Genomic DNA, 44,702 nt, shown 5'->3' with positions numbered 1-44,702 from the left:
TGTCAAAATAAGATGATTCGTCGAAGACTTCCCAAAGGAACGGACTTCGGAAAAGTTTCTGCCGCAGCCATCGCGGAATTGGAGCAGTGGATGAACAACTACCCCAGGAAAGTTCTTGGATGGAAAACTGCTGAAATGCGCTTCCAAGAATGTATTGCCACTCTCATATAACAGTTAATGATATCATTTATCATTTTTTATCATTTTTTCGCATTTACTCTTGACATCTGCGAAATTTTTTCGACTTTTTTTGTGGGCCATTCAGTGGCCTCTGAAAGGCCCACAAATTGTTTTATTCAGCTGCCAGAACCGCAGCGCATTCCTGCAGCACAGCGCCTGCAATACTGGAGCAAACCGCACTGCCGGAACCAGCGTTCTCCACCACCACGATAAAGGCCAAAGGACAATTCGGGTCCGCCACAAAGCCCGCAAAGGTGGCATGGGGCATCCGGTCACTATCCACTTCCGCCGTGCCCGATTTCGCGCAAACCGGCAGATCTCCGAAGTTGCTCTGGCCGTAAATCTGCTGGACATTGTTCCGCATCATCTCTGTCAACGTCTGGCAGGTTGAGGCTTCCAGTAATCGGCCTGTCGTTTCTGTCTTGGCGTGATAATCGCCAAGCAGAGAGGTGCTGTCAACCGATGCCATGAGATACGGCTCCGCCGCCTCTCCCCCACCGCCAATGACGCCCATCATCCGCATAAAACCGCAGGGGTTGATCAAATCGGTATATTGGCCGATACCGGACCAGGCCACATCCACATTGGGTGCGTCAGTCAGATCAAAATTTCCCTTGGCCGTATGGTATCCGTCCACAAAGAAACTGTCGGTCACGCCCAGCTTCTCCGCATACTCTGTCAGTACCTCCGGCCCCAGCTGCAAGGCAAGCTGCCCATAGGCCACGTTGCAGGAGTGCGCCAGCGCTCCTTTCAGGTCCACCGCCCCGTGTACGCCGTTACAGTTGACCGTATCCCCTTCCACGTCAAAAGAGCCGTTGCACTGGAACGACAAGGACGCTGTATCCGGCAGCGTCTCCAACGCTGCCGCGGTAGTAACCAGCTTGAAGATAGAACCGGGTACAAATGTAGCGTTGAAAAAGCGATTGACGTATACGCCGTTATATGCCCCGCTGGTATCCCCGGCAATATCCGGCACCTGGTCCGGGTCATAGGTAGGGCTGGACACAGCACAGAGAATTTCACCGGTCTTGTAGTTGTAAACACCCACGGTACCGGCTCGGCCACCCAGAGCTTCCAACGCTTTCTGCTGCGCCCGGGCACTGATGGTCAGCTTGCCTGTACTGACCTTTTCCGTCAGATGATAGGTACCTGTCAAAAAATTATAACCCACCATCTGGTCCGCGTATTCCTGCAACATGGGCGCAGCGATATAGCCCTCCCGGTCTCCCAGCAGATGCAGCATCGCCTTTCGCAACGTGGCGTCCTCGGCGTACTTCCGCCCCTCAGTGGCATCCAGAATCACCGTACCATCCCGATCTGTTAAAATGCCACTATTCAGAATGCCGCTGCTGTAGGTGTGCGGATTGCCCGGGAAAACCGCCCAGTCGGCTCCTTGGAGAAAATAGCGCAGCACAAAGGCACCCATGCCCAACAGCACGGCAAAGGTCAGGGCCAAGACCGCCATGGCCCGTTTCGACACTTTTTTCACGCGTCCTCCTCCTCTCCGCCGTTACCGGCCAGCTTGATCGCAAAGCTGGCATTCTGCCGCGTATCACAGGCCTTGATAAACGCCAGCAAGCCCCAAGCCGAGATCATACTGGAGCCGCCGTTGGACACAAAGGGAAACGTCACGCCGGTCAGGGGCAAAAAGTCCATGGTGCCGAACACATTGAGCACCACTTGAATCATAAAAATACTGACGGCTGCACAAGCGCTGATGGTATAGAAGCTGCTGCGGCCCACAGATGCGGAGCGCACCACAAAGACGCTGAGGCACACAATGGCCAGCACCGTCAGCACCGCCACAATCAGGCCCCACTCCTCGGCCACAAAGGCAAACACCAAGTCCGTATCGGCGGCGGCCACATACCGCAGTCGTCCGCAGCCTACACCCAGCCCCAGGAGGCCGCCGGAGGCCAGACACATCATGGCCCGAGTCTGCTGATAACCGGCGCCCAGGGGGTCCTCCCAGATATGACCCCAGGAGGCAAACCGTTTGAGGGCATAGGGACGGAACCGGACCGCCAGGATACCGGCAAAGCCCGTACCGGCACAGATCAAAGACAGGGTGGCAAAATCACCGGAGCGCAGATAGGCGATAACCAGAAAGGTCACAAAAAAGATCAGCGCCGTGCCGAAATCGTTCATCAGTGCCAGGCAGCCGCAAATAAAACCGGAATAAACAATGAACAGCCACAGATTACGCTTGGTCATCAGGCGGTCCATGGTGGAAGCGCCGGCAAAGATAAAGCAGACCTTCACCAGCTCCGAGGGCTGGAACGACATGCCGCCAATAAAAATCCAGTTTTTTGCGCCGTACTGTTCCGTACCAAATACCAGATTGACCAGCAGCAGACCAATGCCTGCCGCCGAGGCCAAATAGCGGATTTTTTTGGCCCGTTCCAAATCCCGCAGAGACCAGCCCACCACCAGGAAAAGCACCAGGCCCATGCCCACGCACAGCAGCTGTTTGAACAGCTCTCCCGGCGCAGACGAGGCAATGACCGCAAATCCCAGTGTGGTCAGGTAAAAGGCGATGGTCTCAATTTCATAGCCTGTACGGCGAAACGCCCGCATGGCCCAAAACAGCAGCCATTGCAGCGCCGTCAGGCTGCCAAAGGCCAAGGCCACCGTGGGGGTCTCCGCCGGTTTCACCTGGAACAGCAGCTGCATCATGGTCAGCACCTGAAACAGCATCAGATAAAACAGCGTAATGGCCGGGCGAATCTGACGGCCTGCCAGCGTCCGGGCCGCCGCCTGCCGGGACTCCTGTTCCCGGGAAAACGGCACCAGCGTCACTTTGACGCCGCCCAGACTGATGGTATCGCCGTACTCCAAGGCACAGCTGCGGACGGCCTTACCGTTGACTTCCACACCGCCTTTTGAGCCCACATCGCTGATGGACCAGCTGCCGTCGTCGTAGCGGGTCAGAACCGCATGGCTTCTCGATATGGTGGGATAGTCCAGCACCAGGTCGCAATTTTTACCCCGGCCCAGCAGCGTCTCCCAGTGTGTCACCGGCAACCGGTCGCCGCCGGGCAGCACTACATAGGCCCAGTACTCCGGCTCTCGCTGAAACGTCAGCAGCGCCTTGGCACACCGGCCCAGAATCAAAATCGACAGGATGGGGAATACAAACCGCAGAATCCCGCCGTACAGTGCTTCAAAGGACAGGCCCCCTAACAGGGTTGTGATCCATTCCATGTATCAATTCTCCTAAACAGACTCTAAAACGGACAAAAGGGGCCGCCGTTCCCAACGGGAACGTCTACCCCTCTGCATACATCCTTATGGACTCAATACGGACTTTTCGGCACCACAATTGCCCCAATGATATAGGCCAGGACACCCACAGGGAAGAAAAACCAGGCACAAAGCAGCCACAGAATCCGGACAATGGTTGGGTCAATATTAAAATACTCCGCCACGCCGCCGCAGACACCGGCCAGCTTTTTATCCCGTACGGAGCGATATAATCTCTTTGAACTCATGTTGCAGCCTCCTTTTACGATGATACTACACCGGATTTCGTCAAATTGCAAGTGGTTTTGTAGAGGAGGCGCGCCATTTCCAGCTGGTCAAAAGACACGCCGGTGAAAAAGGCAAACGCCAAAGTTGCCTGATGAATCAACATGCCCACGCCGTTGACGGCCAGCATGCCCCGCTCTTCCGCCGCCAGTAGCAGAGGTGTTTTCGGCGGGGCGTACAGGATATCGATTACGGCGCAGTCCCGACGGAGATTGACCAGAACGTCGCCGCCGACACTGCCCTCAATGGGAATGGTATTGATCAAAAGGTTCGTGTCCTCTGGCAGCGGCGCGTCCAGCGTAGCAGCATGCAGCACATCCGGGTGTTCCATACACAGGGATTGGGTTTTTTCCACCGTGCGATTGCAGACCGTTACTGCGGCCGCCCCGTCCCGGACCGCTTTGCGGATAATGGCGCCCGCCGCGCCGCCGGCCCCCAGCACCGTCACATGGGCATCGCGGAACGTCAGGCCATGCTCGGCCAGCATATTGGCAAAGCCGTCTCCATCGGTATTATGTCCAATAAGCCGCCCATTATCGTTACGAACCGTGTTGATGGCCCCAAAGTAGACAGCTTCCGGCGTTTTTTCGTCCACTAAATCCAGCAAGTGGAGCTTATGGGGCATGGTGGCGTTAAAGCCGCTCCAGCCCTCCTGCCGGACCGTATGGATCCAGTCTGGCAGCTGCTCCACCGTCACCCGCCGCGCCGTATAGTCATAGGGCAAATTCAGTTCCCGGGCCATGGTATTGTGGAGCAGCGGCGACAGGCTGTGGCTGATGGGATCGCCGATGACGGCCAACTTGTTCCGCTCATCCATGCCGATGCTCCATAAAATAGGTCATGGCCGCCACATAGCCAAACGTTCCCAATCCGCAGATCTGCCCCACGCAGGCCGGAGCCGTCACGGATTTGTGGCGGAACTCCTCCCGCTGATGGACATTGGAGATATGGACCTCGATGCACGGCACATTTACAGCTTTGAGGGCATCCAGAATGGCATAGCTGTAATGGGTGAACGCGCCGGGATTCATAATGATGGCGTCATAGTTGCCCACAGCATTGTGGATGGCGTCGATCAGCGCCCCCTCATGGTTGGACTGGAAGCAATCGGCCTCGGCCCCCATGTCCGCTGCTTTGTCTTTCAGCATGGCACACAGGGCCTCATAACCGGTGGAACCATAGATGCCCGGTTCCCGGCTGCCCAGCAGATTCAGATTTGGACCGTTGAGAATGAGAAATTTCACAGAACTCCCTCCAGTATATGCAGATGCTGTAGAATCTCCTCCACCGTATCCTCCACCGAGGTAAAGGTTTCGATGACGGCGTCGGCGGCTGCCCGATAACGAGGTTCCCGCGCCGCAAAGGTTTGCAGAAACGCCGCTTTTCCATTCTGGGCCAAGGGGCGTCCCGCCATAGATGTGGAATCAAAGATCAAATCTGCGGGACGGTTGAGAAAGAACAGCACGCCCCGCGCTTTCAGCAGGGCCACGTTTTCCGTCCGCAGGATCAGGCCGCCGCCGGTGGCGATGACCAGATTTTCCCGGTCGGTCAGCTGGCGGCAAATGGCCGTCTCCCAGTCACGGAATGCGGGTTCCCCGTCCTGCGCAAAGATCTCCGGGATGGCCTTCCCGGCCTGCGACACAATCATATCGTCGGTGTCGAGAAATTCCCGGCCCAGCCGCCGGGCCAACGCCTTGCCGCAGGTGGTCTTCCCGCTGCCCATCATGCCGGTCAGTACAATGTTTTTCATAGCTGGGCCGCCTTGTAGTTGCCCAGGACGCGGAAACTGCTGGCCGCATCGATGAGTTCCCGGATACCCCGGTCCATTTCCTCCCGCCGCAGATTTCCGGTGAAGTCGGCGTAGAAGCTGTACTCCCAACGGGATTCCGGCACCGGGCGGGATTCCAGCTTTTCCAGATTCAACCCCGCATGGGCAAAGATTTGCAGAATCCGGCACAGGCTGCCCTCCCGGTGGGGGATGGTAAAGCGAACACTGATCTTATTGGCGTCCTCCGGAAACCGTGGCTCGGCGGCCACAACGATAAATCGGGTATAGTTCCGCACATTCTCATTGATGGCAGACTGCAAAATCTGCAAACCGTACAGCTCCGCCGCCCGACGGCTGGCAATGGCGGCCTTGGTAATGTCGCCGGACTCCGCCACAAACCGGGCTGCCACGGCAGTGTTCACCATTTCATGGTGTTCCCATTTGGGGTGTTCCCCCAGGAAGGGGCGGCACTGGGCAAAGCCCTGGGCATGGGAATACACATCGGTGATGGTGTCTATGGAGGCATTGGGCAACGCCACCAGACAGTGGTGCACCGGCACAATCTGCTCGCCCACAATGTAACAGCCGAATTTGCCCAACAGATCAAAGACATCGTTGATGGAGCCGGTGGAGCTGTTTTCGATGGGCACTACGCCGAAGTCCCCGAAGCCCTCCTTCACCCCCCGGAACACACCGTCCCAGGTCTTGAGGTTGATCCGCTGGCAGTCGTCGCCGAAAAATCCCATGGCAGCCTCCTCGCAGTAGGCGCCGGGCTGGCCCTGGTACAGGACCCGCTGTTCCGTCAGGGGTCGGCCGCTCCAGTGGCGCATGGCCTGATAGGCCTCCAGATCACCGGCCTTGGCCGGGTCCGTCTCGGTGACCATCCGACGCTGTAAGGACCGGCTGCCCGCCATAATGGTCTCAAACAATGCGATGACTTGGGGGCGAAGGCCGGGGTCTTGCAGCAGCTCCGCCTTGGCCTGGAGCACCTGCCGCTCCCGCTCCTCGTCCAGCACCGGTAAATGATGGGCCACCTTATAGGCTCCCACCTCCCGGCATATCGCCATCCGCTCTTCAAACAGGGCCACAATCTGCCGGTCCAGCCGGTCGATCTCCGCCCTGCACTGTTGTAAGTCTCGCATGGTGCTCCCCTCTCAAAGCAATTCTGTCATGGCCAGGGCCGCCGCCGCCTCAATGACCGGCACAGCCCGATGGACCACACAGGGGTCATGGCGTCCATGGACCACCAGCTCCGCGTTCTCCTGCCGGGACAGAGAAATGGTCTGTTGGGGCTGGGAGATGGAGGCGGTCGGCCGCAATGCCACGGAAAAGACAATCGGCATTCCGTTAGTGATACCACCATTGATGCCGCCGGTGTGATTGGTTGTGGTCTCCACCCGGTCTCCCGACATGGTCAGCGGGTCGTTGGCCTGGGAGCCGTACATGGCGGCAAAACCGAAGCCCGCGCCGAACTCTACGGCTTTTACCGCCGGAACAGCAAACAAGTGCTGGGACAGAATGCCCTCCACATTGCAGCCGAAATCGGGGCTTCCCAATCCGGCCGGCATCCCCACCACGGCGCACTCGATGGCTCCGCCTACGGAGTCCATGCGCTCCCGGGCATCGTAGATTTCTTTTCGCATCCGTTCCCCGGCCAGGTCCGACAAGGTGGGAAAGGATTTGTCGGCCAAGATACGAAACAGCGCCGGGTCCGTATGTACCGGGTCAAAGCGCTCGTCCTCCACCGGACCGATCTGCCGGATGTGAGCGCCCACATAGATGCCCCGTTGGGCCAGAATCTGTTTGGCCACCGCTCCCGCAAAGACCAGCGGGGCTGTCAAACGGCCGGAAAAGTGGCCGCCGCCCCGGTAGTCGTTGCAGCCGTTGTAGCGGATATGCGCCGCGTAATCGGCATGGCCCGGCCGGGGCAGATCGTTTTGATAGTCCCGGGAGCGGGTGTCGGTATTTTCAATGACGCCGCAGAGGGGCGTACCGCAGGTGCGTCCCTCAAACAGGCCGGACAGAATTTTTACGGCGTCAGCCTCCCGCCGGGTCGTGGACAACAGGTTTTTGCCGGGGGCCCGGCGGTCCATTTCCCGGGCTACGGCCTCCATATCCAGCACCAGTCCCGAAGGGACGTTTTCCAGCACCACGCCAATGGCCGGGCCGTGGGATTCTCCAAAAATCGTATAGCGCATGGGCTTTATACCTCCTCTACCCTGCCGCCCAGGGACGCATAGACCTGCCAGAAATCCGGGTAGGATTTTTTGACGCTGCCCGCGTCCTCCAATAACACCGGGCCGTCACAGACTGTGGCGGCCATAGCCGCCATCATGGCAATACGGTGGTCGTTGTGGCTGTTGACCACGCCGCCATGAAGCAGCTCCACACCGTGGATCTCTAGCCGGTCATCATATTCGGTGATCTGTGCGCCCAGGCGGTTCAATGTCTCCGTCACCGTGGCCAACCGGTCGCTCTCCTTCATGCGGAGCCGCGCCGCGCCGACGATGTGCGTCGTCTCTCCATTGCGCAGGGCGGCATGGAGGGCCAGAGGCGGCACCAGATCGGGGCACTGGCTCACGTCCAGGGTCTCCGTCCCGTGGCCGCAAAGTCTCTCATAAAATGTCGCAATCATGCGGTCGCCCTGGGCCGACTGGTCATTCATGCCCCGAATGGTCAGGTCGTTGCCCAATCCTTTTGCGGCGTAGAAGAACCCTGCCTGGGACCAGTCCCCTTCCACCGCCGCGTCCATGGGCTGATACGGACTGCCGCCGGGAATCTGGTATTGCCCTGCCGCCGTCTCTGTCACCGGGACACCGGCCTGCGCCAGCGCTTCCAGGGTCATGGTCAAATAGGCCGCCGATTCCAGTGTCGTTGTGCTGACCAGCGTAGACGGACCGTCCAGCAAGGGCAATGCGTACAGCAATCCCGTAAAAAACTGGCTGGACACGTCGCCGGGCAAGGCGTAATGCCCCGGATGCAAAGCACCCTGCACCGTCAGTTTGCCGGGCGTCCGCTCATAAAACACACCTTTTTCTGTGAACAGGTCGAAATAGGGTTGCTGGGGCCGCTCCAGAAGCCGTCCCCGGCCCGCAAAAATGCCGCCTCCAGCCACAGCCAGTGCCACCGGAATCAAAAAACGCAAGGTGGACCCGGATTCGCAGCAGTCCAGTACCGGCAGCTGTGCAAATTGGGGCGTGCCGTGGGCAAAGACACCCGTCACGGTGACGGTGTCGCCGGTGCGCTCCACCCGGGCCCCCAAGGCCCGCAGACAGGCCATTGTGGCTTCCATGTCCTGGGAGTGAGTAATCCCCCGGATGGTGCTTTGACCACTGGACAATCCCGCCGCCAGCAGCAGCCGGTGGGCCTGGGATTTGGAGGGCGGCGGCGTCACCGCGCCGCAGAGCCTGGCCGGGTAAAGTCTTACGTCCATAGGCCCTCCTTACAGCTGCTCCAACAGCGCGGCCCGGTCCATGGCCACAGGCAGTGCCTTGCCCAGCCGTTCGAGGAAAATAAAATGGATGGTCTTTCCCTGGTTTTTCTTGTCCAGGCCCAAAACCGTCTCGCAAACCGTCCGGTCGGCTTCGATGGCTGTAGGCAGGCCGAACGCTGTCAGCAATGCCGCAATGCGTTCATCGGTTCCCGCCGGTGTATGGCCCAGCTTCTGCCCCAGCTTCGCCGCCGCCACCATACCGGCGGCTACGGCCTCCCCGTGGGTATAGGTCTCATAGTGGTACGCCTTCTCATAGACGTGGCCCAACGTGTGACCGAAATTGAGAATCATACGGATACCCAGGTCCAGCTCGTCCTGCTCCACCACCTGCCGCTTGATATCACAGCAGGCCGTGGTGATATCGGTGATCTCCTTCATCACGGCGGCACGGTTGCCCAGGCGCTCCAAGTTTGCAAACAATGCTTCGTCCCAAATGCAGCCGTATTTGATAACCTCCGCCATGCCGTCGGCAAAGACACGGTCCGGCAAACTGTTCAGTGTCTCCGGGTCCATGAGCACCAGTTTCGGCTGATAAAAGGCTCCTGCCAGATTTTTGCCGGCCATCAGGTCCACAGCCACCTTGCCGCCCACGGAGGAATCCACCTGGGCCAGCAGCGTTGTCGGAATCTGGATAAAGTCCACACCCCGCAACATGGTGGCGGCGGCAAACCCCGCCAAATCCCCCACCACGCCGCCGCCCAGGGCAATGACGGCGTCGGTGCGGGTGACACCGCCCTGGGCCATCTGTTCCCAAAGCCAGGCCAGCCGTTCCGGCGTCTTGCTCCGTTCACCGGCGGGAATGGTCAGCAGTGTGGCCTCCAATCCGGCATCGGACAGACTGTGCAGCACCGTATCGCCGTACAGGGGCGCCACATTGGTATCGCTGACCACAAAGCAGCGCTTCCCCCGCAGCAGCGGCGCAATGTGTGTGCCGCAGGTTCGCAGAACACCGTTTTCGTTGACAATATCATAGCTGCGTTCGTTGAGATTAACCCGCAGAGTCCCCATGTTTTTCTTCCTTTCCCATCTCCCCGGCAGGCAGGTCCGCTACCTGCCGGATGGAGAAATATGCCTTGGTTTGAACGGGTCTGCCCCGTTTGCGCAGAGCACGTTCCGTATAGTCGCTGATAAGCATATAGATAGTGGCAAACACCGGCACGCCCAGGAGCATGCCCGGAAAGCCGAACAGGCCGCCGCCCACGGTGATGGACACCAGAATCCAGAACCCCGAGATGCCCACATTGTCGCCCAGAATCTTGGGACCGATAATATTGCCGTCAATCTGCTGCAAGACCAGCACAAAAATGACGAAATAAAGGCCCTGAATGGGGCTGTTGAGCAGAATCAGCAGCGTACAGGGAATGGCGCCGATGATGGGTCCGAAGTATGGAATCACATTGGTGACGCCCACAATGGTGGACACCAGCACGGCATAGGGCAGCTTCAGAATGGATACGCCGATATAGCAGAGGACGCCGATAATCAGCGAGTCGATAATCTTGCCAATGATAAAGCCGTTGAAAATCTTGTCCACCTTTCGGGCCTGCTCCATAAGCCGGTCCGCCCGGTCCGGAGACCACAGGGCCACGGTGAGTTTCTTGGCCTGACTGAGGAACCGGTCTTTGGCCCACAGGGCATAGATGGCCACCACAATACCGATGACCATATTGATCAATTCCCGCAGCACGCCGTAGACCGACGTGGTCAGCGTCAGCAGCAGAGACTGCATCCGGCCCACCAGATCATTCTGGATGAAGTTCTCCAAATGCCCATAGCCGTTTTCCAGGGCAAGGTTGACATATTGGACAATCTGCGGATTATCCTCCACCAACCGGCCCACAAACTTTTCAATACTGGCGTAGTAGTCCGGCAGCTGTTTGGCAATCCCCAGGATGCTGGCGCCTACCTGAGGCACAATGAGTTTGATCAGCAGATAAATGAACAAGCCCGCCATGCAGAAGGCAACAAGAATGCCCACCAGACGGCTGAGCCGCCGGGCTTTCTCCCCTTGCAGCTTCGTCTTTTGCAGCCTTGGCAATAACAGTTTGTCCACCCAACGGACAAAGGGATTCAGCAGATAGGCGTACACCAGGCCATACAGGATGGAGGAAATCACCTTTGTCAGCTGAGAAACCTGGCCGGAAATCATGGGCAGATTCACCAGCAGCAGCAGCCCCGCCAGCAGCGCCAGACAGATCAGGATGCCGCGCAGCAGCCACAGCAGCTTGGGATGTTCTTCCATGGGCTACGCTCCTTTCCCGTCATGGGCCCGCAGCAGGGCAATTTCCCTGGCATAGCCCTCTAATTCATTGGGGGTTTCCAGCAGCAGCGGCAGCTGGTGCAAGATCGGATGGTCCACCACCGCGTAGAAAAACTCCAGTCCCAGGGTTCCCGCTCCCAGGCAGGCGTGGCGGTCCTTATGGGCTCCCAGAGGATTCATACTGTCGTTGATGTGCAGCGCCTTGAGCCGGTCCAGTCCCAGGACCCGGTCGAACTCCTCCAGAACGCCTTCCAGATTGTGGACTACATCATAACCACCGTCGGACACATGGCAGGTATCGAGACAGACGCCCAGTTTATGGCCCAGTTCCACCCGGTCGATGATGGCCCGCAGCTCTTCAAAGGTGCGGCCCACCTCACTGCCCTTTCCCGCCATGGTCTCCAGCAGCACCGTCGTGGTCTGTTCCGGCCACAGGATGGCGTTGAGCGTATCGGCAATTTGGGTGATACCCGTTTCGGCGCCCTGGCCCACATGGCTACCGGGATGGAAGTTGTAATAGCAGTCTTCCACAGCCTCCAGACGGTGCAGGTCGTCTCCCAGCGTTTGCCGGGCAAACTCCCGGACCGACTCCTCAGCGGAACAGGCGTTGATGGTATAGGGGGCATGGGCCACTATGGGGCCGAAGCCGTGCTCCCGGCGCAATGCGTTGCCGGCGGCCACATCGGCCGGGTCCCAGTCCTTGGCCTTGCTGCCCCGTGGATTTCTCGTAAAAAATTGATACGTATTGGCGTCAATGGACAGCGCCGTTTTCCCCATGGCTGCAAAGCCTTTGGACGACGACAGATGACAACCTACATACAACACAAAATCACCTCGCAGTTTTTATCGATTATACCATAGACTTCGTCGCTTTACTATAATTTTTCTGTGAACACTTTGCACTTTTATCGAAGTGTGGTACAATCGCGGCAAAGGATTGGTGATAGCATGGCAAAATCGGAACAGCAAAAGGGAAAACTCCTGGTGCTCAAGGACCTTCTGGAACGAAAAAGCGACTGCGACCATCCCCTATCCATGCAGGATATCCTCTCCCATCTGGAAACACAGGGCATCGCAGCCGAACGAAAAAGCATCTACAGGGATCTGGAGACCCTGCGGGAGCAGGGCATGGACATTCTGTACCGTCAGGGCCGGAGCGGCGGATACTATCTGGCCGCCCGGGATTTTGAACTGCCGGAACTAAAACTGTTGGTGGACGCGGTCCAATCCTCCCGGTTTCTGACGGAAAAAAAGTCCCTGGAACTGATCGCCAAGCTGGAGCGGCTGGTCAGCATTCATGAGGCCGGGCAGCTGCGGCGGCAGGTGGTGGTTTCGGGCCGCATCAAGACCATGAATGAGAGCATCTACTATACGGTGGATCGCATCCATGAGGCCATCGGTCGCAACAGCACCATCACATTCCGGTACTTCGACTGGGGCATGGACGGGGAAAAGCAGTTCCGTCCCCGGCTCTATGAGGCCAGTCCCTACGCCCTCTGCTGGGCCGATGAAAACTACTATCTCATCGCCCATTCCGACCGCCACGGCATCACCCACTACCGGGTGGACAAGATGGCGGAACTCACCTGCACCGGCCGTCCCCGGATCATGACCGACGAAGGCCGCAGTCTCGATCTGGGCGCCTATTCCAAAGCCGTTTTTTCCATGTTCCACGGCCAACGGACCACGGTCCGCATGCGGTTTCACCGGTCTCTGGCCGGTGTGGTCATTGACCGGTTCGGCCTGGACACCATCCGCACCCCCGACGGCCCTGAGCATTTCACCGTCACGGCGGAAATCTCCGTCTCCCCCACGTTCCTGGGCTGGTTTATCAGCTTTGGCAGCCGGGCGGAAATCCTGCATCCCCCGGCGGTCCGTCAGCAGATGGCAGACCTTCTGGCAGAGACGCTGGCCAGTTACCAGAACGAATAACCCAAAAACCGGTGGAGTACCACCGCCGCCAGGACCACCCACAATCCGGTACGCAGGACCCCGTCCAGTACACCACCGGAGGCAATGGTCACCACCGGCGTGGAAAGCCGTTTTTTCCAGGGCCACAGCAGCGCCACACCCGCCGGATTCAGCACATCCAACAGCAGATGCAGCAAAACGCCCGCCCCCAGGGGCGGATACAGTCCATAACAAAGGACCGCAAACAGCAGAGAATGGGTGACGCCCCGGTGTTTCAACAGCCGCGGCAGAATGGGAACATGCCGTCCCACCAGACTGTCCCGGTGGTCGATATCCGGCAGAATGGACCCCAACGTCAGAGCGGCCATGGCCGGAATACTCAAGTTCGGCGTCAAAAGGGCCGCCGTCAGCCCAGCGGTCACATGGGTGTTTCCGCGCATACGTTTCCTCCTGTAAAAATTGTGTGCCGTCCGGCCACTTGGCCGGGCGGCACAGTTCTCTCTATCTGACAGTACTTAAATTTCCACGATGGTGACGCCGTCCTCGCCCTCGCCATAGACGCCCAGGCGGAAGCCTTTGATCTGACGGTTCTGTCGCAGACGCGTCTGAACGGCCTTTCGCAAAACGCCGGTACCCTTACCGTGGATGATCCGTACCGACGGGACCTTGGCCATAATGGCCTGGTCAAGAAACTGATCCAACACCGTAATGGCCTCCACCGAATCCATGCCCCGCAGGTCCAGTTCCGTGGGAACGGCGGTGTTGCGCAGCTGGCGGCGGGTTTTTTCGATGAACTTCTGGGTGGTCTTCTGAGGCTCGTTTTCCAGCAGATAGACCTCGTCCTTTTTGGCGTTGATCTTCATGATGCCCGCTTGCAGCTGGTAGGTGCCGTCCTTGTTGACAGCCAGCACCGTGGCTTTGCTGCCCAATTTCAGCAGCTCCACCGTATCGCCCACCTGAATCTCCCGGCTGGCCTTGGGCCGTTGCTTTTTCGGCTCCTCCCGGGACGACAGCCGGGCTTCAGCTTCGTTGAGATTCCGGCGCAGCTGGGCCTGCCGCTCGTTGATGCCCTGGGCGTCGGCGGCATCGTGCATCTGCTTGCGCAGCTTCTTCAATTCGTCATAAGTGGCGTTGGCCGTGCGGCGGGCATCCTCGATGATGGCCTTGGCTTCGGCTCTCGCCTTCTCCACCGCCTTGTCCCGCTCCCGCTTGATCTCAGCCACATAGGCATCGGATTGGGCCTTGGCTTCCTCCATCTCCCGACGCAGCCGCTGGGCCTCCACCTTGGCCTGCTCCATCTGCTGGCGCTGGGTCTCCAATTGATTGAGGACCTCTTCAAAGTTCACGTCGTTTTCACTGACCAGGTCCCGTGCCTTTTTAATGATCTCCTCCGACAGGCCCAGCCGCTGAGAAATGGCAAAGGCATTGGACTTGCCGGGAACACCGATCAACAGCCGGTAAGTGGGTTTCAGCGTCTGAACGTCAAACTCGCAGGAAGCGTTGATGACGCCCTCCGTCCGCATGGCGTACAGCTTCAATTCCGCATAGTGGGTGGTGGCCGCCACTTTGGCCCCCATGCGCCGGCAGAAATCAATCAGGGCCATGGCCAGTGCCGCGCCCTCGGCCGGGTCCGTACCGGCGCCCAATTCGTCAAAGAGCACCAGACTGCGGCTGTCGCAGACCGCCACAATCTCCACGATGTTTTTCATGTGGGCGGAGAACGTGGACAGGGACTGTTCAATGGATTGCTCGTCGCCGATGTCCGCCAGCACCATGTCAAACGTAGAGATATAGCTGCCGTCCTCGGCGGGAATATGGAGACCGCACTCGGCCATCAGCGTCAGCAAACCAATGGTTTTCAGGGTGACGGTTTTACCGCCGGTATTGGGGCCGGTGATTACCAGGGTATCGAAATCGCTGCCCAGCCGCACAGAGATGGGCACAACGGTTTTCTTATCAATCAGCGGATGACGGGCGCTTTTCAGCTCCAGCTGCCCATCGGTCCGGATTTCCGGCTCCATGGCGTGCATGGCATAGGACAGCTTGGCGCGGGCAAAAATACTGTCGATGGTCACCAACATTTGATAATTGTGGTTGATGGGGTCCTGATACAATGCCGCTTCCGCCGACAGTTCCGCCAGAATCCGCTCGATCTCCGCCTGTTCCTTGACTTGCAGTTCCCGCAGTTCGTTATTGGCATTGACCGCCTGCATGGGTTCCACAAAAAACGTGCTGCCGGAGGCGGACACGTCGTGAACCAGACCGGGAATGTCATTCTTGCACTCGCTTTTCACCGGCACCACAAACCGACCGGAACGGATGGTGACAATGCTCTCCCGCAATGCCTTGGAATAGGTGGGCGAAGAGATGATTTTTTGCAGGGATTCCCGAATTTTGCTGCTCTGGACCCGGATATGGCGGCGGATATCGGCCAGCGCGCTGCTGGCGCTGTCGGCAATCTCCTCTTCGGAAAGAATGGAGTTGGAAATCCGGTCTTCCAGGTATTTATTGGCCGTCAACTCCCAGAAGTAGACATCCAGGCAGGAGGACACGGCATCGGTGTCGGCATAGGCCTTGACGGTCCGGGCCACCCGGAGACTGGACGCAATTTTCAGCAGTTCGCCGGGCGTCAGGCTACCGCCGCGGCGAGCACGGTCCAGGCTGGCGCCCACGTCCCGAATGCCGCCCAGGCTGGGTGAGCCTTTCAGAGAGATCAGCTTACAGGCGGCGGTGGTCTGCTCCTGGAGACGGCGCACTTCATCCACATCGGTCTCCGGCTTTAGATTGCGGCAGACCTCCTTGGCCGCGTCGCTGACGGCCTGGGCTGCCAGCAGGTCCAGAACGCCGTTCAGCTCCAGTTTCACAAGGGATTTTTCGTATAATTCACTCATAATATGGAAACCTCATCGTTTCAGGGATTTATAAAAGTCCAGGGTGTGGAAGCCCCGTTCCAGCTGGGTCATCAGATAGGCCTCCGACAGCTGGGACAGTTCCTCCGCCGTGGCGTCGTCCACGGTAAAGGAAAAAATCTGTTTAGGCCCGCAGGCGGTGATATAGTGGAGGGCCGTCCGGGCGGCGGCGCTGAGGAGCACCAGCGTCCCCTGTCCGGGTCCGCAGCCGCTGCACTGGAGGACACCGTGGACCAGATCAAACCGGTCGGGCATAGGATTACCGCAGACAAAACACCCGGAGAGTTCCGGCAAATAGCCTGCCAGGCAGACGGCTCGCAGTTCAAACACCGCCTTAACTACCGGTTGCGGCTTGTGGAGCGGGCCCAGGGCATACAGACAGTTGAGCAGCAGCGACAGCAATTCCGGGTTGGGACAGTCCTCCTGGGCGATGGTCTCCGATACCTGGGCGAAATAGCTGGCCAGAGAAAGCAGTTCAATATCCTGCCGCAAGGCCGGAAACTGTTCTTTGGTCACCGCCTCCGTAATGGTCAGGTACCCCCGCTGCTCCGATACGGTAAATTCCGAATAGGCCAACAGCTGGCAGGCCGCCTTGAGGGTGCTGCGGCGTCCCCGGACGCCTCGGGCTTTCATGGTCACCGGTCCATGGTCCCGGGTCAGCACCGTCAACAGCCGGTCATGCTCTTTGTAGTCGGTCTCCCGCAGAACGACGCCCTCGGTCTTCCAGTACATGGTTACCTCCCAGTTATGTACGGCCCACATCCGGCGGAGGGGATTTTTTCCCCCCGCCCTAGGGCTTCGGTTGCTCTTTCTCCCCGTCCTGCTTCTCGTTTTGATGCTTGCTCATAACGTAATACTCCGGCGCGCCGGTTTCAAAAAACAGCTCCCACAGTCGTTTCTGACGCATGGTAACCACCTCCTGCAATCTTAGGATTTGCAGGAAGCAGCGGGATCATGCTGCCAGTTTTTTACGCGTGCAGCGCCCATTTCACAGCCGTTCCACAATGCCGCTGCGCTCCATCATCCACCGGACGCCTTGGAATAGTCCGCAGGTGACGGCGGGGGCTAACTTGTTCATCATATCGCAGTTTTATCGGTGCGTCAATAGGCGTTTCCGGCCTTTTCCATGAAAGCAGGATACCAAATGGCGCTTAAACCCAAAAACTTGGAATGCTGTGCTGCGTATAGTAACTGTTAAACGCAATACGGGTGATATGGCCGTGCGCTACCTCGTAGCCAAATTGGAGCTCATAGCCATAGAGTTCCCACGCTCGCTGGGGCGTGTCGCCAACCCGCAGCCCTCGTGCCGTGGCGCACTGGGGACCATCGAACACGATGGCCACGATGATTCCGTCCAGCCCCCATCCGTCCTCCTCGCCCGGACGAAGCCGGGCCACATGGATGGCGTAGCCGTCACCCCGGTATTCCACCTCGTCGTAATAGTCCCGTGTGATGCCCAGACTGCCCACCTCCTGGACCTTGCCCCGCTGCTCCGCCGGCAGTTCATCGAAATTCGTCATGGTAGCAAAACCATCGCACATGTGCTCTTCCGGCTGCAGCAAATCCAGCACCGCAAAGCCGTCCTCGGGATAGAACGAGTAGCCGTTGAGATACTCCGGCGACGCTTGCCGCCGCAGCACATAGTCTGTGGGCGCATAGGCTGTGCCATCCCGCAGCAGGGGCGTCGTGGCCGCGGTGACAGGACAGCTTCCACGCTTTATAGAAAACTGCCTCAGCTCGTGGTCTATCACATAGTCTTTCCCATCGGGAGCCGTCACCCGCGTTTCCCCGGCATATAGAATGTAGGGGCCATCGTCTGTCTGGAGTATGATGGTGTTGCCCGCCACCTGCACTGTGTCACCCAACAGCGCCGCCAAATCCTCCAACGGTACATAGAGCAGGTCGTTTTCCACAAACGGCGCGTGGTCCAGCTCCACCAGAACGTTGTTGACCAGCACCTCTGTCCGGTCCGGCCACAAGGTAATGCCACAGATGCCATCATCGGGGTACAGCGCCAGCCAACCCTCCACATCCAGCTTGGCAGATGGCATCTGCGCCGACACCAGAGTCCCGGCCAACAGTCCTACAGAAATCAGTTGTTTTACCATGGTAGCCATCCTTTCTCTTATTCATCCGTACAAGCCGCCAAACAGTTCGATCCTGGATATGGTCCACTCCTTATTCAGATAGAAGCGTACGCCTGCGCCGCCCTCTTGATACATCACATCATAAGGGCGGCCGTCGCGGTACTCCACCAGGCCGAACGCCCCCATATGGATGGGGGTGCCGTAGAGCGGCACGCCGTAATACTCCCCTTCGATCTCGTCAGGTACATAGAGCCACGCCTCGTTGCGGAATGTGGACAGCAGCTTCTCCAGCGTGTCGCCCACTTGGATATCCCGCACATAGGGCAGGTCCGGCCGCTCGTAGGTGATTTCCCCCACCGAATAGTCTGAGCTGTCCGCCTCCCGGTTGCAGGTGATGGATATGCCGTCGTAGATACGTGTTTCCCAGGAAAAGCCGTCGGCTTCATGGACCAGCGTATTTTCCACATCCTGTACCGGGCCAAACTGCTGGTCCAACGTCTCCGGCGTCGTCTCCTGCTGGGGCAAGAACGCCGCGCCCTCAAATGCCATGTCCGCATGGGTAAACATCGGGGCGTCGGCGCCGCTGCCCAACCGGGGTGTGGTGATCTCCTCCGGGTCCAGCGGCACCTCCTTGGCGGACAGATAGTAAAACCCGTCGGGCTCCAACGCCACTTCGTAAATCTTTCGCTGATACAACACCGTGTCGGGCCGTCCGTCACAGTACCGTTTGCCACGGAACTCCGCCGTCACGGTGACCGTCCCGCCGCTGCTTTGACAGTCGGTGATGGACAGGTCCGGTGTGCCGGTCTGCTCCGGCAATCGGGCCAGCCGCACCGCTTCCGCATAGATATCATAATCGCGGCACTGGGTCAGATCAAAGGTATAGGTGTGGAAATGTTCGTCCAGCACGGGACGAATAATCTCGTCGGTAAACCAATAACTGCCGTTGTCCTCCTGCCAATAGGTCTCCACCGTTTCCGGGTCCACCCACTGGAGATACAGGCGAAACAGCGCCTCCGAGGACAGATCTTCCGGCGTATCAAAGGTGAATCCGTGATCGGGAACGGCCCACTCCGCCGGTTGGAGCACGGTGTCCCGCAGATAGTCTGTCAGCGTTTCCGGCTGCTCCGTATGGTCGCTCAGCATATTCTTTAAGTCCGGCGGCTCTGTGTGGTTCAGTTTCCGCAGACCCAAAAAACCACCCACGATCAGACCCACAGCAGCGATACCGGCAGCGCATTTCAGCACTGTCCCAGCAGCGGCCGCTTTGGCCGCCGCTGACAGTGCCGGAAGTGGTCCGACCGATGATTCTGCCCCAAAAGCGCTGGAAAGCAATGCTGTAAGCGCCAGAGCAGAGACACCGTGGCGGCGCAATCCCAACCGCAGCGTCTTACGCGCCCGATAGAGCCGCGTCTTGACTGTGGCCATGGGCACCGACAGCGCCGCAGCGATTTCCCGGACTGTCAGTTCATCGTAATAGAACAGGAGAACGCACGCCCTCTGGTCCGTCGGCAGCTGATCTACCAACTGCCGGACAAGCTGCGCCGTCTCTGCCGCATCCAGCGCCGCATCCGGCAGTCGCTCCGTCGCGTCCTCCGCCCAGGTGTCCAGCAGGCTGTCTCCCTCCGCTGTCTCCGGCATCGGGCACTCCCGTGGCTTCCGGTTCCGATGATTGCGGCAGCGGTTGCAGACGATTTTCAGCAGCCAGGGCCGAAACGCCGCCGGGTTCTGCAATCCAGGCAGTCCCCGAACCATGGCCAGCAGTACCTCCTGGGTCACATCCAACGCACTCTCCCGGTCCCCAATCATTTTACAGCAGTGAAAAAAGACGAAATTTTGTACAGCGGCAACCAATTCCTCTTGAGCCGTCCGATTTCCATCCCGGCTCTGCTCCACCAGGGAACGCAGGTTCCGATCATCCATGCAGTACTCTCCTCCTTTACAGGCATCGGGGCTCTTAAACAGTTCCCCTCTGTCTATAAAAGACACAGATTGTGCGCCGTTGGTCACACCGTTTTTTCAAAGGACAAAAAACGCAGAAGCGGGGTACCGCTCCGCGCAGCGCCCCGCTTTACCAGTTATTTTTCAAATCCGAAATTCTGAATGAGGCGTGCGCTGTCGCGCCAGTTTTCCTTGACCTTGACCCACGTCTCCAAATAGACCTTCGTACCCATGAACCGCTCGCAATCCTCCCGGGCCATGGTGCTGATCTTCTTGAGCATGCTCCCCTGTTTTCCGATAATGATGCCCTTGTGGCTGGCTTTCTCACAGTAGATGGTGGCATCCACATCGATAATCCCGTTGTCCCGCTCGGAGAATTTGGTGATCTCCACAGCGGTGCCGTGGGGAATCTCCTTGTCGAGACACCACAGGAGCTTTTCCCGGATGATCTCGGCAATGATCTGCCGCTCGGGCTGGTCTGTCACCATACCATCGGGGAACAGCTGGGGACCGTCCTGGGCGTAGCCCATGGTCTCCGCAATCAGTTCTTCCACACCGTCGCCGGTCTTGGCCGAAATGGGAACGACGGCGGCAAAGTCAAAGGCCGCGCTGTAGACGGCAATGACCGACAGCAATTCGTCCTTCTCCACCGTGTCGATCTTGTTGATGACCAGCACCACCGGCGCGCCGCCCCGCATCTGGTCCAGCAATGCCTGCTCCTGGGAACCGATGTTGGCAATGGACTCCACCAGCAGCAGCACCGCGTCCACATCGCTGACGGACTCCCGCACCACATCAACCATATAATCGCCCAACCGGGTCCGGGGCTTGTGGAAACCCGGCGTATCCATAAACACAATCTGCGTATTGTCCCGGGTCAAAACGCCGCAAATGCGGTTACGGGTGGTCTGGGGCTTGTTGGAGACGATGGCCACCTTCTCCCCCACCAGACGGTTGATGAGGGTGGACTTGCCCACGTTCGGCCGTCCGGCAATGGTAATCATGGCGGATTTCGTAATCATGTACTTCCTCCCGTTGTCTTTTGTATTATCGGGGCAGCTCGATGTCTGCCAGAATGGCTTCCTCCCGGGCCCGCATCTGCCGTTTCATAGGTCCCTCGTCCAAATGGTCATAGCCCAGCAGATGCAGTACCGAATGGATGGTCAGATAGCCCGCCTCCCGCTTGAGACTGTGGCCGTATTCTTTCGCCTGAGCCGCTGCCCGCTCCAGAGACAGAACCATATCCCCCAGGGGCAGCAGCCCCGTCTCCGGGTCGATATCCCCGGAGACGTCCGCGGGAAACCGGCCCGGCTCGTAGTTGAACATGGGAAACGACAGCACATCCGTGGGCCGGTCCACGTTGCGGGTCTGGCGGTTGATGACATGGATGGTGGCGTCATCGGTGACCAGAACATTGATCTCACAAGGTACGTGGACACCCTCGGCGTCCAGCGCCGCCGTGATACAGCGGCGCAGATGGCGGCCCAGCAGTACCTTACGGGCGGCGCTGCCCTCAAACAGCAGATTGATCCGGTGCTTCATTGGTTATCGCTTCCTTTGGAACGTCTTGCCGGCGACCGGCGGTTTTTTCGTCTCATACTTCTCATAGGCGGCCACGATCTGCTGCACCAGCTGATGGCGCACCACGTCGCTGGCCGACAGGCGGCAAATGGCAATATCCGGCACGCCTTCCAAAACCTTCAGCGCCTCTTTCAGACCGCTGACCTTGTCGGCGGGCAAGTCGATCTGGGTGGCGTCGCCGGTGATGACGATTTTGGAGCCGAAGCCCAAACGGGTCAGGAACATTTTCATCTGCTCCCGGGTAGTGTTCTGGGCCTCGTCCAGGATAATAAAGCTGTCATCCAAGGTCCGACCGCGCATATAGGCCAGAGGGGCTACCTCAATATTGCCCCGCTCCAGATATTTTCCATACGTCTCAGGTCCCAGCATATCAAACAGGGCGTCATACAGGGGCCGCAGATACGGGTCCACCTTGTTCTGGAGGTCGCCGGGCAGGAAGCCCAGCCGCTCTCCGGCTTCCACCGCCGGACGGGTCAGAATGATGCGGTTGACCTCCTTGGCCCGGAACGCCGCCACAGCCATAGCCACGGCCAGATACGTCTTACCGGTACCAGCGGGGCCGACGCCCAGGGTGATGGTATTCTTGGCAATGGCCTTGAGATACTTCTGCTGGCCCAGGGTCTTGGCTTTGATGGGCTTGCCCTTGGCCGTGACGCAGATGACGTCCTTAGCCATCTCCCCCACCTTGTCGTCGTTGCCGGCGTTGATGAGGCTGATGAGGTAGCGCACCTTCTGTTCGTCAATGGTCTCGCCCTTGGAGGCCAGGGACATGAGGGCTTCGATGGCCCGAACGCCCTTGTCGGCAGCCTCCACATCGCCCTGAACCTTCAATTCCGTGCCACGGTTGGTCACATGAATGTCAAAGGCCTGCTCAATGCGCTTGATATTTTCGTCAAAGGAGCCGAACACACTGATGATCTGCTCGATGCGCTCGGCGTTGATTACCCGTTCTGTCATGTAGTTCCTTCGCTTTCCCATTGAATTGCGGGGACGGGCCGCGCCACCATTTCGTGGCAGGCGTAGTCCCCTGTGAGCCGGTACACCGCGCCCTCCCGCCGGACCGCGGTCCGATCCTCCAGGATTTGCCCGGCAATCATGGACTGCTTCAAGGCTCCGGCGGCGCCGGTTCGCAGAATATCCGCGGCTTCCGCCGGCGGGACTGTCGCCGTCTCTGTCTCCCGCTCCACGGCAATCTCCTCGATCCAGCCGATGGGCAGCGTATAGCCTCCCGGCAAGGTCAAGGGATGATTCACCACTATTTTATCACATCCGGTACCCCAAATTCCACTGTCTCCATAGAAATTTATTCGTTTTTTCCCAATCTCCACGGCATATCGCCGCTGTTCGCCCGTGACCTCGCCCTTGCAGACGGCTTCCGCCGGCGTCACGGCGTCCTGGTCGTGCCAGGTGTTACCATAGATTTCCCCCAGGGCGCGGGTCACTTGGGTGGAGATTTCCAGCTCCTGATAGGCCGATACCAGGACCTGCCCCTTCTGCACCACGTCGCCGGGCTCGCACAGCGCATGTCCCGACAGAACCTCCATCTGCGTGATGAGACAGTCCTCCGCCGAAACCAGATTGCAGATTTCCCGGCGGTCAATGGGTTCGTCGGCGGTCAGCCGCTCCCGGACCACCACCGTGGCCAGACCGCCGCTGCGGTTCACCGTCAGCCATTCCAACTCCGGAATGATATTGAGCATCTGATTTTTCAAATCCTGGGACACAATATCGCCACCCCGGGTGCCAAAGCCTACCCCCAGCTTTTCCAGCTCCTGCAAAATTTTCTCCGCCGGTACCTTGTCGTTACCCTCCACATGGATGCACCAGACAAAGCCCGGCAGCACCGTCATCATCACCGCCACAAGACCAAGGGCACAGATCAGGAACTTCCGGCGCAGAAGCTTGGGCACCAGCAGGGGCAGACCAGTCTCCCGGGCTTCCACCACGGTACCGAAGGACCGTTCCGCCAATTCTTCGGCCCGCTGCCGGTCCCGCCGCCGGACAGAAAAACGGCACGTGAAAGGGTCCGGCCGCTGCAAATCCCAGAAAAACACCCCTTCCCGGACCAGACGGTTGAGGACCTGTTCCGGCGCCGCTGCGGTCACCGTCAGGCAGACGCTGCCCAGAAGCCGCCGCATCCGGCCGGTCATGGACAGCCTCCCGGCAGCAGCGCCACATCGGCCACATTGCCGCAGACCGTGACAAAGCCCTGGTTCATCAATGAAATGGTGAGTCCGGCCCCGGTGATCCGCACGGCCCCATCGGCCACGGCCACCGTCACGGCGTCTTCCGTGTACTCCGTCACGCCCCGGTGGTGTTCAACGGTCACCTGTTGAAATCCCATGACCTCCACCCGCGGCGCATTGGTCAGAACATCCTGCGGCACATCCAGCCGTTGGGCCGCCGCCGTCAGAAGCGCTTTTGTCCGCTTCACACGCATCCCTCCTTGTACGCTGACTCGGTAGATACATATGCGCCCAGGCATAGAAAGTTGTCCCCGGCGTATACATGCCGTGAGGTGAGTTGTGTGGATCGTCCCGTTTGGAAACAAACTTCTTTTTATGGTTTTCTCCTGCTGTCGGCCCTGCTGGCCCTGTGGCTGGCCGATCCGGCCGCCACGTCGGCCAGCGGTCGGGCCGTTTTGGAACGGTGCGCCGCTGTGGTGGTGCCGTCCCTGTTCCCCTTTTTTGTACTGACCAATCTGCTGGTCCGCCGGTCCTATCACCGCTATGCCGCTTCGGCCCTGGGCCGGTGGATGGAGCCGGTACTGGGGGTTCCCGCCGACGCGGCGGGCGCACTGGTGCTGGGTGCCCTGGGCGGCTACCCGGTGGGGGCCGCCGCTCTGTTTCGCCTCTACGACCAGAAACAGCTGTCGGCCCGGCAGGTCAGCCGTGCTCTGTCCTTCTGCAACAACGGCGGCCCCGGGTATATTCTCGGTGTGGTGGGTCTGGGTCTTCTTGGCAGCGTCCGGCTGGGGGTGACGCTGTGGGCGGTCCATATTCTGGCCGCGGTGCTGACCGGTATCCTGCTGCGGCCCCGCACTTTGGAATCATCCCGGGCCATCGCACCGGCGGACACAACCACCGGTCCCTTTGCCGTCGATTTCATCCGCTCGGTTCAGGACGCCGCTGTAACCTGTCTCTATCTCTGTGGATTTCTCGTCTTTTTCGGCGTGCTGCTGGGCACCCTCTCCCGTCTGCTGCCGCCCCTGCCCGCTCTGACTGCTGCCGGTGTGCTGGAGCTGTCCACCGGTATGGCGCTGCTGACAGAACAGGGGCTGCCGGTTCCTGCGGCCATGGTCTGGGCCGCCGCTTTTCTGGGCTGGGGTGGATTGTGCGTCCACTGTCAGGTTTTGTCCCTGCGGGGAGACCGCCCCATCCAAATGAGGTACTATTTCCTGGGGAAAGGGCTCCAGTGTCTTCTGTCGGTGGCCCTGGTGCGGCTGCTGACGGTCCGGGACCCGCTGCCCCTGCTGGCAGTCCTGTTGGCCGCTCTGCTCCCCCGGCTGACAAAAACCTCTTGGAAATTTCCCGCCCGTCCGGTATAATGGACCCAGAAGACTGCGCCGCAGGAGGGATACCCATGGTCTTTCGCAAAAAAATCAGCCATTACTGCGCCTACTGCGCCCACGCCGGACGCATTGACGAGCACCAGTTGATCTGCTCCAAAAAGGGCATTGTCGCCGCCGCCGACCAGTGCTTCCGCTTCCGGTACGACCCGCTGAAGCGGGTTCCGCCCCGGCCCAAGGCCCCGGCGCTGAAACGGTACGACGACAAGGATTTTCAATTATAGGCAAAAAATCTCCGGCAACCGCAGTTGCCGGAGATTTTTTATCCATTCATGATTCGATGCCTTACAGCAGGTTCAGCAAAAAGGCACACACGACAAAGATGCCGGCCAGCCACTTGGTGGCACGGGCAACCTTGGCATCCCAGGTATGGCTTCTGTTCTGGCCCAGGAAGGACTCAGCGGCAGAAGAACCCACCAGCGTGCCGGACAGGCCCTCGCTCTTACCGGACTGCACCAGAACGGCCAGGATCAGCAGCACAGCGCTGATAATCAGAACGATGGTGACTAAAATCGCGGGAACGCTCATAACTTCCTCCAATCATCGGCGGACTGCGCCAGCCGTTCATTTTTTCGCATGGATTATCATACCACACCAAATTTCAAAAAGCAAGGGGAAATCCCGACTTTCCCGTTATTTGGTGACCCAGGTGTTGGTGGCGGCGCAGGTCAGATAGGCGTTGATGAAACCGTCCAGATCGCCGTCCATGACGGCGTTGATGTTGGAGGACTCGTAACCGGTGCGGGTGTCCTTGACCAGCTGATAGGGCATGAAGACGTAGGACCGGATCTGGCTGCCCCATTCGATTTTCAGCTGCACACCTTTGATATCAGAAATTTTCTCGGCATGTTGCTGCATTTTCAGCTCGATGAGCTTGGCTCGCAGCATGCGGAGGCAGGATTCCTTGTTCTGGAACTGGCTGCGCTCTGTCTGGCAGGACACCACAATGCCCGTAGCGTGGTGAATCAGACGGACGGCGGAGGACGTCTTATTGATGTGCTGACCACCGGCGCCGGAGGAACGGAACACCTGCATCTCGTATTCGTCGGGACGGATTTCCACATCGGTGCAGTCGTCGGGCAGGTCCGGCATAACCTCGGCGGCGGCAAAAGACGTCTGACGGCGGGCGTTGGCGTCGAAGGGCGACACCCGGACCAGGCGGTGGACGCCGTGTTCGCTGCGCAGATAGCCGTAGGCGTTGGGGCCCTCAATCATGATGGTGGCGCTCTTGATACCGGCTTCATCGCCGTCCTGGTAGTCCAGGGTCTTGCAGGAGAAGCCATGGCGCTCGGCCCAACGGGTATACATACGGAACAACATCTGCGCCCAGTCCTGAGCCTCGGTGCCGCCGGCGCCGGCATGGAGGGTAACAATGGCGTTGTAGGCGTCGTACTCCTCCGTCAGCAGCGTCTCCAGGCGGGCGCTCTCCATGGCCGTCTCCAGGGCCTCATAGCCGGTGGTCAATTCCTCCAGCATGGAATCGTCGTTCTCCTCCAGCGCCATCTCGCAGATGGTCAGCAGGTCTTCCCAGTTGGTGCACATTTTCTGGTAGCGCTCAGCCTTGGTCTCCAGCTGACGGGCCCGCTTCATGACCTTCTGGGACAGCTCCTGATTGTCCCAGAAACCGGGGGCTTCAATCTGTGCGTGGAGCCGCTCCAGCTCCTCGCCGTCGGCCTCCAGATTCAGAGAGACCGCCAGCTCGTCCAGCTTGGGCTTCAGCGCCGTCAGTTTTCCTTTATACTCCTCAAATTGAATCATGGTACTCACACACTCACTTTGCACATAGTTGGAACAATTATACCGGAAAAACCACGGCCTGTAAAGAGGAATCTGGAAAGGCCACAGTCTCTATGGATTTTTTTGCTTCTGTCATCAATACTTTTAAAGTAACGCAAACAAGAGAATCGACCGTTTCCCGCCATCCTGTAAAATAAAAGGGAAACCGCTAGAGTTTATGGTTTGAACATGATACAATAAACTACAAACCAGCATGAGTAATCAGAAATTGCAAAGGAGAAGAACCTGGGATGGATATGCAAAAGTTAATTGAAAAGAGCATCTCGATTGCTCCGGAAGAGTTTTATCTGATTGAGTCAGATTTGTTTATTCAATTATCTAATATGCACGAAAAGCCCGGCTTTGTTGTTGCATTTTTAGAATTGTCCTCCTGGATGGGGACCTCCTTGAGAAGCGGTGTTTGGACTTATTACGAAGCAGCGGAACGAGAGGCAATTCATAAAACGATAGAGTATTTACATCAGTTTGCACCCAGCGAAGAACTCAGTAAAATGTATGTTTTGGGCAACCATGATTATCATGATGCAGCATATCAAACTGATTTCAATTATCCGCAGGCGTGGCTTGAGGAATCCGAGCTAATTGATCAATGGATATTTGAAAACGAAAAGGAAATTATTCTTTTTTTACAAAATATTTTACGAATGCACATTGGTTGCTTGTAAGCCTGAAATTCACCTTGATTGCGCTGTTTACCTTGCAGAACTGCCCAAAACTGAATACTGGCCGTCCATCCGCAGCCATTGAACGCAGTAAGTCTTGACTAAAGAAGATTTGCTGCGTTTTTGCTGCCCGTTTGGCAGTTGCCGCGCTCCTACGGCAGTACCGTCTCCATGTCCACAATGTCCACGCCGGTATAGTAGTGCTGCAAAATTTCCTGCCACTTGCTGCCCTCCTCGGCCATGGCCGCCGCCCCGTACTGGCTCAGGCCCACCCGGTGACCATACCCCCGGGTATAGAAATCCACTGTCTCCGCCCCTACCGTTACGGAAAACCGGGTGGACCGCAAGTTGAAAAGACTGCGGACTTCGGTCCCGGTAAAGGTCACGCCGCCAATTTCCACCGTCTCCACCCCGCCGCCGCTGCTGCGCACAGCCGTTCCGAACCACTGTCCCCCGTCCTCCGGCAAAACGGCTCCCGCCGCTTCCACGGTTTGGCGGAACACCTCCCGCTCCACTGAAACCACGTCCTCATAGGGCGGCGCGTCCTCCTCGCCGGGGCTTTCCACCGACTGGAGATACGGCACCTCATTCCCCCAGACGGCCACGGCGTCCTCGGTGACGCCGCCGGAACAGGAGAAATAAACCGCGTCGATGAGCGCGCCGTCGTAGGTCAGCACTTGGCCGTCGGTGGCTTCCACCGCCGCTCTTACCTTATTATATATAGCATCGTACTCCGTGCCCATTCGTTCCGCCGCCGTCTCCGGCGACAGATATGCCTGACAGCATCCGCTGTCGTCACAGACGTCTGCCCCGTCATGCTTCCCCCCCAGCATCTGCTTGCAGGTAAACGTCCGGGCCGCTACCGCCTGTGCTTCCAAGGCCGCCTGGGGAAAAGATGCCGGCATCTCCCCCATCACCACCCCTGTCAGATAGTCGTCCAGGGACACCGTCTCCACACCGTCCGCCGTGGACAGCCGGACGGACTGTGACCCGTCGGCGGTTTCGGCGGTTGCGGATGGCGCCGGCTCCATAACCACCGGCTCCGGCGTTGGTTCCCGGGGCGCCGTCACGGTCTCATAGGCCGTCAGAACCGCCGCCGCCAACCACACCCCCAGGGCTGCAAGACATCCTGCAGAAATCGCTCGTCTCATAGCATTTCCCTCCATTTTGCAAGTTGCATTTCAGAATTATTCATTTCTTTTCTTTTATTTCTTTATCAGATAAAATATTTTTGCAATATTTGTTTTAATTCTATCAATTATGACGTTGACGGACTGATATTTATCTGTTATACTGTATTCAAATTTCAAGGAGGATGAAGCACATGGACATCAATACTGCATATTCTGAAAAAAATCGTGAGTATATGCGCAGCCTTTTCGCCGGGATCGACCGCAACACCTCGGAAGCCCTGTCCAGAATGATGCGGGATAATGTGGATGTTAAGCGTGGTCTGCGCAATGCCGACGGCACCGGCGTTATGATCGGCTACACCAAAGTGGGCAACGTCCTCGGTTACTCCATTCTCGACGGCGAGCGGATTCCCATGGAAGGTCACCTCTCCTATGCCGGCTACGAGGTTTCGGAGCTGGTAGAGGGTTACCGCAAGGAAAACCGCTTCGGTTTTGAAGAGACGGCGTTTCTGCTGCTGCTGGGCCGCCTGCCCAATGCTGAGGAGCTGGACATGTTCCAGAACTTCCTCTATGACAACATGGCCCTGCCCGATAACTTCACCGAGGATATGATCCTCAAGCATCCCTCCCGGGATATCATGAACCAGCTGGGCCGCGCGGTCCTGGCCCTCTACTCCTCGGACCCCAACCCCGATGAGACTTCTCTGGAGAACATGGTCCGCCAGTGCTCCCAGCTGATCGCCCGGTTCCCCATCATCATCGCCCATTCCTATGCGGCGCGGCAGCACTATTTCAACGACAAAAGCCTCTATCTGCACCGCCCCGTCAAGGGCCTGTCCATCGCCGAGAACTTCCTGCGGGCCATCCGCCCCAGCCAGAAGTACACCGATGAGGAGGCCAAGCTCCTGGACCTGTGCCTGGTGATCCACGCCGAGCACGGCGGCGGCAACAACTCCACCTTTACCTGCCGCGTCCTGTCCTCCACGGGCACCGATACCTATTCGGCCATCTCCGCCGCAGTGGGTTCCCTGAAAGGCCCCAAGCACGGCGGCGCCAACAATCAGGTCATGACTCAGTTTTCCGAAATCAAGGCCAACGTGAAAAACTGGAAAGACGACAACGAAGTATCCGACTATCTGCGTAAGATTCTGCGCAAGGAAGCCGGCGACGGTTCCGGCCTTATCTACGGCATGGGCCACGCCATCTACACCATTTCCGACCCCAGAGCCACGCTGCTGAAAAAGTATGCCCGTTCTTTGGCCGAAAAGACCGGTCTGCTGGAGGAATTTGAGCTGCTGGAGTCCATCGAGCGGCTAAGTCCCGACCTCTTCGCCGAGGTCACCGGCAAAAAGAAAGTCATGTGCGCCAATGTGGACTTCTACTCCGGTCTGGTCTACACCATGCTGGGCATCCCGCAGGAACTGTTTACCCCCCTGTTTGCCATGGCCCGGATCACCGGCTGGTGCGCCCACCGCATCGAAGAGGTCATGACCAGCGGCCGCATCATGCGTCCGGCCTACCGCGCCATCTTCACCCATCAGGATTATATCCCCCTGGCCGAGAGAAAATAGTCGTCATCTGGGACGCCGCGCAACGATGCGGCGTCCCGTTCTGCGTTCCGGCGCCGTAACTTGACACGTTTCCACCATGCAGGTATAATGATATGGAGTTTATATTGGATTGGAGCTGCATTATGAAGCGTTTGCTGAAAATCATCATCCCCATCCTGCTGGTGGTGCTGTTGTTGGCCGGAGCCATTTTGTTCCTGTTGGTCTTCCGCCCCGATATCACCCAGGAGTTTTTCATGAACCGCGCCGACGCCGCCCTGGCCGAAGGCAATTACTCCAGCGCCGTCACCAACTACCGTCGGGCCGGTATTGTCTCCTCCGACAACCCGGAACTTGCATTGAAGCTGGCCCAGGCCTATGAGGGCTCCGGAAATTTCACCAAGGCCGAGTACACCCTGGTCACCGCCATCACTGCCAATCCCAGTGAACTGGACCTGTATCTGGCCCTGTCCCGGGTCTATGTCGCCCAAGACAAGCTCTTGGACGCCGACCAGATGCTGACCCGGACGGCAAACGAGGAAATCCGCGCCCAATTGCAGGAGCTGCGGCCCGACGCCCCCGTTTTGCAGCCGGAACCGGGCTATTACACCGAATATATCGACGTATCCCTGTCCTATTCCGGCCACAATGCCTATCTGTCCACCCAGGGCTGCTATCCCTCCATGGACGATGAGCTGTACACAGAGCCGATCCATCTGCCCGCCGGTGAAACAACGGTGGTCGCCATTGTGGTCTCCGAGGACGGTCTGGTCAGCCAAGCCGTCACCGGTACCTACACCATCGGCGGTGTCATTGAGGAGGCCACCTTTGCCGATGAGGCTGTGGAAAGCGTCGTCCGGCAGATGTTGGGTAAGGAGGACGGCACCCCCGTCATGACCAACGAATTGTGGTCTCTGACCACGTTGGAGCTGAACGGCGACGTCCGGAATCTCTCCGATCTGGAGCACTGCACCGGTCTCACCTCTCTGACCATCCACGACGCCTATGGCATGGATTTCTCCATTCTCTCCAATCTGACCAATCTGGAAACGCTGAATCTGTCGGGCTGCACCGTTTCCTCCGGCGGTTTGTCGGCCATCGCCCAGCTGCCGAAGCTCAAGACGCTGTCGCTCAGCGGCTGCACCCTCACCGATGTGTCGGCCCTGTCCCCCCTGGTCACGTTGGAATCTTTGGACCTGTCGGGCAATGTCATTTCCGACATTTCCTCCCTCAGCAGTCTGACAGCCCTCAAATCGCTGAATCTCAGCTCCAACACGTTGACCACCATTGCCCCCCTGGCTTCCATGGAAGCCCTGGAGACCTTGGATATTACCGGCAATCAGGTCAGCAGTCTATCGCCCCTGAGCAACAAAACAACTCTGACCTCCCTGCTGGCCAAGCAGAACAAGCTGGTGGATTTGGCCCCCCTGGCCTCCTGCACCGCCCTGGAGACGGTGGACGTGTGCAACAACACAGTGGTGGACCTGTCCCCCTTGGCGAAGCTTTCGTCTCTACAGACCCTGAAAGCCGACTATAATGCCATCGTCTCCCTGCCGGACTTCTCCGCCGCCGCATCGTTGACGCATATTTCCGTGGCCCACAACACCATCACCAGTGTGTCGGGTCTCAGCAATCTGCCCATCCTCAACTATGTCAACATCGACTATAATCAGGTCAGTGATTTAAGTCCCCTGACCAGCTGCAATAATCTGGTGCAGGTGGACGCCTTCGGCGATCCGGTGACCGATGTGAGCAAGCTCCAGGGAATGGGAATCATCGTCAACTACGATCCCACCGCTACCACCACCACAACCGAATAATCGTAAAAAAGAACCGTGCAGTCGAACTGAACTGCACGGTTCTTTTTGTTAGATTCCATTATTTAAAGGGCGTCGGCCAGCAGAGCCAAGGCCCGTTCACAAGCTGCCTGCCGGATGGCTGTCCGGTCGCCGGACAGGTGGAGTTCCTCGCAGATGGTCCACCCTTCTCCGGCCAGTGCCACATAGACCAGCCCCACCGGGCGACCGGATTCGTCGGAATCGGGGCCTGCCAGCCCCGTAATGCCGATGCCGAAGTCAGCCTTCATGCCCGCCCGGATGCCCTCGGCCATCTGCCGGGCCACCGGCTTGGACACCGGACCCAGCGTATCCAGGTCCCGTTGGTCCACGCCCAGATAGCGGTGTTTCACGGCACAGCTGTAGCTGATGACGCCGCCGGGGTAGACGGCGGAGCTGCCTGCCACATCGGTCAGCAGCTTGCCCAGGAGACCGCCGGTACAGGACTCCGCTGTGGCCACGGTCTTCTCCGCCGCTTTCAGGGCGGCCACCACCGATTCAGCCGTTGCCGCCGCCATGGTATCGCACCGTCACTTTCTCCGTATTCTCGATGGCGTGGGCCACCAGACCCTCCACATCCATTTTGGCCTCGATGGCTTCCACCTCCCGCAGAGAGGGCTTCGTCTTGGGATGCCGGGGCGTAAAGACGGTGCAGCAGTCCTCATAGGGCAGAATGGACGTCTCCAGGGTGCCGATTTTCTGAGCAATGGCAATGATATCCTTTTTATCCATACCGATCAGCGGATGGAACAGCGGCATATCCACCACAGCGCCGGTGACGGCCATGGCCTCCATGGTCTGGCTGGCCACCTGGCCCAGGTTCTCACCGGTGACGAGACACTTGCAACCGTCCTGCCGGGCAATTTTTTCGGCAATGCGCATCATAAAACGGCGCATGATAATGGTAAAATACTCCTCGGGGCACTGGTCCCGGATGACCTCCTGCACTTTGGTGAAGCCCACCACATTGACGGTCATCCGGCCGCTGTAGCGGGTCATGAGCCGGGCCAGCTCCAGCACCTTTTCCTTGGCCTGCTCGGACGTATAGGGATAGGAGAAGAAGTGGATGGACTCAATTTCCACGCCCCGCTTGGCAATCATATAACCGGCCACAGGGCTGTCGATGCCGCCGGACAGCAGTACCGCGGCCCGGCCGCCCATACCCGTAGGCAGGCCACCGGCGCCGGGCTCGGCGGGACCGTGGACATAGGCCGCCTGCTCCCGGACCTCCACATACACTGTATAGTCCGGGTTGTGAACATCTACGGCCACTTGAGGGAACGCCTCGGCAATCCGGCCGCCGATCTCCTGGGACAGCTGAATGGAAGTCATTGGGAACCGCTTGTCGGCCCGCTTAGACTCCACCTTGAAACTCCGGGCCATGGAGAGGTCATCACCCAGATAGTCCTCCACCGCCTGGAAAATGGCGTCCAGGTTCTTCTCACAGGGGCGGCACCGGCAAATAGCGGCGATGCCGAACACCGTATGACAGGCATCCCATGCGCCATCCACATCGCAGTCATCGTTCTGCGGCTCCACGTAGATGGTGGACTGGGCAATGTGGACATTGAAACTGCCGTAAGGCCGCATCCGGCGGGCAATATTGGATTTCAGTTTATTTTCAAAGGAAAAGCGGTTGAGGCCCTTCAGCACAACCTCGCCCAGCTTCAGCAGAAAAATCTCGTTCATAGTCATAATTCCTTCCGTTGGTTATGGTTGCGTTCCATCAAAACGGAACGTCCGGTAGCGAATGGCCTCGGCAATGTGCTGGGGTCCAATCGATTCGCTGCCGTCCAGGTCGGCCACGGTCCGGGCCACCTTCAAAATACGGTCATAGCTGCGGGCCGTCAGCCCCAGCCGTTCAAAGGCCGCCTGCATCAGCGATGCGGAAGCCTCGTCCAGACGGCAAAACTCCCGCAGCTCTGCCGGTCCCATTTGGGCATTGCAGCTGTGCTCCCCCGGTCCAAACCGGTCCTGCTGCCGCTTCCGTGCGTCGTTGACCCGCTGCCGGATGGCCGCCGACGGTTCCGCCCGTTCTTCTCCCGTCAGGTCCGTGAAGGGCAGGGCCGGAATCTCCACCATAATGTCGATTCGGTCCAGCAGCGGCCCGCTGATGCGGCTCAGATAGCTGCGCACCGACTGGCGGGAACAGGTGCAGCGGCCGCCGGGATCGCCGTACCAGCCGCATTTGCAGGGATTCATGGCGCACACCAGCATAAACTCGCTGGGATATGATACGGTGCCGCTGACGCGGGAAATGGTCACCACACCGTCCTCCAACGGTTGGCGCAGCACCTCCAGGGCGTCTTTGCGAAACTCCGGCAGCTCATCCAGAAACAGAACGCCCCGATGGGCCAGGGAGATTTCACCGGGCCGGAGGGTGGTGCCGCCGCCGCTGAGTCCCGCCGGAGAAATGGTGTGATGCGGACTGCGGAAGGGCCGTTCCGTCACCAAGGGCGACTCCGGCTGCACCAGTCCCAGGATGGAGTGAATCTTGGTGACCTCCAGGGACTCCGTCCGGGTCATATCCGGCAGAATCGACGGCAGTCGTTTGGCAAGCATACTCTTGCCGGAGCCCGGCGGCCCCACCAGCAGGATATTGTGTCCGCCTGCGGCTGCCACCTCCAACGCCCGTTTGCCCCCCTGCTGCCCTTTTACGTCGGCATAGTCCAGATGGGTTCCCGCCGATGGGGCCGGCGTCCACACCGGGGCCGGTTCCATCCGCTGTTCGCCCCGCAGATGGGCCGCCAGCTGCCGGACCGTCTCCACCGGGTACACCGTCAGGCCGTCGGCCAGGGTGGCCTCAGCGGCATTGGCGGCAGGCAAATACAGCGCCTTGATACCGGCATCCCGGGCCGCCATGGCCATGGGCAACACGCCTTCCACCGGCCGCAAGCCCCCCTCCAAGCTCAACTCCCCCAAAAACGCCGACGGCTCCGACGGCAGCTTGACGCAGTCTGTGGCCGCCAGAATGCCCAGCAGAATGGGCAAATCATAGATGGTGCCGGACTTTTTGGTGCCCGCCGGGGCCAGATTCAGCGTAATGCGGCTGACGGGAAAACGGAAGCCGCAGTTTTTGACCGCGGCCCGGACCCGGTCCCGTGCCTCCTTGACGGCGGCGTCGGGCAGACCCACCACATCAAATCCCGGCAGGCCGTTGGAAATATAGCATTCCACCTGAACCTCGTAGCCGTTGAGACCCGTCAGGCCCAGGGAACGGACGCTGCACAGCATACAGTTCCCCCCTCTTGGGCGCACAGCACCCAGAATACATGGTTTACTATACAACAGACCCGCTGAAATTGCAATGACAGGCAGTAAAAACCGCACCGCGGTCCCAATGCCTTCAGCGCGAACACTTACATCGGCATGCTCCTGTATGCTTTGGCGTGCGGCTGCCTGTTCCTTGGCCAACTCCGAAAGCATGATGGGCCGCCGGTTTGTCTTTTCACAGTTCTTCCATCATGTACCAATGTTCGCCGCCAGCCGTCAAATTATCTATTAGGTCGATAAAAAAATATTAATTTATAAATCACAATTTACAGCCGGGAAAAAGTGTGCTAGAATGTATTCGATTGAGATTACTATACTTTTAGGAGGTATATCAAGTTGTCCAGACATTTTAAAACCATGGATGGTAACAACGCTGCGGCCTATGTGTCGTACGCTTTTACCGAAGTGGCGGGCATCTACCCCATCACCCCTTCCAGCCCCATGGCTGACTACGTCGACCAGTGGGCCGCCCAGGGCGTTAAGAACATCTTCGGCACCACCGTCAAGGTGGCTGAGATGCAGTCCGAGGCCGGTGCTGCCGGTACCGTGCACGGCTCCCTGGCCGCCGGCGCCCTGACCACCACCTACACCGCTTCTCAGGGCCTGCTGCTGATGATCCCCAACATGTACAAGATCGCCGGTGAGCTGCTGCCCACCGTGTTCCACGTTTCCGCCCGTACTGTTGCCGCTCAGGCCCTGAACATCTTCGGTGACCACTCCGACGTCATGGCCTGCCGTCAGACCGGTTTTGCTATGCTGGCTGAGGGCAACGTGCAGGAGGTCATGGACCTGGCTCCCGTGGCCCATCTGGCCGCCATCAAGGGCCGCGTCCCCTTCGTGAACTTCTTCGATGGCTTCCGTACCTCCCATGAGATCCAGAAGGTCGCCATCTGGGACTACGAGGACCTGAAGGAGATGTGCGACATGGACGCCGTCAACGCGTTCCGCAAGCACGCTCTGAACCCCGAGCATCCCAACACCCGCGGTTCCCACGAGAACGGCGATATCTTCTTCCAGCATCGTGAGGCCTGCAACAAGTACTACGACGCTCTGCCTGCCATCGTCGAGGAGTACATGGGCAAGATCAACGCCAAGCTGGGCACCGATTATCAGCTGTTCAACTACTACGGCGCTCCCGACGCGGACCGCGTTCTGATCGCCATGGGTTCCTTCTGCGACGTGGCCGAGGAAGTCATCGACTACATGAACGCCCACGGTGAGAAGGTCGGCCTGGTAAAGGTCCGTCTGTACCGTCCCTTCTGCGCCGACAAGCTGCTGGCTGCCATCCCCACCACCGCTACCAAGATCGCCGTCATGGACCGCACCAAGGAGCCCGGCGCTCTGGGCGATCCCCTGTACCTGGATGTCGTGACCGCTTTCGCCAACGCCGGCCGCAAGGCTACCATCGTCGGCGGTCGTTACGGTCTGGGCTCCAAGGATACTCCTCCCTCCTCCGTGTTCGCTGTCTACAACGAGCTGAAGAAGGACGAGCCCAAGCGTCAGTTCACCATCGGTATCGTGGACGATGTCACCCACCTGAGCCTGCCCGAGACCGCTGCCCCCAACACCGCTGCTGAGGGCACCATCGAGTGCAAGTTCTGGGGTCTGGGCGGCGACGGCACCGTCGGCGCCAACAAGAACTCCATCAAGATCATCGGCGACCACACCGACAAGTACGTGCAGGCTTACTTCCAGTACGACTCCAAGAAGACCGGCGGCGTGACCATCAGCCACCTGCGCTTTGGCGATCACCCCATCCGTGCTCCTTACTACGTCAACAAGGCCGACTTTGTCGCCTGCCACAACCCCTCCTACGTCACCAAGGGCTTCAAGATGGTCAACGACGTCAAGCCCGGCGGCGTGTTCATGATCAACTGCCAGTGGAGCGCTGAGGAGCTGGCTCATCACCTGAACGCTGAGACCAAGCGTTATATCGCTGAGAACAACGTCCAGCTGTACACCATCAACGCCATCGATCTGGCCGCTCAGATCGGCATGGGCAAGCGTACCAACACCATCCTGCAGTCTGCTTTCTTCACCCTGGCTAAGGTCATGCCCCAGGAGCAGGCCATTGAGTACATGAAGGAAGCCGCCAAGAAGTCCTACCTGAAGAAGGGCATGGATGTCGTTGAAACCAACTGGAAGGCCATTGACGCCGGCGCCACCGCCTTCGTCAAGATCGACGTGCCCGCTGACTGGGCCAATGCCGTCGACGCTCCTGTGGAGCACAAGCTGGAAGGCAAGCCCGAGCTGGTCAAGATGGTCAAGGAGATCACCCTGCCCGTTGCCAACATGAACGGCGACAGCCTGCCTGTCTCCGCTTTCGTCGACCATGTGGACGGCCAGTTCGAGCAGGGCGCTTCCGCCTACGAGAAGCGCGGCGTTGCCGTTATGGTTCCCACCTGGGATTCCAACAAGTGCATCCAGTGTAACAACTGTGCCTATGTCTGTCCTCACGCTGCCATCCGTCCCTTCGCTCTGACCGAGGAGGAGGCCAAGAACGCTCCCGCCTCCACCAAGATCGTGCCCATCAAGGCCGGCAAGGGCAAGGGTGTTTACTCCTTCGCCATTGGCATTTCGCCCATGGACTGCATGGGCTGCGGCGTCTGTGCAGGCGCTTGCCCCGAGAAGGTTCAGGCCCTGAAGATGGTTCCTCAGGAGCAGGAGCTGGCTCAGCAGGACGCTTTCAACTACCTGGTTGCCAAGGTGGCTCCCAAGGCCGACATGGGCTCCAGCAAGAACGTCAAGGAGTCCCAGTTCCTCCAGCCCATGCTGGAGTTCTCCGGCTCCTGCGCCGGCTGCGCCGAGACCAGCTACGCTCGCCTCGTGACCCAGCTGTTCGGCGAGAGCATGTACATCTCCAACGCCACCGGCTGTTCCTCCATCTGGGGCGGCCCCGCTGCTACCTCCCCCTACTGCACCAACTTCGAGGGTAAGGGCCCCGCTTGGTCCAACTCCCTGTTCGAGGACAACGCCGAGCACGGCTACGGCATGCTGCTGGGTCAGGCCGCCATCCGCAACCGTCTGGCTGAGAAGGTCAGAGAGGTTATGAAGAAGACCTCCAACGAGGAGCGCAAGACCCTGTGCAAGAACTATCTGGACACCATGACCGATCTGAAGGCCAACGGCGCCGCTGCCAAGGCTCTGATCGCCAACCTGGAGTCCGACGTCTGCTGCGATACCGTTAAGGAGATCCTGCAGGATAAGGAGTACCTGGCCAAGAAGTCCGTCTGGATCTTCGGCGGCGACGGCTGGGCCTACGATATCGGCTTCGGCGGCGTGGACCATGTGCTGGCCAGCGGCCAGGATGTGAACATCTTCGTGTTCGACACCCAGGTGTACTCCAACACCGGCGGTCAGGCTTCCAAGGCTTCCAACATCGGCCAGGTGGCACAGTTTGCCGCTGCCGGTAAGGACATCAAGTCCAAGTCCCTGTCCGAGATTGCCATGACCTATGGCTACGTCTATGTTGCTCAGGTGGCTATGGGCGCTGATCCCGCTCAGACCCTGAAGGCCATTGCGGAGGCTGAGGCCTACAACGGTCCTTCCCTGATCATCGGCTATGCTCCCTGTGAGATGCACTCCATCAAGGGCGGCATGCAGAACTGCCAGAAGGAAATGAAGCGTGCCGTCGACTGCGGTTACTGGAACATGTTCCGCTACAACCCCGCTCTGAAGGCCGAGGGCAAGAACCCCTTCACCCTGGATTCCAAGGAGCCCGCTGGCGGCTACCAGGAGTTCCTGATGAACGAGGCCCGCTACTCTTCCCTGACCCGCAGCTTCCCCGAGCGTGCCACCGAGCTCTTCGCCAAGTCCGAGGAGCTGGCCAAGGAGCGCTACGAGCATCTGATGCGTCTGAAGGCCCTCTACGAGGTGTAAATTCAAACGCATTCCGGCAAATAACACATGGGGCCCGCACCAAGTGGTGCGGGCCCTCAATTTGTCTAGAAACCCAACTGCGCTTGCAGCGCAGCCGGGTTCCCAGGTATAGACGTTTGACAGACCGATACGCCGGCACATGAAAATTCTGTGCCGGCGTATCGGTCTGTCATTGCTTGATTTGACTTGTGCTCTGTTGTAAATCACTCCGAAAAGAAGTTCCAATCACATTGACCCGAAATATCCCATCATTCCTGCGATTGTACTGCCCGCCTGTAAAAGCGGCTGCGTTAACTGCTCCATGTCGTGAAACAGCGGATGTTGCTGCGGAACGCTGACGGACAGTGCACCACATACCTTTCCCATATGGTCGTGAATCGCCGTGGCCATACAGCGAACCCCCGGCTCATTTTCCTCCAAATCCAATGCATACCGCCGTTTCCGGCACTCTGCCAAGTCCTGTTGCAGCTCCGGCAGCGAAACAATGGTGGCTGCCGTATAGGCCTGAACGTTACTCCGCTGCCAAATCGAAGCCACCTGTTCCTCCGTCATATAGCTGAGCATCGCTTTCCCACTGGCCGTACAATACAACGGCCGGTGCATTCCAATCTGCGACGCCATTCGGACCGAGTGGGACACCGCTTCCACCTTATGTACATAGACGATGTCTGTGTCTTCGCGAATCACCAGGTGTACCGTCTCCTGCAATTGCTGGCTCAGCTGCTCCATGGGATGCCGTGCCACCCGCACCAAATCCAATCCGTCTACAATCATGCTGCTAAGCGTACAGAGTTTCGTTGTCATGTAATACCGTCCAGTGACCGGCTCCTGCCGCACATAGCCGCGCTGCATCATAGCCTGCAGCATTCGGTGAATGGTGCTTTTATTCAGTTTGGTCTGTGCCACCAAATCTCGAATCGCCAGTCCCTCGGGTACAGCACACAGATGTTCCAGAATCTCAAATGCTCGGTCCAGCGACTGAACGCCTTGTGTCTCTGCCATAAACTCCCTCCATGTTTCATTATATAAAACAGATACTCTTATTATAGGAAATCTCACAAAATTTGCAACGTTTTTTCTAACGATACAACCTTGCAATTCTACAAAATCGTGCTTATAATAAGCTAAAATATAAAACGCTGTTTTATAATATAAAACATAGGAGGGTTTTTTATGGATTCCATTGCACTGCGCATTACCACACTTGGCGTCGTTCCAGTCATCCAATTGCATCATCCTCAACGGGATGCCATACCGCTGGCACAGGCATTGATTGCCGGCGGGCTTCCTGTGGCAGAGGTCACCTTCCGTGCTGCCGGTGCCGCCGACGCCATTGCCGCCATGGTCCAGGCCTATCCGGATATGCTTGTGGGCGCCGGTACCGTTTTGACCGAAGCGCAGGTGGATGCGGCTCTGGCTGCCGGTGCGCAGTTTATTGTAACGCCCGGTCTCGATGCACAGCTGGTACAGTATTGCCAAAAGAAGGGCATCGCCATTTTCCCTGGCTGCACAACCCCCAGTGACTACCATACCGCCCACCGTCTGGGACTGGAGGTCCTCAAGTTTTTTCCCGCGGAGCAATCCGGCGGTTTGGCAAAAATCAAAGCCATGAGCGCACCGTTCCCCATGTTCCGCATTATGCCTACCGGCGGTATCTCTCTGAAAAATCTGCGGGAATATCTCTCCTGCCCTGCCATCTGCGCCTGCGGCGGCTCCTATATGGTTACCTCTGAACTGATTGATGGTCAAAAATGGTCTGAGATCACTGATCTGTGCAAAGCATCCGTCCAAATTGTAAAGGAGGTCCGCTCCCATGGCTAAAGTTGTAACATTCGGAGAGCTGATGCTGCGCCTGGCCCCCAACGGGTACTATCGTTTTTTCCAAAATGATCAGATGCAGGCCACCTTTGGCGGCGGCGAAGCCAATGTCGCCGTTTCCCTGGCCAACTATGGCGTTGACAGTGTCTATGTGACAAAACTGCCGTGTCATGCCATTGGACAGGCTGCCATTGATTCCCTGCGCTATTTCGGTGTAGATACCAGCCGGATTGTCCGCGGTGGCGATCGGGTGGGCATCTACTATCTGGAAAAGGGCGCTTCCCAACGCGGCAGCGTCTGTATTTATGACCGCGCTCACTCTGCCATTGCAGATGCCTCCCCTGAAGATTTCAATTGGGACGTCATTTTCGCCGACGCCGACTGGTTCCATTTTACCGGTATCACACCGGCTCTGGGCGGCCATCTGGTGGAGATCTGCAAAGCCGCCTGTACTGCCGCAAAAGCCCATGGTGTCAAAGTTTCCTGTGACTTGAACTATCGCGGCAAGCTGTGGACCCGCGAAGCGGCTCGCACAGCAATGAGCGATTTGTGTCAGTATGTGGATATCTGTATTTCCAATGAAGAAGATGCCAAGGATGTGTTCGGCATTGAAGCAGCAGAGACCGACATTTATGGTGGGAAACTGAATAAGGATGGCTATCGAAGTGTGGCGCAGCAGCTGGCCGAACGGTTCCATTTTGAAGCGGTAGCCATCACGTTGCGCACCTCACTATCCGCCAGTGACAATCATTGGGCGGGTATGCGTATGACGGTCAGTCATGCTACTTCTCCAAAGAATACCATCTGCACATTGTTGATCGTGTCGGCGGTGGGGATAGCTTCGGCGGCGGTTTGATCTATGCGTTCTTGCAAGGCAAATCCCCCCAAGACGCCATTGAGTTTGCCGTAGCTGCTTCCGCACTCAAGCACTCTGTTGAGGGTGACTACAACCGTGTCTCTGTAGCTGAAGTGGAAAAGCTGGCAGCAGGAGACTGCTCTGGCCGCGTACGGCGGTAAGACAGAAACGCGTTGACAGTCTCTATCCGAGCCCTCTACATATTTTTCTCAATCATCTTGGAGCCCGCACCATCTGGTGCGGGCCCTTTTTGGGTATAGGTACCGCGATTTGGGGAACAACAATATCAACAACTTACTCGTCTTTCCTTTGGCTGTTTCTCCGAAATCTTAGATGGGATTTGTGAAAGAATGCTATTTTTTCAGCGCCAAACTATGATTGCCGAGTCCCGACTTGAAAAACCGGGATATCCTATATTGCAAGGTGAGAGAGAATGTCTGATAAGAATTCTTCCAATAAGATCAGTCTCTACAACCGTTGGCTCAATGGCATCGAGGCTGTGGGCAACAAGCTGCCCCACCCCGTCGCCCTGTTTGCCATGCTGGCTCTGCTGATCATCCTCATTTCCGCCGTCTGCGCCGCCCTAGGCGTTTCGGCCACCGGTGAACTGGTGTCCGGCGGCGAGCTGAAAGTCACCACCGTTAGGGCGGTCAGTCTGTTGACCAAAGACGGTCTGTCCTACATCTTCAGCAACGCCGTCCAAAATTTTACCAGCTACGCTCCCCTGGGCATGGTGCTGGTGGCCATGCTGGGTGTGGGCGTGGCGGAGCACTCCGGCCTGGTCAACGCCCTGTTGAAACGCACGGTACAGGCGACCCCCAAGCGGCTGATTACCCCTGTGGTGGTCTTCCTCGGCGTCATGTCCAATGTCGCCTCCGACGCGGGCTACGTCATTTTGATCCCCCTGGGCGCCATGGTCTTCCGGGCCTATGGCCGTCATCCCATGGCTGGTCTGGCCGCCGCCTTTGCCGGTGTGTCCGGCGGCTTTTCGGCCAATCTGCTCATCGGTACCCTGGACCCTCTGCTGGTGGGCATCTCCCAAACAGCGGCCCACCTCATTGACCCCTCCTACCATGTCAACGTCATGGGCAATTACTATTTCCTCTGTTTCTCCACGGTGTTAATTATGGTACTCGGTACCATCGTTACCGACAAGATTGTGGAGCCCCGTCTGGCGGCCTTTGGCGGCCATGTGCCGGCCGAGGAGGATGACTCCCTGACCACGGTCACCGCTTTGGAAAAAAAGGGCCTGCGCCGGGCCGGTATCGTCATGGCGGTCTATCTGCTATTGGTCGCTGCACTCTGTCTCCCCTCCGGTTCGTTCTTCCGCAACGAGGCCGGTGAACTGCTGGGCAAGGCGTCCCCCTTTGTGGACGGCATTGTGGTCCTGATCGCTCTGCTGTTCTTCCTGCCTGGTGTGGCATTCGGCCGCACCGTCGGCACCTTTCCCAACCACCACGCCGTATGCGGCGCCATGAGCAAGTCCATGGCCTCCATGGGTTCTTTCCTGGCCCTGGCCTTTGTCTCTGCTCAGTTTATCAACTATTTCAATTACACCAGGCTGGGCACCATCATCGCCCTCAGCGGCGCCGCCTTCCTCCAGGATGCCAATATCGGCCTGATTCCCCTGATTGTGGTCTTTATTCTGTTCTCGGCCTTTATGAACCTGTTTATGGGCTCCGCCTCCGCCAAATGGAACATCCTGGCCCCGGTATTTGTCCCCATGTTTATGCTGCTGGGGTACCGGCCGGAGCTGTGTCAACTTGCGTACCGCATCGGTGATTCCAGCACCAACATCATCACCCCCCTGATGACGTATTTTGCTGTCATTGTCACCTTTGCCCAGCGCTACGACAAAAAAGCCGGTATCGGCACCATCACCGCCACTATGCTGCCCTACAGCATTTTTTTCCTGGTGTTCTGGACCATCACCTTTGTGCTCTGGCTCACTCTGGGCCTGCCCATCGGCGTCGGCACCGGCGTCCATCTGTGATATCTGCAAAAAAACACCGAAGTCTCCTTAGAAACTTCGGTGTTTTTTACATTTTATGAATTATTATGGCTTACAGCGGCCGCAGGGGCTGTAGCCCTGTGCCACCAGCTCCTCCCGGGTGCCGGTGTACTCCTTCCGGTTCTCTGGACCGATATCCGCCGCGCTGGAGCAGTCCGGGTAATGGAATTTCATGCTGTTGGTATTCAAAACGTATGCCGTGCCCTGGGGGTCCTCCTCTGCCGGTTCCTCCGCCGGAGCACCCTCCTCGCTGAGCCAGCTGTCTCCTGTGGCATAATTGATGGTAATGCCGGGTTGAACGTTATAGGCGTAGACACAGAAGCAGACGCCCTCTCCCCCATCCTCCACGGACCATCCTTCCATCAAAACACCGTCCGCCACCAAATTGGCATCGGTGAACACCGGCGTCACCCGGTACAGCACGTGGTTGTCCGTCTCCTGCACATAGTCGGCCACCATGTTTTCAAAGGGCAACATTCCCTCGATATTCAAATACCGGGTACCGGTGATGAGATTCTCCTCGTTGGCGTTCTCACCCGTCAGCTGATATCCCAGCAGATGACAGCGGTTATAGAGATATTTGCCGTCCACAATGTCATATTTCACCGTTTGCCAGCCGGAGGGCTTCACTTGGCCAATGGAGCCCCGATCCTCTGTAGGCATCA

Annotated in this window: 39 protein-coding genes and 2 pseudogenes (1 of these 41 cut by a window edge); 11 read left to right on the top strand and 30 right to left on the bottom strand. The window is 58.3% G+C overall.

Going from position 1 to position 44,702, the window contains the following annotated elements:
• Window positions 1–171 (top strand): annotated as a pseudogene (locus ACTQ33_RS10145) (IS30 family transposase); the annotation flags it as partial.
• 121 nt (window positions 172–292) lie between these two features.
• On the opposite strand, the gene ACTQ33_RS10140 reads toward ACTQ33_RS10145, so the two are convergent.
• The 12 genes from ACTQ33_RS10140 to ACTQ33_RS10085 form a co-directional block, all read right to left on the bottom strand.
• The gene (locus ACTQ33_RS10140) at window positions 293–1,669 is read right to left on the bottom strand and encodes a penicillin-binding transpeptidase domain-containing protein (protein ID WP_441464424.1); all 1,377 of its coding nucleotides are present in this window, start codon (window positions 1,667–1,669) and stop codon (window positions 293–295) included.
• Window positions 1,666–3,384, bottom strand: a complete 1,719-nt coding sequence (locus tag ACTQ33_RS10135) for an FtsW/RodA/SpoVE family cell cycle protein (protein WP_441464422.1) — start codon at window positions 3,382–3,384, stop codon at window positions 1,666–1,668. The genes ACTQ33_RS10140 and ACTQ33_RS10135 overlap by 4 nt, the downstream gene beginning before the upstream one ends.
• A 92-nt stretch (window positions 3,385–3,476) precedes the next feature.
• Window positions 3,477–3,671 carry a PspC domain-containing protein gene (locus ACTQ33_RS10130; protein ID WP_441464421.1) on the bottom strand — a complete coding sequence of 65 codons (195 nt, stop codon included), beginning with the start codon at window positions 3,669–3,671 and terminating at the stop codon, window positions 3,477–3,479.
• 14 nt (window positions 3,672–3,685) lie between these two features.
• On the bottom strand, window positions 3,686–4,525 hold the full coding sequence (gene aroE, locus ACTQ33_RS10125) for a shikimate dehydrogenase (RefSeq protein ID WP_441464419.1): 840 nt from the start codon (window positions 4,523–4,525) through the stop codon (window positions 3,686–3,688).
• Entirely contained in the window at window positions 4,518–4,952 is a 435-nt protein-coding gene (gene aroQ / locus ACTQ33_RS10120; RefSeq protein ID WP_441464417.1) for a type II 3-dehydroquinate dehydratase, read from the bottom strand. The genes aroE and aroQ overlap by 8 nt, the downstream gene beginning before the upstream one ends.
• Entirely contained in the window at window positions 4,949–5,458 is a 510-nt protein-coding gene (locus tag ACTQ33_RS10115; RefSeq protein ID WP_441464415.1) for a shikimate kinase, read from the bottom strand. Before ACTQ33_RS10115 ends, aroQ begins: the two co-directional genes overlap by 4 nt.
• Entirely contained in the window at window positions 5,455–6,618 is a 1,164-nt protein-coding gene (locus tag ACTQ33_RS10110) for a bifunctional chorismate mutase/prephenate dehydratase (protein WP_441464413.1), read from the bottom strand. The genes ACTQ33_RS10115 and ACTQ33_RS10110 overlap by 4 nt, the downstream gene beginning before the upstream one ends.
• Window positions 6,619–6,630: 12 nt before the next feature.
• Window positions 6,631–7,674 (bottom strand): chorismate synthase, encoded by a 1,044-nt coding sequence (gene aroC / locus ACTQ33_RS10105; protein ID WP_441464411.1) that lies wholly within the window; start codon window positions 7,672–7,674, stop codon window positions 6,631–6,633.
• Between the two features lie 5 nt (window positions 7,675–7,679).
• Window positions 7,680–8,909 (bottom strand): 3-phosphoshikimate 1-carboxyvinyltransferase, encoded by a 1,230-nt coding sequence (locus ACTQ33_RS10100; protein WP_441464409.1) that lies wholly within the window; start codon window positions 8,907–8,909, stop codon window positions 7,680–7,682.
• Window positions 8,910–8,918: 9 nt separating this feature from the next.
• The gene (aroB, locus tag ACTQ33_RS10095) at window positions 8,919–9,977 is read right to left on the bottom strand and encodes a 3-dehydroquinate synthase (RefSeq protein WP_441464407.1); all 1,059 of its coding nucleotides are present in this window, start codon (window positions 9,975–9,977) and stop codon (window positions 8,919–8,921) included.
• Complete coding sequence (locus ACTQ33_RS10090; protein WP_441464405.1) at window positions 9,958–11,211, bottom strand: AI-2E family transporter; 1,254 nt, start codon at window positions 11,209–11,211, stop codon at window positions 9,958–9,960. The genes aroB and ACTQ33_RS10090 overlap by 20 nt, the downstream gene beginning before the upstream one ends.
• A gap of 3 nt (window positions 11,212–11,214) precedes the next feature.
• Window positions 11,215–12,054, bottom strand: a complete 840-nt coding sequence (locus ACTQ33_RS10085) for a deoxyribonuclease IV (protein ID WP_441464403.1) — start codon at window positions 12,052–12,054, stop codon at window positions 11,215–11,217.
• Between the two features lie 123 nt (window positions 12,055–12,177).
• On the opposite strand from ACTQ33_RS10085, the gene ACTQ33_RS10080 reads away from it, so the two are divergent.
• Window positions 12,178–13,161, top strand: coding sequence for a helix-turn-helix transcriptional regulator (locus ACTQ33_RS10080; RefSeq protein ID WP_441464401.1), 984 nt, complete (start codon window positions 12,178–12,180; stop codon window positions 13,159–13,161).
• Here the strand turns inward: ACTQ33_RS10080 and ACTQ33_RS10075 are convergent.
• From ACTQ33_RS10075 to ACTQ33_RS10030, 10 genes are all read right to left on the bottom strand, one after another.
• Complete coding sequence (locus tag ACTQ33_RS10075; RefSeq protein ID WP_441464399.1) at window positions 13,146–13,580, bottom strand: metal-dependent hydrolase; 435 nt, start codon at window positions 13,578–13,580, stop codon at window positions 13,146–13,148. The genes ACTQ33_RS10080 and ACTQ33_RS10075 overlap by 16 nt on opposite strands.
• 75 nt (window positions 13,581–13,655) lie before the next feature.
• Window positions 13,656–16,031, bottom strand: a complete 2,376-nt coding sequence (locus tag ACTQ33_RS10070; protein WP_441464397.1) for an endonuclease MutS2 — start codon at window positions 16,029–16,031, stop codon at window positions 13,656–13,658.
• Between the two features lie 12 nt (window positions 16,032–16,043).
• On the bottom strand, window positions 16,044–16,781 hold the full coding sequence (gene recO, locus ACTQ33_RS10065; protein WP_441464395.1) for a DNA repair protein RecO: 738 nt from the start codon (window positions 16,779–16,781) through the stop codon (window positions 16,044–16,046).
• Between the two features lie 419 nt (window positions 16,782–17,200).
• A complete protein-coding gene (locus tag ACTQ33_RS10060) occupies window positions 17,201–18,157 on the bottom strand; it encodes a stalk domain-containing protein (protein WP_441464393.1) in 957 nt (318 codons plus the stop codon).
• Between the two features lie 21 nt (window positions 18,158–18,178).
• Window positions 18,179–20,059, bottom strand: a complete 1,881-nt coding sequence (locus ACTQ33_RS10055; RefSeq protein ID WP_441464391.1) for an RNA polymerase sigma factor — start codon at window positions 20,057–20,059, stop codon at window positions 18,179–18,181.
• A 155-nt stretch (window positions 20,060–20,214) separates the two neighbouring features.
• Window positions 20,215–21,099, bottom strand: coding sequence for a GTPase Era (era, locus tag ACTQ33_RS10050; RefSeq protein ID WP_441464389.1), 885 nt, complete (start codon window positions 21,097–21,099; stop codon window positions 20,215–20,217).
• A gap of 25 nt (window positions 21,100–21,124) precedes the next feature.
• On the bottom strand, window positions 21,125–21,619 hold the full coding sequence (gene ybeY / locus ACTQ33_RS10045; RefSeq protein ID WP_441464387.1) for an rRNA maturation RNase YbeY: 495 nt from the start codon (window positions 21,617–21,619) through the stop codon (window positions 21,125–21,127).
• Between the two features lie 3 nt (window positions 21,620–21,622).
• Window positions 21,623–22,615 (bottom strand): PhoH family protein, encoded by a 993-nt coding sequence (locus tag ACTQ33_RS10040; protein WP_441464385.1) that lies wholly within the window; start codon window positions 22,613–22,615, stop codon window positions 21,623–21,625.
• Entirely contained in the window at window positions 22,612–23,808 is a 1,197-nt protein-coding gene (locus tag ACTQ33_RS10035) for a sporulation protein YqfD (protein ID WP_441464383.1), read from the bottom strand. The genes ACTQ33_RS10040 and ACTQ33_RS10035 overlap by 4 nt, the downstream gene beginning before the upstream one ends.
• Window positions 23,805–24,092, bottom strand: a complete 288-nt coding sequence (locus ACTQ33_RS10030) for a YabP/YqfC family sporulation protein (RefSeq protein WP_441464381.1) — start codon at window positions 24,090–24,092, stop codon at window positions 23,805–23,807. Before ACTQ33_RS10030 ends, ACTQ33_RS10035 begins: the two co-directional genes overlap by 4 nt.
• A 93-nt stretch (window positions 24,093–24,185) precedes the next feature.
• Between ACTQ33_RS10030 and ACTQ33_RS10025 the strand changes: the two genes are divergently transcribed.
• Complete coding sequence (locus ACTQ33_RS10025) at window positions 24,186–25,205, top strand: nucleoside recognition domain-containing protein (protein WP_441464379.1); 1,020 nt, start codon at window positions 24,186–24,188, stop codon at window positions 25,203–25,205.
• A 35-nt stretch (window positions 25,206–25,240) separates the two neighbouring features.
• Window positions 25,241–25,450, top strand: a complete 210-nt coding sequence (locus ACTQ33_RS10020; protein ID WP_441464377.1) for a hypothetical protein — start codon at window positions 25,241–25,243, stop codon at window positions 25,448–25,450.
• Between the two features lie 61 nt (window positions 25,451–25,511).
• Here ACTQ33_RS10020 and secG read toward each other — a convergent pair whose 3' ends face one another.
• Both secG and prfB read right to left on the bottom strand, forming a co-directional pair.
• Window positions 25,512–25,754: a preprotein translocase subunit SecG gene (gene secG, locus ACTQ33_RS10015; RefSeq protein WP_441464375.1), complete on the bottom strand. Its 243-nt coding sequence runs from the start codon at window positions 25,752–25,754 to the stop codon at window positions 25,512–25,514.
• Window positions 25,755–25,859: 105 nt separating this feature from the next.
• A complete protein-coding gene (gene prfB / locus ACTQ33_RS10010; protein WP_441464373.1) occupies window positions 25,860–26,984 on the bottom strand; it encodes a peptide chain release factor 2 in 1,125 nt (374 codons plus the stop codon).
• 269 nt (window positions 26,985–27,253) lie between these two features.
• On the opposite strand from prfB, the gene ACTQ33_RS10005 reads away from it, so the two are divergent.
• Window positions 27,254–27,688, top strand: a complete 435-nt coding sequence (locus ACTQ33_RS10005) for a hypothetical protein (RefSeq protein ID WP_441464371.1) — start codon at window positions 27,254–27,256, stop codon at window positions 27,686–27,688.
• Between the two features lie 149 nt (window positions 27,689–27,837).
• On the opposite strand, the gene spoIID is transcribed toward ACTQ33_RS10005, so the two are convergent.
• The gene (gene spoIID, locus ACTQ33_RS10000; protein WP_441464369.1) at window positions 27,838–28,836 is read right to left on the bottom strand and encodes a stage II sporulation protein D; all 999 of its coding nucleotides are present in this window, start codon (window positions 28,834–28,836) and stop codon (window positions 27,838–27,840) included.
• Between the two features lie 173 nt (window positions 28,837–29,009).
• On the opposite strand from spoIID, the gene ACTQ33_RS09995 reads away from it, so the two are divergent.
• Window positions 29,010–30,389, top strand: a complete 1,380-nt coding sequence (locus ACTQ33_RS09995; protein ID WP_441464367.1) for a citrate synthase — start codon at window positions 29,010–29,012, stop codon at window positions 30,387–30,389.
• Between the two features lie 122 nt (window positions 30,390–30,511).
• Window positions 30,512–32,185: a leucine-rich repeat domain-containing protein gene (locus ACTQ33_RS09990; RefSeq protein ID WP_441464365.1), complete on the top strand. Its 1,674-nt coding sequence runs from the start codon at window positions 30,512–30,514 to the stop codon at window positions 32,183–32,185.
• Between the two features lie 62 nt (window positions 32,186–32,247).
• Here ACTQ33_RS09990 and ACTQ33_RS09985 read toward each other — a convergent pair whose 3' ends face one another.
• From ACTQ33_RS09985 to ACTQ33_RS09975, 3 genes are read right to left on the bottom strand one after another with little or no spacing between them, the layout of a single operon-like run.
• A complete protein-coding gene (locus ACTQ33_RS09985) occupies window positions 32,248–32,718 on the bottom strand; it encodes a CinA family protein (protein ID WP_441464363.1) in 471 nt (156 codons plus the stop codon).
• Window positions 32,699–33,889 (bottom strand): tRNA uracil 4-sulfurtransferase ThiI, encoded by a 1,191-nt coding sequence (gene thiI, locus ACTQ33_RS09980; protein ID WP_441464362.1) that lies wholly within the window; start codon window positions 33,887–33,889, stop codon window positions 32,699–32,701. The genes ACTQ33_RS09985 and thiI overlap by 20 nt, the downstream gene beginning before the upstream one ends.
• Before the next feature lie 21 nt (window positions 33,890–33,910).
• Window positions 33,911–35,434 (bottom strand): YifB family Mg chelatase-like AAA ATPase, encoded by a 1,524-nt coding sequence (locus ACTQ33_RS09975; protein WP_441464360.1) that lies wholly within the window; start codon window positions 35,432–35,434, stop codon window positions 33,911–33,913.
• A gap of 375 nt (window positions 35,435–35,809) precedes the next feature.
• Here ACTQ33_RS09975 and nifJ point away from each other — a divergent pair, with 375 nt between their 5' ends.
• Entirely contained in the window at window positions 35,810–39,352 is a 3,543-nt protein-coding gene (nifJ, locus tag ACTQ33_RS09970) for a pyruvate:ferredoxin (flavodoxin) oxidoreductase (RefSeq protein WP_441464358.1), read from the top strand.
• Between the two features lie 225 nt (window positions 39,353–39,577).
• Here the strand turns inward: nifJ and ACTQ33_RS09965 are convergent, their stop codons facing one another.
• Window positions 39,578–40,354, bottom strand: a complete 777-nt coding sequence (locus ACTQ33_RS09965) for an IclR family transcriptional regulator (protein ID WP_441464356.1) — start codon at window positions 40,352–40,354, stop codon at window positions 39,578–39,580.
• Between the two features lie 171 nt (window positions 40,355–40,525).
• Here ACTQ33_RS09965 and eda point away from each other — a divergent pair, with 171 nt between their 5' ends.
• The 3 genes and pseudogenes from eda to ACTQ33_RS09950 all read left to right on the top strand — a co-directional run bounded on the left by eda (window position 40,526) and on the right by ACTQ33_RS09950 (window position 44,019).
• Window positions 40,526–41,173, top strand: a complete 648-nt coding sequence (gene eda / locus ACTQ33_RS09960; RefSeq protein ID WP_441464354.1) for a bifunctional 4-hydroxy-2-oxoglutarate aldolase/2-dehydro-3-deoxy-phosphogluconate aldolase — start codon at window positions 40,526–40,528, stop codon at window positions 41,171–41,173.
• Window positions 41,166–42,187: pseudogene (locus tag ACTQ33_RS09955) on the top strand (PfkB family carbohydrate kinase). Before eda ends, ACTQ33_RS09955 begins: the two are co-directional and overlap by 8 nt.
• A gap of 272 nt (window positions 42,188–42,459) precedes the next feature.
• Window positions 42,460–44,019 carry an AbgT family transporter gene (locus ACTQ33_RS09950; protein WP_441464352.1) on the top strand — a complete coding sequence of 520 codons (1,560 nt, stop codon included), beginning with the start codon at window positions 42,460–42,462 and terminating at the stop codon, window positions 44,017–44,019.
• Window positions 44,020–44,082: 63 nt separating this feature from the next.
• On the opposite strand, the gene ACTQ33_RS09945 is transcribed toward ACTQ33_RS09950, so the two are convergent.
• Window positions 44,083–44,702, bottom strand: the 3' portion of a protein-coding gene (locus tag ACTQ33_RS09945; RefSeq protein ID WP_441464350.1) for a DNA/RNA non-specific endonuclease. Its footprint extends 298 nt past the window's final position; the window shows 620 of its 918 coding nt (coding positions 299–918); its start codon lies beyond the right edge, outside the window; it ends in the stop codon at window positions 44,083–44,085.

It is taken from the genome of Candidatus Avoscillospira sp. LCP25S3_F1 (assembly GCF_052117125.1).
Taxonomy (GTDB): domain Bacteria; phylum Bacillota; class Clostridia; order Oscillospirales; family Oscillospiraceae; genus Avoscillospira_A.
Note: the sequence above shows the minus strand (reverse complement) of the source record. Positions and strands in the feature narration are given on the sequence as shown.

Excerpts from the sequence above, each read along its gene's own strand:
- ACTQ33_RS09990 (WP_441464365.1), top strand. The coding sequence starts at position 30,512 with ATGAAGCGTTTGCTGAAAATCATCATCCCCATCCTGCTGGTGGTGCTG.
- spoIID (WP_441464369.1), bottom strand. The coding sequence starts at position 28,836 with ATGAGACGAGCGATTTCTGCAGGATGTCTTGCAGCCCTGGGGGTGTGG.
- ACTQ33_RS10020 (WP_441464377.1), top strand. The coding sequence starts at position 25,241 with ATGGTCTTTCGCAAAAAAATCAGCCATTACTGCGCCTACTGCGCCCAC.
- ACTQ33_RS10055 (WP_441464391.1), bottom strand. The coding sequence starts at position 20,059 with ATGGATGATCGGAACCTGCGTTCCCTGGTGGAGCAGAGCCGGGATGGA.
- ACTQ33_RS09995 (WP_441464367.1), top strand. The coding sequence starts at position 29,010 with ATGGACATCAATACTGCATATTCTGAAAAAAATCGTGAGTATATGCGC.
- ACTQ33_RS10090 (WP_441464405.1), bottom strand. The coding sequence starts at position 11,211 with ATGGAAGAACATCCCAAGCTGCTGTGGCTGCTGCGCGGCATCCTGATC.
- ACTQ33_RS10070 (WP_441464397.1), bottom strand. The coding sequence starts at position 16,031 with ATGAGTGAATTATACGAAAAATCCCTTGTGAAACTGGAGCTGAACGGC.
- aroE (WP_441464419.1), bottom strand. The coding sequence starts at position 4,525 with ATGGATGAGCGGAACAAGTTGGCCGTCATCGGCGATCCCATCAGCCAC.
- secG (WP_441464375.1), bottom strand. The coding sequence starts at position 25,754 with ATGAGCGTTCCCGCGATTTTAGTCACCATCGTTCTGATTATCAGCGCT.
- aroB (WP_441464407.1), bottom strand. The coding sequence starts at position 9,977 with ATGGGGACTCTGCGGGTTAATCTCAACGAACGCAGCTATGATATTGTC.
- ACTQ33_RS10060 (WP_441464393.1), bottom strand. The coding sequence starts at position 18,157 with ATGGTAAAACAACTGATTTCTGTAGGACTGTTGGCCGGGACTCTGGTG.
- thiI (WP_441464362.1), bottom strand. The coding sequence starts at position 33,889 with ATGAACGAGATTTTTCTGCTGAAGCTGGGCGAGGTTGTGCTGAAGGGC.
- ACTQ33_RS09985 (WP_441464363.1), bottom strand. The coding sequence starts at position 32,718 with ATGGCGGCGGCAACGGCTGAATCGGTGGTGGCCGCCCTGAAAGCGGCG.
- ACTQ33_RS10040 (WP_441464385.1), bottom strand. The coding sequence starts at position 22,615 with ATGACAGAACGGGTAATCAACGCCGAGCGCATCGAGCAGATCATCAGT.
- ybeY (WP_441464387.1), bottom strand. The coding sequence starts at position 21,619 with ATGAAGCACCGGATCAATCTGCTGTTTGAGGGCAGCGCCGCCCGTAAG.
- aroC (WP_441464411.1), bottom strand. The coding sequence starts at position 7,674 with ATGCGCTATACGATTTTTGGAGAATCCCACGGCCCGGCCATTGGCGTG.
- ACTQ33_RS10110 (WP_441464413.1), bottom strand. The coding sequence starts at position 6,618 with ATGCGAGACTTACAACAGTGCAGGGCGGAGATCGACCGGCTGGACCGG.
- ACTQ33_RS10035 (WP_441464383.1), bottom strand. The coding sequence starts at position 23,808 with ATGACCGGCCGGATGCGGCGGCTTCTGGGCAGCGTCTGCCTGACGGTG.
- ACTQ33_RS10130 (WP_441464421.1), bottom strand. The coding sequence starts at position 3,671 with ATGAGTTCAAAGAGATTATATCGCTCCGTACGGGATAAAAAGCTGGCC.
- ACTQ33_RS09950 (WP_441464352.1), top strand. The coding sequence starts at position 42,460 with ATGTCTGATAAGAATTCTTCCAATAAGATCAGTCTCTACAACCGTTGG.
- prfB (WP_441464373.1), bottom strand. The coding sequence starts at position 26,984 with ATGATTCAATTTGAGGAGTATAAAGGAAAACTGACGGCGCTGAAGCCC.
- ACTQ33_RS10115 (WP_441464415.1), bottom strand. The coding sequence starts at position 5,458 with ATGAAAAACATTGTACTGACCGGCATGATGGGCAGCGGGAAGACCACC.
- ACTQ33_RS10135 (WP_441464422.1), bottom strand. The coding sequence starts at position 3,384 with ATGGAATGGATCACAACCCTGTTAGGGGGCCTGTCCTTTGAAGCACTG.
- ACTQ33_RS09975 (WP_441464360.1), bottom strand. The coding sequence starts at position 35,434 with ATGCTGTGCAGCGTCCGTTCCCTGGGCCTGACGGGTCTCAACGGCTAC.
- ACTQ33_RS10005 (WP_441464371.1), top strand. The coding sequence starts at position 27,254 with ATGGATATGCAAAAGTTAATTGAAAAGAGCATCTCGATTGCTCCGGAA.
- ACTQ33_RS09965 (WP_441464356.1), bottom strand. The coding sequence starts at position 40,354 with ATGGCAGAGACACAAGGCGTTCAGTCGCTGGACCGAGCATTTGAGATT.
- era (WP_441464389.1), bottom strand. The coding sequence starts at position 21,099 with ATGATTACGAAATCCGCCATGATTACCATTGCCGGACGGCCGAACGTG.
- ACTQ33_RS10075 (WP_441464399.1), bottom strand. The coding sequence starts at position 13,580 with ATGCGCGGAAACACCCATGTGACCGCTGGGCTGACGGCGGCCCTTTTG.
- ACTQ33_RS10100 (WP_441464409.1), bottom strand. The coding sequence starts at position 8,909 with ATGGACGTAAGACTTTACCCGGCCAGGCTCTGCGGCGCGGTGACGCCG.
- eda (WP_441464354.1), top strand. The coding sequence starts at position 40,526 with ATGGATTCCATTGCACTGCGCATTACCACACTTGGCGTCGTTCCAGTC.
- recO (WP_441464395.1), bottom strand. The coding sequence starts at position 16,781 with ATGTACTGGAAGACCGAGGGCGTCGTTCTGCGGGAGACCGACTACAAA.
- ACTQ33_RS10080 (WP_441464401.1), top strand. The coding sequence starts at position 12,178 with ATGGCAAAATCGGAACAGCAAAAGGGAAAACTCCTGGTGCTCAAGGAC.